Annotated in this window: 45 protein-coding genes and 5 tRNA genes (1 of these 50 running past the window's edge); 8 read left to right on the forward strand and 42 right to left on the reverse strand. The window is 35.0% G+C overall.

Features of this window, described 5'->3' with window-relative positions; translation table 11 throughout:
* A partial coding sequence (locus RT250_RS12290) for a choice-of-anchor L domain-containing protein (protein ID WP_313115093.1) occupies positions 1–1,904 on the reverse strand: 1,904 nt, incomplete at its 3' end.
* An 848-nt stretch (positions 1,905–2,752) separates the two neighbouring features.
* Here RT250_RS12290 and RT250_RS12295 point away from each other — a divergent pair.
* Entirely contained in the window at positions 2,753–4,360 is a 1,608-nt protein-coding gene (locus RT250_RS12295) for a peptide chain release factor 3 (RefSeq protein WP_313115094.1), read from the forward strand.
* 108 nt (positions 4,361–4,468) lie between these two features.
* Here RT250_RS12295 and RT250_RS12300 read toward each other — a convergent pair whose 3' ends face one another.
* The 31 genes from RT250_RS12300 to RT250_RS12450 form a co-directional block, all read right to left on the reverse strand.
* Entirely contained in the window at positions 4,469–4,786 is a 318-nt protein-coding gene (locus RT250_RS12300) for a DUF3467 domain-containing protein (protein WP_313115096.1), read from the reverse strand.
* A 94-nt stretch (positions 4,787–4,880) separates the two neighbouring features.
* Positions 4,881–9,179, reverse strand: a complete 4,299-nt coding sequence (gene rpoC / locus RT250_RS12305; RefSeq protein ID WP_313115165.1) for a DNA-directed RNA polymerase subunit beta' — start codon at positions 9,177–9,179, stop codon at positions 4,881–4,883.
* Between the two features lie 92 nt (positions 9,180–9,271).
* Positions 9,272–13,084, reverse strand: coding sequence for a DNA-directed RNA polymerase subunit beta (gene rpoB, locus RT250_RS12310; protein ID WP_313115097.1), 3,813 nt, complete (start codon positions 13,082–13,084; stop codon positions 9,272–9,274).
* Positions 13,085–13,232: 148 nt separating this feature from the next.
* Entirely contained in the window at positions 13,233–13,607 is a 375-nt protein-coding gene (gene rplL / locus RT250_RS12315; protein ID WP_313115099.1) for a 50S ribosomal protein L7/L12, read from the reverse strand.
* A 57-nt stretch (positions 13,608–13,664) separates the two neighbouring features.
* A complete protein-coding gene (rplJ, locus tag RT250_RS12320) occupies positions 13,665–14,186 on the reverse strand; it encodes a 50S ribosomal protein L10 (RefSeq protein ID WP_313115100.1) in 522 nt (173 codons plus the stop codon).
* A gap of 12 nt (positions 14,187–14,198) precedes the next feature.
* On the reverse strand, positions 14,199–14,894 hold the full coding sequence (rplA, locus tag RT250_RS12325) for a 50S ribosomal protein L1 (RefSeq protein ID WP_313115102.1): 696 nt from the start codon (positions 14,892–14,894) through the stop codon (positions 14,199–14,201).
* Positions 14,895–14,914: 20 nt separating this feature from the next.
* Positions 14,915–15,352, reverse strand: coding sequence for a 50S ribosomal protein L11 (rplK, locus tag RT250_RS12330; protein ID WP_313115104.1), 438 nt, complete (start codon positions 15,350–15,352; stop codon positions 14,915–14,917).
* 64 nt (positions 15,353–15,416) lie between these two features.
* Positions 15,417–15,971 carry a transcription termination/antitermination protein NusG gene (gene nusG / locus RT250_RS12335; RefSeq protein WP_139856215.1) on the reverse strand — a complete coding sequence of 185 codons (555 nt, stop codon included), beginning with the start codon at positions 15,969–15,971 and terminating at the stop codon, positions 15,417–15,419.
* 3 nt (positions 15,972–15,974) lie between these two features.
* The gene (gene secE / locus RT250_RS12340; protein WP_139856216.1) at positions 15,975–16,163 is read right to left on the reverse strand and encodes a preprotein translocase subunit SecE; all 189 of its coding nucleotides are present in this window, start codon (positions 16,161–16,163) and stop codon (positions 15,975–15,977) included.
* A gap of 89 nt (positions 16,164–16,252) precedes the next feature.
* Positions 16,253–16,325: transfer RNA gene (locus tag RT250_RS12345), tRNA-Trp, on the reverse strand.
* A gap of 136 nt (positions 16,326–16,461) precedes the next feature.
* Positions 16,462–17,649 (reverse strand): elongation factor Tu, encoded by a 1,188-nt coding sequence (gene tuf, locus RT250_RS12350; protein WP_313115108.1) that lies wholly within the window; start codon positions 17,647–17,649, stop codon positions 16,462–16,464.
* Between the two features lie 56 nt (positions 17,650–17,705).
* Positions 17,706–17,777: transfer RNA gene (locus tag RT250_RS12355), tRNA-Thr, on the reverse strand.
* Between the two features lie 108 nt (positions 17,778–17,885).
* Positions 17,886–17,958 (reverse strand) — tRNA-Gly (locus RT250_RS12360).
* A 199-nt stretch (positions 17,959–18,157) separates the two neighbouring features.
* Positions 18,158–18,239 (reverse strand) — tRNA-Tyr (locus RT250_RS12365).
* A 245-nt stretch (positions 18,240–18,484) separates the two neighbouring features.
* Positions 18,485–18,558, reverse strand: a tRNA-Thr gene (locus tag RT250_RS12370).
* A gap of 125 nt (positions 18,559–18,683) precedes the next feature.
* Positions 18,684–18,986 (reverse strand): ribosome hibernation-promoting factor, HPF/YfiA family, encoded by a 303-nt coding sequence (hpf, locus tag RT250_RS12375; RefSeq protein WP_313115109.1) that lies wholly within the window; start codon positions 18,984–18,986, stop codon positions 18,684–18,686.
* A gap of 57 nt (positions 18,987–19,043) precedes the next feature.
* The gene (locus RT250_RS12380; RefSeq protein ID WP_313115110.1) at positions 19,044–19,928 is read right to left on the reverse strand and encodes a tyrosine-type recombinase/integrase; all 885 of its coding nucleotides are present in this window, start codon (positions 19,926–19,928) and stop codon (positions 19,044–19,046) included.
* Between the two features lie 181 nt (positions 19,929–20,109).
* The gene (rpsU, locus tag RT250_RS12385) at positions 20,110–20,304 is read right to left on the reverse strand and encodes a 30S ribosomal protein S21 (RefSeq protein ID WP_139856220.1); all 195 of its coding nucleotides are present in this window, start codon (positions 20,302–20,304) and stop codon (positions 20,110–20,112) included.
* Between the two features lie 177 nt (positions 20,305–20,481).
* Positions 20,482–21,900 carry a carboxypeptidase-like regulatory domain-containing protein gene (locus RT250_RS12390; protein WP_313115112.1) on the reverse strand — a complete coding sequence of 473 codons (1,419 nt, stop codon included), beginning with the start codon at positions 21,898–21,900 and terminating at the stop codon, positions 20,482–20,484.
* A 237-nt stretch (positions 21,901–22,137) separates the two neighbouring features.
* Positions 22,138–23,301, reverse strand: a complete 1,164-nt coding sequence (locus RT250_RS12395) for an acyl-CoA dehydrogenase family protein (RefSeq protein ID WP_313115114.1) — start codon at positions 23,299–23,301, stop codon at positions 22,138–22,140.
* A gap of 117 nt (positions 23,302–23,418) precedes the next feature.
* Positions 23,419–24,303, reverse strand: coding sequence for a ComEA family DNA-binding protein (locus RT250_RS12400; RefSeq protein ID WP_313115115.1), 885 nt, complete (start codon positions 24,301–24,303; stop codon positions 23,419–23,421).
* An 11-nt stretch (positions 24,304–24,314) separates the two neighbouring features.
* Positions 24,315–25,940, reverse strand: coding sequence for an alanine/glycine:cation symporter family protein (locus RT250_RS12405; RefSeq protein WP_313115116.1), 1,626 nt, complete (start codon positions 25,938–25,940; stop codon positions 24,315–24,317).
* A gap of 102 nt (positions 25,941–26,042) precedes the next feature.
* Positions 26,043–27,050 carry a potassium channel family protein gene (locus tag RT250_RS12410; protein WP_313115118.1) on the reverse strand — a complete coding sequence of 336 codons (1,008 nt, stop codon included), beginning with the start codon at positions 27,048–27,050 and terminating at the stop codon, positions 26,043–26,045.
* Positions 27,047–27,277, reverse strand: coding sequence for a PspC domain-containing protein (locus tag RT250_RS12415; RefSeq protein WP_313115120.1), 231 nt, complete (start codon positions 27,275–27,277; stop codon positions 27,047–27,049). The genes RT250_RS12410 and RT250_RS12415 overlap by 4 nt, the downstream gene beginning before the upstream one ends.
* 60 nt (positions 27,278–27,337) lie before the next feature.
* Positions 27,338–28,621, reverse strand: coding sequence for a DUF2851 family protein (locus RT250_RS12420; RefSeq protein ID WP_313115121.1), 1,284 nt, complete (start codon positions 28,619–28,621; stop codon positions 27,338–27,340).
* A 51-nt stretch (positions 28,622–28,672) separates the two neighbouring features.
* Positions 28,673–29,050, reverse strand: a complete 378-nt coding sequence (locus tag RT250_RS12425) for a DUF202 domain-containing protein (protein WP_313115123.1) — start codon at positions 29,048–29,050, stop codon at positions 28,673–28,675.
* Between the two features lie 236 nt (positions 29,051–29,286).
* Positions 29,287–30,276 (reverse strand): PLP-dependent cysteine synthase family protein, encoded by a 990-nt coding sequence (locus RT250_RS12430; protein ID WP_313115124.1) that lies wholly within the window; start codon positions 30,274–30,276, stop codon positions 29,287–29,289.
* A 128-nt stretch (positions 30,277–30,404) separates the two neighbouring features.
* Entirely contained in the window at positions 30,405–31,145 is a 741-nt protein-coding gene (locus RT250_RS12435) for a LytR/AlgR family response regulator transcription factor (RefSeq protein ID WP_313115125.1), read from the reverse strand.
* Positions 31,142–33,982: a sensor histidine kinase gene (locus RT250_RS12440; protein WP_313115126.1), complete on the reverse strand. Its 2,841-nt coding sequence runs from the start codon at positions 33,980–33,982 to the stop codon at positions 31,142–31,144. Before RT250_RS12440 ends, RT250_RS12435 begins: the two co-directional genes overlap by 4 nt.
* 188 nt (positions 33,983–34,170) lie before the next feature.
* Positions 34,171–35,298: a hypothetical protein gene (locus RT250_RS12445; protein ID WP_313115127.1), complete on the reverse strand. Its 1,128-nt coding sequence runs from the start codon at positions 35,296–35,298 to the stop codon at positions 34,171–34,173.
* Positions 35,299–35,627: 329 nt separating this feature from the next.
* Positions 35,628–36,863: an ABC transporter permease gene (locus RT250_RS12450; RefSeq protein ID WP_313115129.1), complete on the reverse strand. Its 1,236-nt coding sequence runs from the start codon at positions 36,861–36,863 to the stop codon at positions 35,628–35,630.
* Between the two features lie 9 nt (positions 36,864–36,872).
* On the opposite strand from RT250_RS12450, the gene RT250_RS12455 reads away from it, so the two are divergent.
* Positions 36,873–38,153: an exo-beta-N-acetylmuramidase NamZ family protein gene (locus RT250_RS12455; RefSeq protein WP_313115130.1), complete on the forward strand. Its 1,281-nt coding sequence runs from the start codon at positions 36,873–36,875 to the stop codon at positions 38,151–38,153.
* An 83-nt stretch (positions 38,154–38,236) separates the two neighbouring features.
* Here the strand turns inward: RT250_RS12455 and RT250_RS12460 are convergent, their stop codons facing one another.
* From RT250_RS12460 to RT250_RS12475, 4 genes are all read right to left on the reverse strand, one after another.
* Positions 38,237–38,731, reverse strand: a complete 495-nt coding sequence (locus RT250_RS12460; protein WP_313115132.1) for a YkgJ family cysteine cluster protein — start codon at positions 38,729–38,731, stop codon at positions 38,237–38,239.
* Positions 38,732–38,791: 60 nt separating this feature from the next.
* Entirely contained in the window at positions 38,792–40,429 is a 1,638-nt protein-coding gene (locus tag RT250_RS12465; RefSeq protein WP_313115133.1) for an amidohydrolase, read from the reverse strand.
* An 83-nt stretch (positions 40,430–40,512) separates the two neighbouring features.
* On the reverse strand, positions 40,513–42,228 hold the full coding sequence (locus RT250_RS12470; protein WP_313115134.1) for a porin family protein: 1,716 nt from the start codon (positions 42,226–42,228) through the stop codon (positions 40,513–40,515).
* 101 nt (positions 42,229–42,329) lie between these two features.
* Positions 42,330–45,344 carry a tetratricopeptide repeat protein gene (locus tag RT250_RS12475; RefSeq protein WP_313115135.1) on the reverse strand — a complete coding sequence of 1,005 codons (3,015 nt, stop codon included), beginning with the start codon at positions 45,342–45,344 and terminating at the stop codon, positions 42,330–42,332.
* Positions 45,345–45,573: 229 nt separating this feature from the next.
* On the opposite strand from RT250_RS12475, the gene RT250_RS12480 reads away from it, so the two are divergent.
* Together RT250_RS12480 and RT250_RS12485 are read left to right on the forward strand one after the other, a co-directional pair.
* A complete protein-coding gene (locus RT250_RS12480; protein ID WP_313115136.1) occupies positions 45,574–46,035 on the forward strand; it encodes a hypothetical protein in 462 nt (153 codons plus the stop codon).
* Positions 46,036–46,145: 110 nt separating this feature from the next.
* On the forward strand, positions 46,146–46,829 hold the full coding sequence (locus tag RT250_RS12485; protein ID WP_139856241.1) for a cell division ATP-binding protein FtsE: 684 nt from the start codon (positions 46,146–46,148) through the stop codon (positions 46,827–46,829).
* 80 nt (positions 46,830–46,909) lie between these two features.
* Here the strand turns inward: RT250_RS12485 and RT250_RS12490 are convergent, their stop codons facing one another.
* A complete protein-coding gene (locus tag RT250_RS12490) occupies positions 46,910–48,541 on the reverse strand; it encodes a S8 family peptidase (protein WP_313115138.1) in 1,632 nt (543 codons plus the stop codon).
* Positions 48,542–48,653: 112 nt separating this feature from the next.
* Between RT250_RS12490 and RT250_RS12495 the strand changes: the two genes are divergently transcribed.
* Both RT250_RS12495 and RT250_RS12500 read left to right on the forward strand, forming a co-directional pair.
* The gene (locus RT250_RS12495; protein WP_313115139.1) at positions 48,654–49,544 is read left to right on the forward strand and encodes a glycosyltransferase family 2 protein; all 891 of its coding nucleotides are present in this window, start codon (positions 48,654–48,656) and stop codon (positions 49,542–49,544) included.
* The gene (locus RT250_RS12500) at positions 49,537–50,475 is read left to right on the forward strand and encodes a glycosyltransferase family 2 protein (RefSeq protein WP_313115140.1); all 939 of its coding nucleotides are present in this window, start codon (positions 49,537–49,539) and stop codon (positions 50,473–50,475) included. Before RT250_RS12495 ends, RT250_RS12500 begins: the two co-directional genes overlap by 8 nt.
* Here RT250_RS12500 and RT250_RS12505 read toward each other — a convergent pair.
* Both RT250_RS12505 and RT250_RS12510 read right to left on the reverse strand, forming a co-directional pair.
* Entirely contained in the window at positions 50,466–50,873 is a 408-nt protein-coding gene (locus RT250_RS12505; RefSeq protein ID WP_139856245.1) for a sugar 3,4-ketoisomerase, read from the reverse strand. The two genes, RT250_RS12500 and RT250_RS12505, sit on opposite strands and share 10 nt — an antisense overlap.
* Positions 50,857–51,693 (reverse strand): glycosyltransferase family A protein, encoded by an 837-nt coding sequence (locus RT250_RS12510; protein WP_313115141.1) that lies wholly within the window; start codon positions 51,691–51,693, stop codon positions 50,857–50,859. Before RT250_RS12510 ends, RT250_RS12505 begins: the two co-directional genes overlap by 17 nt.
* Positions 51,694–51,785: 92 nt before the next feature.
* Here RT250_RS12510 and RT250_RS12515 point away from each other — a divergent pair, with 92 nt between their 5' ends.
* Positions 51,786–52,925 carry a glycosyltransferase gene (locus RT250_RS12515; RefSeq protein WP_313115142.1) on the forward strand — a complete coding sequence of 380 codons (1,140 nt, stop codon included), beginning with the start codon at positions 51,786–51,788 and terminating at the stop codon, positions 52,923–52,925.
* Here the strand turns inward: RT250_RS12515 and RT250_RS12520 are convergent.
* From RT250_RS12520 to RT250_RS12530, 3 genes are read right to left on the reverse strand one after another with little or no spacing between them, the layout of a single operon-like run.
* Positions 52,922–54,214, reverse strand: coding sequence for an O-antigen translocase (locus RT250_RS12520; protein ID WP_313115143.1), 1,293 nt, complete (start codon positions 54,212–54,214; stop codon positions 52,922–52,924). The genes RT250_RS12515 and RT250_RS12520 overlap by 4 nt on opposite strands.
* The gene (locus RT250_RS12525) at positions 54,215–55,315 is read right to left on the reverse strand and encodes a DegT/DnrJ/EryC1/StrS family aminotransferase (RefSeq protein WP_313115144.1); all 1,101 of its coding nucleotides are present in this window, start codon (positions 55,313–55,315) and stop codon (positions 54,215–54,217) included. It lies immediately after the preceding gene.
* A complete protein-coding gene (locus RT250_RS12530) occupies positions 55,312–56,319 on the reverse strand; it encodes a GNAT family N-acetyltransferase (RefSeq protein WP_313115146.1) in 1,008 nt (335 codons plus the stop codon). The genes RT250_RS12525 and RT250_RS12530 overlap by 4 nt, the downstream gene beginning before the upstream one ends.
* Positions 56,320–56,396: 77 nt before the next feature.
* On the opposite strand from RT250_RS12530, the gene RT250_RS12535 reads away from it, so the two are divergent.
* A protein-coding gene (locus tag RT250_RS12535; protein ID WP_313115147.1) for a glycosyltransferase family 39 protein crosses the window boundary here: on the forward strand, positions 56,397–57,671 show its 5' portion. It continues 9 nt past the right edge of the window; only the first 1,275 of its 1,284 coding nucleotides appear in the window; its start codon is at positions 56,397–56,399; its stop codon lies beyond the right edge, outside the window.

Here is a 57,671-nt window from a genome sequence, read left to right on the forward strand (position 1 = left end):
GAAGTATTACGAGCCGTTACACTATATGTACCGGAGGTTAAGTCATTAAAATCTACTGATGCCTGATAATCCGTACCATTTATACTGTATTCAAATCCTGATCCTAATGGTGAAGTAATTGAAATTGTACCTGAAGGTACCGCACAGGTTGGTTGAATTACACTAGCAGTTGGTGTAGCTGGTGTTTCATTAACCTCAATAGTTGTAGTAGCTGATTTTGTACAACCATTACCATCAGTAATAATTACCGTAAAAGTTTCACCATCTACAAAATTTGTAACAGTTGGATTTTTTATAGTGGCATTACTAAACACTGCTCCGCCATCACTACTCCATGACCAACTTTCTGCATCCCCTCCTGTCTCATCTAGTGATATTGAAGTTGTAGTAGAGCAAACAGGTCCATTGTTTGTGGCAGTTGCTGTTATTGGATTTGCTTCTTCTATTACTATAGTATCTTCAATAGAACAATTACCATCATCTATGGTAACTTTATAAGTACCAGCGGTTAAACCTGATTGGTCTTGAGAAGATGGGTTTAATCCACTTCCGTCATTTGTTGTCCAAGAATATGTGTATGAACCCGTTCCACCAGTGACAGATAAGTCAATAGAACCATTCGAATCACCAAAACAAGTTATATTTTGTTTGGTGTAACTAGAATCTAAATCAGAATTTGATACCGTAACTGGTTTAATAATTTCACAGCCACTATTGCTATCAACTGCTTTAATATAATAAGTTCCAACGGGTGCCATAGTTGGAGTAGAGTATGTAATTGTGGCAGCCTCATCTTGCCAATACGTATATGGTCCTGGGATAGTACTTCCTGCTGTAACAGCAGGAGCAGTAATATCTGCTGTTGTCACCCCTAAACAAAGTGGTGCAGGGTCATTAACCACCAATGCATTTGAAGTAAAACTTCTCGCTTTCAGAAATACTCCTGCATCCCATTTCTGATCGGATGCATCAGCAATAGCCATTTTCATTTTATATTGCTGTCCAGAAGTAAGACCGCTATATTCAGCTGTCAATACTACAGTTCCACCATCAAATTCAGTGGAAACATTTATATTATTATTAGCATAATAAGCTGGATTTGTAGCTGCCACTGAATTACCGTTAATATTGGACGCAACATATGGATGTATTGTATTAATTGTAATTTCATCATTAGTACCAGGTACTAATGCAAGATTAACAGCATCATTTTGATATCCTTGCCCACCAGCAATACCTGGACCGCTTAAAAAGAATCCAAATGCATCCTCATATACAGTCCCACAATATTCTAAATATTCATCTGATGCAAACACGAATTGAAACTCAATTTTTGTTCCAATAGGTGTGAAGTCAATTTCAAGTATAGCAGCATCAAACATGGTACGCCCAGTAATAATTGCCAAATCTGGGTCACCTGCATTACCATTCATTTCATCAGAATAACCACCTGAAGCACTAGGTCCTCTAGCATTTTTAATCTTACCCGTTGAAAGCAACAAGCCTTCTTCAATTCCAAAATTTACTGCATTACCTTCATTAAAATATCCAAATTGCCGATCTAATGTTGAAGTACCAAAGTTATTTTTCCAATTTCCATTGTCTTTTCTATAATATCCAAACCTTACATTTTCAATTGTCAAACACGTAGATGACAAGATATTTTGAACCAATTCTGTTGGTGTAGAACCATATGTAGCATCATCGTTAGGCACCTCAATACTATTTCCAGTTCCTGGCCCTTCTTGTTGCCCTCCTTTAATTAGTAAACTTTTATCAGGACTTGAGCCAACTCTTGGTTTGTTAACCTCTTGCCCATAACTGAAACTAAATGAAAGAATCAAAAAAAGACCTATTAAAAACCTCTTATCAGAAGTAAATAAATTAGTAATTATTTTAATCATAATATAGTTTTTAATTGATTAGTTGAAATTGAAAACCTGCCAAAACAATCAAGCCTAGGCAGTAATGTGAAATAAAAATCTGTATATGAATCATGCTCATAGCGCAATAGTTACAATATTCTTTTTTGGGGATAGTAAACTGAACTTAATGTTCTAAAAATCTATAAATAAGACTAATGGGGACGAGTGTCTTATGTTGTAATTAATTTTTATATAACATAAAAAGCCTTTGAGGGAAAACAGCTTTTTGAAATTAAATATTTCTATTATATAAAGACTTTCGGGGAAACGGTCTTAAACTTTTAATTTTTAATTGTCATCAAGATTTAAGTGAGGAATTCTTGATATTGACATTCGGGGATAGACAAGTTAAAGTAATTTAGTTGTTTATAGTAACAGAAAATTAATTTAACTATAGAACAAACGTAGTATAATTTTTAACAATATCATATACGTACTAACACGTATATCTTAAAATTTTTATAAATTAATTGTTTAAACTGTTAAAATAAAAAAATACAATATCCTGATTTACAGATAACTAACTCTTGTTTCTTATATCAAATTAATATAAATTATTTTAATACTTTTTAGTACTTTTTATAAAGTAAAGTATAGTAGAACGTAAAATTTTAATGTGTAAAGTTATCTTTACCCGAACCAGGAGACCGATTATATTCGTTACAAAATGAAGAGTGATATCGAATAAAATAATTTTTTCACAACATTAAAGGTTGGTCTAAAAACAATTTACACATCAAAAAAAAATTATAATATACTTTTACCATCTCATCCGTTTATAACTTCGATAACAAACTTTATCTTTGCATCTTATTCGAAATTCAATTATGTCTTTAACAAAAGAAATTAAACGCCGAAGAACTTTCGGTATTATTGCGCATCCCGATGCCGGTAAAACTACACTTACAGAAAAACTGCTACTCTTTGGTGGAGCTATTAATGAAGCTGGAGCAGTAAAAAACAACAAGATAAAAAAAGGTGCTACAAGTGACTTTATGGAAATAGAACGACAGCGTGGTATTTCTGTTGCAACTTCTGTTTTGGCATTTGAATATGAAGGTATAAAGATTAATATTCTCGATACTCCAGGACACAAGGATTTTGCTGAAGATACATTTAGAACCCTTACCGCCGTGGATAGCGTAATTGTTGTTATAGACGTTGCAAAAGGTGTAGAGGAACAAACTGAAAAGCTTGTAGAAGTATGTAGAATGCGAAATATTCCAATGATCGTATTCGTAAATAAACTGGATAGAGAAGGTAGAGATGCTTTTGATTTGTTAGATGAAATTGAACAAAAACTGCAGTTACGTGTTACGCCTCTTAGTTTCCCAATTGGGATGGGTTATGACTTTAAAGGAATTTATAATGTTTGGGAAAAAAATATAAACCTCTTTAGTGGTGATAGTAGAAAAAATATAGAGGAAACGATTGAAATAGAAGACTTAAATAGTTCTGAACTAGACAATTTAGTTGGTGAGAAAGCAGCTGAGACTCTTCGTGAAGAGATTGAGCTAGTACAAGAAGTGTATCCGGATTTTGACGGGCAAGAGTATCTAGATGGAGAGTTACAACCTGTATTTTTTGGATCTGCATTAAATAATTTTGGTGTACGTGAATTGCTAGATTGTTTTATTGAAATTGCTCCTACTCCACGCCCGAAAGAAAGTAATACACGACTAGTACATCCAGATGAAAAAGATTTTTCAGGTTTTGTATTTAAAATTCACGCCAATATGGACCCCAAACATCGCGATAGATTGGCTTTCGTGAAAATTGTATCTGGAACTTTCGAGCGAAACTCACCTTATCTACACGTTCGCAATGGTAAAAAAATGAAATTTAGTAGTCCAAATGCTTTCTTTGCTGAAAAGAAACAAATAGTAGATATCTCCTACCCTGGTGATATAGTTGGTCTACATGATACTGGTAATTTTAAAATTGGCGATACGCTTACTGAAGGTGAAGAAATGCTCTATAAAGGAATTCCTAGCTTTTCACCAGAACACTTTAAATATATCAACAATGCCGATCCCATGAAGAGCAAGCAACTTGAAAAGGGTATTGACCAATTAATGGACGAAGGTGTTGCTCAATTATTTACCCTTGAATTAAACGGACGTAAAGTAATAGGAACTGTTGGTGCACTTCAGTTTGAGGTTATTCAATACAGACTTGAACATGAATATGGTGCAAGTTGTTCTTATGAAAACTTGAATGTTCATAAAGCTTGTTGGGTAGAAGCCCAAGATCCAAAAAGCGCTGAATTTGCCGATTTTAAAAGAGTTAAATCTAAATTTTTAGCAAAGGATAAACGCGGTCAACTAGTATTCTTTGCCGATTCAGCATTTACGCTACAAATGACCCAATCTAAATATCCAAATGTGAAATTACATTTTGTAAGTGAGTTTGAGAAAGCCAATAAAAAGCCTTGAAAAGCTTAATACGTAAAAATATACGATACCCTTATTTTAAGTAGAAACACAGATTTAGTTTGTTAAAAATTAAAGCATAAAAAAAGCCCCAATAATTGGGGCTTTTTTTTATGCTTCGCCTGTTGGGCCAAAGTTCAAAGGCATAGGCGGTTGCTCATAATCTTTGATTTCGCCGTGGGCTTGTTCAAATCGTTTAACATTATCGTTTAATGCCTTCAAAAATCGCTTAGCGTGTTGTGGTGTCAAGATAATTCTAGACTTCACTTTACTCTTAGGAACGCCTGGCATTATAGTAACAAAATCAACCACAAATTCAGAAACAGAATGATTAATAATAGCTAAATTGCTGTATATACCTTGAGCTACACTTTCGTCTAACTCAATATTTATCTGGCCTTGTTTAGTTTGTTTCTTTTGATCTGACATTGCTAAAAATTTGCTGTTTTATTATATATTATTTGATGAATAAAAACCTAAAATATAAAAGGTGCGTTTCTAAAAACGCACCTTTATATAAAAATTAGTTATAGTTAACTTCTTCTTTAGCCTTATTCATTTCTTCCAATTCTTGTTTCGATCCCACTATTATAGTATCATATCTACGCATACCTGTACCAGCTGGTATTTTATGACCTACAATAACGTTCTCTTTCAAGCCTTCTAAGGTATCAACCTTACCAGCAACAGCTGCTTCGTTTAACACTTTAGTAGTTTCCTGGAAGGAAGCTGCAGAGATGAACGACTTAGTCTGTAACGATGCTCTCGTAATACCTTGAAGCACAGGAGTAGCAGTTGCAGTAACAACATCACGAGCCTCTACAAGCTCTTTATCATTTCTTCTCAATAAAGAGTTTTCATCACGAAGGGCACGAGGAGAAAGAATTTGTCCTTCTTTCAAGTTTTCAGAATCACCTGAGTTTGTAACCACTTTCATTCCGAATAACTTATCGTTTTCTTCGATAAAGTCATCTTTATGAGCTAATTGATTCTCAAGGAAAGTAGTATCTCCTGGATCTTCAATTCTCACCTTACGCATCATTTGACGAACAACAACCTCAAAGTGCTTGTCGTTAATCTTCACCCCTTGCAGACGGTATACCTCTTGAACTTCGTTCACAAGATATTGCTGTACCGCAGATGGGCCTTTAATACGTAGAATATCTTCTGGAGTAATAGAACCATCAGATAATGGCATACCTGCACGAACGTAATCGTTTTCTTGAACTAGAATTTGGCTTGATAATTTCACCAAATACTTTTTCAATTCACCTAACTTAGACTCAACGATAATCTCGCGGTTACCACGTTTAATTTTACCAAATGATACCACACCGTCAATTTCGCTAACTACAGCTGGATTTGAAGGGTTACGTGCTTCAAAAAGCTCGGTAACACGTGGAAGACCTCCTGTAATATCCCCAGATTTTGCAGATTTACGTGGAATCTTAACAAGTACCTTTCCTACTTTAATCTTCTCGTTGTCGTCCACCATAATATGTGCACCAACTGGTAAGTTATAAGAACGGATAACTTCGTCTTTCTTCCCTAGAATTTGTAGGGTTGGAATACGTTTTTTATCTCTTGATTCAGAAATTACTTTTTCTTGGAATCCTGTTTGCTCATCAATCTCAACTTGATACGTTACACCTTGTACGATGTTTTCGTATTTAATTTTTCCAGCAAATTCTGAAATAATTACACCGTTATATGGATCCCAAGTACAGATTACATCTCCTGCTTTTACTGAATCACCATTCTTAACAAGTATTGTTGATCCGTAAGGAATGTTATTTGTACTAAGTGTAATTCCTGTTTGCTTATCTACTAACTTCAATTCTGAAGTACGAGAAATAACAATGTCTATAGGATTTCCTTGATTATCTTCACCTTTAACAGTTTTAAGATCTTCAATCTCAGCCTTCCCATCAAATTTAACAGTTAAATTATTTTGTTCAGAAATGTTACCTGCAATACCTCCCACGTGGAAAGTACGAAGTGTAAGCTGAGTTCCAGGCTCTCCAATTGATTGAGCTGCTACAACACCAACTGCCTCACCGCGTTGTACCATTTTATTGGTTGCTAGGTTTCGACCGTAACACTGTGCACATATTCCTCGTTTAGCTTCACAGGTTAATGCAGAGCGAACTTCTACACCATCGAGTGGTGACGCCTCAATAGCATCTGCTATTTCTTCATAAATGTGTTCTCCAGCACTTACTAATACTTCTTTAGTTAGTGGGTGAATAACGTCGTTAAGCGCAGTACGTCCAACAATTCTAGCTCCTAAAGTCTCAACAACCTCTTCGTTTTTCTTTAATGCTGAAACTTCAATACCACGTAATGTACCACAGTCTTCTTCATTAACAATAACGTCTTGTGAAACATCAACTAGACGACGTGTTAAATAACCAGCATCTGCCGTTTTAAGTGCGGTATCTGCAAGACCTTTACGAGCACCGTGAGTAGAAATAAAGTATTCAAGAATTGAAAGACCCTCCTTAAAGTTAGAAAGAATTGGGTTTTCAATAATTTCACCTCCACCTGAGTTCGATTTCTTAGGTTTTGCCATCAATCCACGCATACCTGTTAACTGACGGATCTGTTCTTTAGAACCCCTCGCACCAGAATCAAGCATCATATACACCGAGTTAAATCCTTGCTGATCTTCGCGAATACGCTTCATAGATAGCTCGGTAAGCTCTGCGTTAGTTGCAGTCCAAATATCAATAACTTGGTTGTAACGTTCGTTATTGGTAATAAGACCCATGTTATAACTATTGATAATACCGTCAACTTGTGAGTTTGCATTATCAATCATACTTTGTTTTTCAGCAGGGATAATAATATCACCTAAGCTGAATGAAAGTCCGCCTTCAAAAGCGAATTTATATCCTAAAGTTTTAATCTCATCTAGGAAGTCTGCAGTAACTGGTACTGAAGTAACTTTTAAGATTTTTCCGATAATATCTCGAAGAGATTTTTTAGTCAATACTTCGTTAACAAAACCAGCTTCAGCAGGAACCTTTTCATTAAAGATTACTCTACCTAAAGTGGTAGTGATAATTTGCATTGTTAACTCACCATTTTCGTTGAAATCTTTAGTTCTAATTTTGATTTCGGCGTTCAAATCTACCTGCCCTTCGTTGTAAGCAATAATTGCTTCTTCAGCCGAGTAGAAAGTAAGACCTTCTCCTTTTACTTTAACATCTTCAGTAGATTTTCTTAGTTTGGTCATATAATAAAGACCTAATACCATATCCTGAGATGGTACAGCAACTGGCGAACCATTTGCAGGGTTAAGAATGTTGTGAGATGCAAGCATCAATAACTGACATTCTAAAATTGCCTCTGGCCCAAGTGGTAAGTGAACAGCCATCTGGTCACCATCGAAATCCGCGTTAAATGCAGTACACACTAATGGGTGTAGTTGTATTGCTTTACCTTCTATCAATTTAGGCTGGAAAGCTTGAATACCTAGCCTGTGCAAAGTAGGAGCACGGTTAAGCATTACTGGATGTCCTTTTAATACATTCTCAAGGATGTCCCAAACTACAGGCTCTTTTTTATCTATAATTTTCTTTGCAGATTTTACAGTTTTAACAATTCCTCTTTCAATAAGTTTACGAATTACAAAAGGCTTGTAAAGCTCGGCAGCCATATCTTTAGGGATACCACACTCAAATAATTTAAGTTCTGGTCCTACAACAATTACCGAACGCGCTGAATAATCTACACGCTTACCAAGAAGGTTTTGACGGAAACGACCTTGCTTACCTTTCAATGAATCTGAAAGGGATTTAAGCGGACGATTACTATCTGTTTTTACAGCAGAAGATTTACGAGTGTTATCAAGTAATGAATCTACCGCTTCTTGAAGCATACGCTTTTCGTTACGCAAAATCACCTCTGGAGCTTTAATCTCCATTAATCGCTTCAAACGGTTGTTGCGAATAATTACACGACGATATAAATCATTTAAATCTGAAGTCGCAAAACGACCACCATCAAGTGGTACTAATGGACGAAGTTCTGGTGGAATTACCGGAACTACTTTCATAATCATCCATTCGGCTTTGTTATCGCGATTTTTATTAGCATCACGTAGTGCTTCTACAACTTGAAGACGCTTTAAAGCTTCTGTTTTACGTTGTTTAGAAGTTTCGTTGTTCGCTTTATGACGCAAATCGTATGATAAAGTGTCCAAGTCAATTCTTTGCAAAAGATCGATTAAGCACTCTGCTCCCATCTTCGCAATAAATTTGTTTGGATCTGTATCTTCTAGATACTGATTGTCTTGTGGAATTGTTTCTAAAATATCAAGATACTCTTCTTCTGTAAGGAAATCTAGTTTCTTAACATCTTCTCCACTTTCATATTTAGCTACCCCTGGTTGAATTACCACATAACGTTCGTAGTAAATAATCATATCCAGTTTCTTAGATGGTAATCCAAGAAGGTAACCAATTTTGTTAGGAAGACTACGGAAGTACCAAATGTGTGCAACAGGAACAACTAAGTTGATATGCCCAACACGGTCACGACGTACTTTTTTCTCTGTAACTTCTACACCACAACGGTCACAAACGATACCTTTGTAGCGAATTCTTTTATATTTACCACAGGCACACTCATAATCCTTTACAGGACCAAAAATACGCTCACAGAAAAGTCCGTCACGCTCTGGCTTGTGCGTACGGTAGTTTATTGTTTCGGGTTTTAGAACTTCTCCACGTGATTCTGCCAAAATAGATTCAGGAGAGGCCAAACCAATAGAAATCTTGTCGAATTTCTGTACTGTGTTTTCTTTATTTCTGTTCATCATGATTTAAAATAAACTTTGTTGTTAAATGAGGGGTTAATTCCTCGGAAGAAATTTAAGATTCCCCTTCACAGTTGTAAAGGGGTTTATCTTTATTCTTCTAATCTAATGTCAAGACCCAATCCTTTCAATTCGTGCATAAGTACATTGAACGATTCTGGTAATCCTGGTTCTGGCATAGTTTCACCTTTTACGATTGCCTCGTAGGTTTTAGCCCTTCCAATAACATCATCAGATTTAACAGTCAATATTTCTCTAAGCGTACTAGATGCACCGTATGCTTCTAGAGCCCAAACCTCCATTTCTCCAAAACGCTGACCACCAAATTGCGCTTTACCACCAAGTGGTTGTTGCGTAATAAGTGAGTATGGTCCAATGGAACGCGCGTGCATCTTATCATCTACCATGTGTCCTAGTTTTAACATATAAATCACACCTACGGTTGCAGGTTGATCGAAACGCTTACCAGTTCCACCATCAAATAAGTAAGTATGCCCGTATCTTGGTATTCCAGCTTCATCAGTATATTCATTTATCTGATCGATTACTGCACCATCAAAAATTGGAGTTGCGAATTTGCGACCTAATTTTTGACCAGCCCATCCAAGAACGGTTTCGTATATCTGCCCAATGTTCATACGAGATGGTACACCAAGTGGGTTCAATACAATATCTACAGGAGTTCCGTCTTCTAGGAATGGCATGTCTTCTTCACGTACAATACGTGCAACAATACCCTTGTTTCCGTGACGTCCTGCCATTTTATCTCCAACTTTAAGTTTACGCTTCTTAGCGATGTAAACTTTTGCTAGTTTTAAAATTCCAGAAGGAAGCTCATCTCCTACAGAGATAGTGAACTTTTCACGACGCAAGTTACCTTGAAGGTCGTTTTCCTTAATTTTATAGTTGTGCATTAAGTCTGCAACCAACGCATTGGTTTCATCATCGGTTGTCCAAGTACCTCCAGTTAAGTGGGTGTAATCGTCAACAGAGTTAAGCATCTTTAATGTAAACTTTTTACCTTTAGGGAATACTATTTCACCTAAATCATTGCTTATTCCTTGAGCAGTTTTACCTCCTACGATTGTGAATAGTTTTTCAACTAACTTATCTTGTAAGGCTACGAATTTACTTTCGTATTTTGCTTCAAGTTCAGCGATGTCTTCTTTATCTTTTGCACGTTTACGCTTATCTTTAACAGCACGAGCAAATAATTTCTTGTCTATTACTACACCGTTTAGTGAAGGTGAAGCTTTTAACGATGCATCTTTTACATCCCCAGCTTTATCACCAAAAATAGCGCGAAGAAGTTTCTCTTCAGGAGTTGGATCACTTTCTCCTTTTGGAGTAATTTTTCCGATAAGAATGTCACCTGGTTTTACCTCGGCACCAATTCTAATCATTCCGTACTCATCCAAGTCTTTAGTAGCTTCTTCAGATACGTTTGGAATATCATTAGTCAATTCTTCGTTACCTAACTTAGTATCTCGAACTTCTAATGAGTATTCGTCGATATGAATAGATGTGAAAATATCTTCACGTACTACTCTTTCAGAAATTACAATTGCATCCTCAAAGTTATAACCTTTCCAAGGCATGAAGGCTACCTTCATATTACGCCCTAGCGCTAGTTCTCCTTTTTCAGTAGCATAACCTTGGCAAAGAACTTGTCCTTTTTTAACTCTATCCCCTTTGCTTACAATTGGCTTAAGGTTAATAGAAGTTCCTTGGTTTGTCTTTCTAAATTTTACTAGTTGATATGTTTTTGAATCATTATCAAAGCTTACCATACGTTCGTTTTCAGTACGGTCGTATTTAATAGTAACTTCGTTTGCATCAACGTATTCTACTACACCATCTCCTTCTGCGTTAATTAAAACACGGCTATCAGAAGCAACTTGTCTTTCAAGACCAGTTCCAACAATTGGAGAATCTGCAATTAATAAAGGTACAGCCTGACGCATCATGTTTGATCCCATCAACGCACGGTTAGCATCATCATGCTCCAAAAATGGAATTAGAGATGCAGAAATAGATGCAATTTGGTTAGGTGCGACATCGGCATAGTTTAATGTTACAGGGTCCACCAGTGGGAAATCACCTTCCATTCGCGCAATAACCTTATCGGTATCGATAACACCATCGTCTTTTAACGGAATGTTTGCCTGTGCAATGTGCATATCTTCTTCCTCTTCAGCAGAAAGGTAGATTGGCTCATTTTTAAAATCTATTTTTCCTTCATTTACTTTACGGTATGGAGTTTCAATAAACCCAAGGTTATTAACCTTTGCATAAACCGAAAGTGATGAAATAAGACCAATGTTTGGTCCTTCAGGAGTTTCAATAGGACAAAGACGACCATAATGTGTATAGTGAACGTCACGTACCTCGAAACCTGCCCTTTCACGTGATAAACCTCCTGGCCCTAATGCAGATAGACGACGCTTATGCGTAATCTCAGCAAGTGGGTTTGTTTGGTCCATAAACTGTGAAAGCTGGTTTGTACCAAAAAATGAGTTAATTACAGAAGACAATGTCTTTGCATTAATCAAATCGATAGGTGTAAACACCTCGTTATCACGAACGTTCATACGCTCGCGAATAGTACGCGCCATACGAGCTAAACCAACACCAAACTGTTGCGATAATTGCTCACCTACAGTACGTACACGACGGTTACTAAGGTGGTCAATATCATCAATCTCAGCTTTAGAGTTTATAAGCTCGATTAAGTATTTTACGATAGTAATGATATCTTCTTTTGTAAGCACCTGCTTATCCATTGCGATATCAAGACCAAGTTTTTTGTTCATTCTATAACGTCCAACCTCACCAAGATTATATCTTTGGTCGCTAAAGAAAAGCTTATGGATAATTCCACGAGCAGTTTCCTCATCTGGCGGTTCAGCATTACGAAGTTGTCTATATATATGTTCTACTGCTTCTTTTTCAGAGTTAGTAGGATCTTTTTGTAAAGTATTGTGAATAATAGCGTAGTCGGCTAACTGATTTTCTTCCTTGTGTAAAAGCACAGTTTTGCTTCCTGAATCTATAATTTCGTCAATGTGTTCCTTTTCAAGAACAGTATCACGGTCCAAGATAATTTCGTTACGTTCAATAGAAACTACTTCTCCAGTATCTTCATCAACGAAATCTTCGTGCCAAGTTTTTAGCACACGGGCTGCTAGTTTACGCCCAATATATTTTTTAAGTCCTGTTTTTGAAGCTTTAACTTCTTCTGCAAGATCAAAAATTTCGAGAATATCCTTATCTCTTTCAAAACCAATAGCTCTGAAAAGGGTTGTAACAGGTAACTTTTTCTTACGGTCGATGTACGCGTACATCACACTGTTAATATCTGTGGCAAATTCAATCCACGATCCTTTAAAAGGAATTACTCTGGCAGAGTATAATTTAGTTCCGTTGGCGTGAAAAGACTGACCAAAGAACACCCCTGGAGAACGGTGAAGTTGAGAAACAACAACACGTTCAGCTCCGTTAACGCAGAAAGTTCCGCTAGGAGTCATGTAAGGGATAGTACCTAAGTAAACATCCTGAACAATAGTTTCAAAGTCTTCGTGCTCTGCGTCTGTACAGTATAGTTTTAACCTTGCTTTTAAAGGTACGCTATAAGTAAGACCACGTTCAATACACTCCTGGATGGAATATCTTGGCGGATCCACGAAATAGTCTAAGAACTCTAAAACGAATTGGTTGCGAGTATCGGTAATTGGGAAATTTTCCAAAAAGGTTTTATATAATCCTTCTTGGCCTCTTTCTTCTGATTTGGTTTCCAATTGGAAAAAATCCTGGAAGGACTTTATCTGAATGTCCAAAAAGTCGGGATAATCCGGCTTATTTTTTACAGAGGAAAAATTCAATCTTTCAGTTTGCGTTGCTGACATCTATGGACGGAATTTTAATTAAAATAATATTGAATAAACGTATAAAAAAGGCATTAACCATTATATACGCAAAATGGTTTAGGCCTTTCCGACCCCGATAATAACGGGAACGGAAGACCTAAACCTTAGGGTTTGGAACGTAATAAGCTTACTTAAGCTCAACCTCTGCTCCAGCTTCTTCTAGTTGCGCTTTTAATGCTTCAGCTTCATCTTTAGCAATTCCTTCTTTAATAGGAGAAGGTGCGTTATCAACTAATTCTTTTGCTTCTTTAAGACCAGCACCAGTTAATTCTTTAACTAGTTTTACAACTGCAAGCTTAGATGCACCAGCACCTTTAAGAATTACATCAAATTCTGATTGCTCATCTGCAGCGTCTCCACCAGCAGCACCACCAGCAGCAACAGCAACAGCTGCAGCAGCAGGCTCAATACCGTACTCGTCTTTTAATATTGTAGCTAACTCATTAACTTCTTTTACTGTTAGGTTAACCAATTGTTCTGCGAAATCTTTCAAATCTGCCATTTCTATCGTTTTTAAAAATAATTGTGTTTATATAAATTAATTAGTGCAATGTTTATTTTATCCTTCTCTTTCGGATAAGGTCTTAACAAGGCCTGCGATTGTTGTACTTCCACTCTTAAGAGCCGAAATAACGTTTTTAGCAGGAGATTGTAATAACCCAATAACTTCTCCAATAAGCTCATCCTTAGATTTAAGCTCTGCTAAGCTATCCAATTGTTCATCGCCAACGTAAATTGACTCTTGGATATAAGCTCCTTTTAATAAAGGCCTATCAGATTTTTTTCTGAATTCTTTAATTACTTTGGCAGGCGCATTACCTGTCTCAGAAAACATAATAGAAGTATTTCCTTTAAGTACTTCTGGTAAACTTCCAAAGTCTTTATCTGAACTCTCCATCGCTTTTTTAAGCAATGTGTTCTTAACAACTGCTAATTGAACTCCTGCTTTAAAACAAGCACGACGTAAGTTAGTAGTAGTCCCTGCGTTCAAGCCTGAAATATCTGCTAAATAGATATTTTCATTATCAGACAACTGCGCAGTTAACGTTTCAATTACTTGTGATTTTTCTTCTCTAGTCATAATTTCCAGTTTTTACTGCTCAGTAAACCTTTTTGTGTCAATCTCAACACTTGGACTCATTGTGCTAGACATATAGATACTCTTTATGTAAACACCTTTTGCCGCTTGTGGCTTTAGTTTAACGAGGGTTGTTAATAATTCTCTTGCGTTTCCTGCAATTTTTTCAGCATCAAAAGAAGCTTTTCCTATTGCTGCGTGTACGATACCAGTTTTATCAACTTTAAAGTCGATTTTACCAGCTTTTACATCAGAAACTGCTTTAGCAACGTCCATAGTTACCGTACCAGTCTTTGGGTTTGGCATAAGACCACGAGGCCCTAATACACGTCCTAAAGGACCTAATTTACCCATTACACTTGGCATAGTTACAATTACGTCAACATCTGTCCATCCTCCTTTAATTTTATCGAGGTACTCATCAAGACCAACGTAGTCTGCTCCAGCTTCTTTAGCTTCAGCTTCCTTATCTGGAGTTACTAATGCTAATACTTTAACGTCTTTACCAGTTCCGTGAGGAAGGGTTACAACGCCTCTTACCATTTGGTTGGCTTTACGTGGATCCACGTTAAGACGTACCGCAAGGTCAACTGAAGGATCAAACTTTACGTTAGATATTTCTTTTATTAAAGCAGAAGCTTCGGCAACAGTATAGGTCTTATCCTCTACCTTAAGCTTGGCTTCCTTTTGCTTTTTTGTTAATCGTGCCATTTATAGATTCTTTTTTCAGATTAAAAAGGTGCGTCACCTTTTACTTTAACTCCCATAGAACGTGCAGTACCAGCTACCATTTTCATAGCAGACTCAACAGTAAATGCGTTAAGATCGGGCATTTTGTCTTCCGCGATCGCTCTAACTTGTTCCCAAGAGATTGTGGCTACTTTTTTTGCATGTGGTTCACCGGAGCCTTTTTTTGCTTTAGCAGCTTCAAGTATTTGAACTGCAGCGGGTGGAGTCTTAATAACAAAATCAAAAGATTTGTCTTTAAAAACTGTAATCGCTACTGGCAATACTTTTCCTTGCTTATCCTGAGTTCTAGCATTAAATTGCTTACAGAACTCCATGATATTAACACCGGCAGCACCAAGAGCAGGTCCTACTGGTGGTGATGGGTTAGCAGCACCTCCGCGAACTTGCAACTTAACTACTTTACTAATTTCTTTTGCCATTTCTAAATTTTTGTGTGGTTCTTCAAAAGTGGAAGCCTTAGAAGGAACCTATTAAGCGTAACAATTAAACTTTTTCAACTTGCATATAACTTAACTCTAATGGTGTTTTTCTTCCAAAAATCTTAACCATTACCTCAAGTTTGCGTTTTTCTTCATTTATTTTTTCAACAGTTCCATTAAATCCATTAAAAGGACCATCTATAACTTTTACAGTCTCTCCAACAGTATATGGAATGTTTACACTATCCTCTTTAACAGAAAGCTCATCAACCTTCCCTAACATTCTGTTTACTTCAGATTGCCTCAACGGCACAGGATCACCTCCTTTAACCTCACCTAAAAAGCCAATAACACCATTAATAGATTTAATGATATGAGGAATTTCACCACCTAAATTCGCTTTTATCATGATGTAACCCGGAAAATAAACACGTTCTTTATTTACTTTCTTTCCGTTACGGATTTGAATAACTTTTTCGGTTGGTACGAGAACCTGATCAATGTAATCTTCAAGCTCTAATCGTTTTATCTCAGTATCGATATACGATTTGATTTTGTTTTCCTGTCCACTAACTGAACGGACTACATACCACTTTTTTGTTTTTGTTGTTTCGGTCATTTCTTACGATTTGATCCAATCAAAATATAAACCAACCATTTTGCTGAAAACGGTATCTACACCCCAAACCGCTAAGGCCAATACAATAGAAAAAACCGCAACAACTACGGTTAACTTCTGAGCCTCTGCCCAAGTTGGCCAGGTTACATGGTTTTTAAGTTCTTTATACGATTCTGTAATATAGTTTACCATTTTGTTGTCGTATTAATATTATTCCTCCAGAGAGGTGAAGTTTCCTATTATAGCTGTAATATTACTTTGAAGACTATGCAGGAATTTTGCACGGGTTGAGAGACTCGAACTCACGACACCTGGTTTTGGAGACCAGTGCTCTACCAACTGAGCTAAACCCGTATTCAATTCAGATTATAGTGTTTAAAAACTAACTTCTGAATATTTTTTGTCAACTCATTTAGAGCTTACCTAGTTAAAAAAGCCAAGGTATCCCGAATTAAATTCAGGACACCTATAGCTTATATATATTAGATGATTATTCTACAATTTCAGTTACCTGACCTGCACCTACAGTACGTCCACCTTCACGAATAGCGAAACGAAGACCTACGTTCATTGCGATTGGTTGTAACAACTCAACATTAATTGTTAAGTTATCTCCAGGCATAACCATTTCAACACCATCAGGAAGCGTAATTGTTCCAGTTACATCAGTTGTACGTACGTAGAACTGTGGACGATAGTTATTGTGGAATGGAGTGTGACGTCCACCTTCTTCTTTCTTAAGGATATAAACCTCAGCTTTAAACTTAGCGTGTGGAGTTACAGACCCTGGCTTAACGATTACCATACCTCTAGAGATTTGAGTTTTCTCAATACCTCTAAGTAGGATACCAGCGTTATCTCCAGCCTCACCTCTATCAAGGATTTGGCGGAACATTTCAATACCAGTAATAGTAGAAGTTAATTTCTCAGCTCCCATACCGATAATTTCAACTGGATCTCCAGTTTTAGCAATACCAGTTTCGATACGACCTGTAGCAACAGTTCCACGACCAGTAATAGAGAATACATCTTCAATTGGCATCAAGAAAGGCTTTTCGTTATCACGAACAGGCTCTTCAATCCAGTTATCAACTTCTTCCATTAATTTAAGAAGAGCATCTACCCATTTTTGCTCACCATTAAGTGCACCTAAAGCAGAACCTTGAACAACAGGACCATTATCACCATCGTACTCGTAGAAGCTTAAAAGATCTCTGATCTCCATTTCTACAAGCTCAAGTAATTCCTCATCATCAACTAAGTCAACTTTGTTCATGAATACAACAATTCTAGGAATACCAACCTGGCGACCTAAAAGGATGTGCTCACGAGTTTGTGGCATAGGACCATCAGTAGCAGCAACAACAAGAATAGCGCCATCCATTTGAGCAGCACCAGTAACCATGTTCTTTACGTAATCCGCGTGACCAGGACAGTCAACGTGTGCGTAGTGACGTTTTTCAGTTTGATATTCTACGTGAGAAGAGTTAATTGTAATACCTCTTTCTTTCTCTTCTGGCGCATTATCAATTTGATCAAATGATGTTGCTGCAGAGAAACCTGCATCAGCCAAAACTTTAGTAATAGCTGCAGTCGTAGTTGTTTTTCCGTGATCTACGTGTCCAATTGTACCAATATTTAAGTGTGGTTTTGACCGATCGAATTTTTCTTTTGCCATTTTGTATTAATTTTAATCTTAGTTATATATTAGTGTTCTATTGTATTTGCAACTTGAGCCAATGATGGGAATTGAACCCATGACCTCTTCCTTACCAAGGAAACGCTCTACCCCTGAGCTACATCGGCCTTTTAACTAGCCCTTCAACGCTGCTCAGGGTAAACAGTTCAAAAGTTTAAAGTTCAATGTTGATTTTTAAAAAACAACAATAAACCCTAAACTAGAAACCATTTTAGAGCGGGAGACCGGGTTCGAACCGGCGACATTCAGCTTGGAAGGCTGACGCTCTACCAACTGAGCTACTCCCGCATTTTATGAGCAAATTCTCTTCCCGACAAGCGTCGAGACTGTTTCATATCCAGAGAAGGAAACCGAAACTTTTTAGAGAATCTAATCAAAAGATTATTCAATCTATAAATGAACTACTTCAAACTTTGCGCAAAACTAACATAATTTTACTTCTTACGTTTGAAATTTTCAATTTTTTATTGAAAATAAAAAATAGTAGTGGGGAGAGCAGGATTCGAACCTGCGAAGACGTAGTCAGCAGATTTACAGTCTGCCCTCGTTGGCCGCTTGAGTATCTCCCCAATTCTTCAATTATGAATATAAGAATACAGAATTCACAATTAAAACTTTCAATAATTCTAATGAACTTGTAGATTTAAAAACCTACTTATTTGTTTTCAATAACCCCGAATACACAATTCTAAATTATTGAGCCGATGGAGGGACTTCCTTCGACTGTGCTCAGGATAAACTTCTCGCCCCAATTAAACCAAGTTCTATTTCTAAAACCCCAGCCTAATTCCTGATTCACTTTTCAAAATTTCAGAGCCGATGGAGGGACTCGAACCCACGACCTGCTGATTACAAATCAGCTGCTCTAGCCAGCTGAGCTACATCGGCTTTTTTATCTTTTTATGAGTTGCTTTCTAACTCGTAAAAAAGCTCGTTATTTCTAACGGAGTGCAAATGTATATAAACTTCTCGTTTCAAACAAAACTTTTTCAAAACTTTTTTTAAAAAAAATTCTATGAATATGATTTTTCCTTCTGTTTGCGTTTCTTTAATTGCCTTTCTAAGATTCGCGAAGCCTCGTCAGTAGCGGCTTCAAAAGTTTTAGCTTCCTTTTTTACCATTATATCATCTCCAGGCACACTTAGTAACACCTCTACTATTTTATTTTCTTTTTCACTCGTTTTTTGAACCTTCAAAAAGACATCTGCAAACACGATTTTATCATAAAATTGTTCTAGCTTAGACAACCTTTTTTTAACAAATAACAACAGTTCTTCTTTCGCCGTAAAATTTGGCGCTTGTACGTTTACTTTCATATCACTAAAATTTTAATTAATTGCTAAGTAGTTTTAAACCATAAATGCCTTTTAAAATTAATTACGAGGATGTGAGTTTTTATAAACCTCTTTCAATTTAGCGATACTGTTTTGAGTATAAACTTGAGTAGATGCTAGACTAGAATGCCCCAATAACTCTTTAACCGAATTTATATCAGCACCTTCATTTAAAAGATGAGTTGCAAATGAATGCCGTAATATATGAGGACTCTTTTTTACTTTTTCAGACGCCTTACTAAAGTAGGCATTAATAATGCGATACACAAGAGTTTCATACACTTTCGAACCTTTTGCCGTGAGAAACAAATACTCATCATCTACTATATCCTCAAGCTCATTCCGCACAGACACATAAGCTTTAATAGTGTCAACCACTGCTGGTAACAAAGGAATTATCCGCTCCTTATTGCGCTTACCCAATACCTTAATCGTTTTCTGGGCGAAAGAAATTCCGTCAATTTTAATATTAATTAACTCTGCCCTTCTTATACCTGTTGAATAAAACAACTCGACTACAAGACGATCTCGCAACCCCTCAAAATCATAGTTGTCTTGAAGCAATTCCATTACATTTACTATTTCATTTTCAGAAAATGGAACTTGTATTTTTTTTGAAGTTTTTAATGCTTTGTGTTTCGCCAACGGACTAACCTGTATTTGCCCTGTTTTTAAAAGAAATTTATAATAGGTTTTAAGCGAAGATATTTTCCTGTTTACAGTTCTATTTGAAATACCAACATCAACCAATGACACTATCCAGCTACGAATAACTGAGTAGTTAACATCTAAAATATTTTCGTACTGAAACTCTTCTGAAGCAAATTGCCGAAATCCATCTAGGTCTTTTAAGTATGCTACCACCGTATGTGGTGAATATTTTTTCTCAAGCTCTAAATAATCCTTAAAAGAAGAAAAAGACATTTGCAAGTTTTTAGGTTACAACCAACTGCACATATAAGTTAGAAGTCGACGTTCATCGCTATCTAAAACAGCAGTTCTACAAAATAACTCAATTACCGCAGAAACTAATAATTTTTAATCATAAAAAAATCCGTTGGAAAAAATTCCAACGGATTTATATGATATAGATTCAAAAAGAATACTAAATATCTTCCTGATCTCTAAGATTCTGGATGTATTGCGCTTTTTGCATTTGCGCTCTTTTCTTAACAGATGGCTTTGTAAAAGCTTGTCTTGCACGCAACTGGCGCATTGTTCCTGTACGGTCAAACTTACGCTTGAAACGCTTCAGTGCTCTGTCGATATTTTCTCCGTCTTTAACTGGTATAATTAACATAGTGTCATCACCTCCTCTCTTTAGGGCGGCAAAGATATAAAAAAGTTTTGATTTATAATTAAAAACTTACAAGATTTTTTATAAAAAAGAAGTTTACACCTAAAGTAGCCCAAGTAAAATATCGCAATTTACCCTTCAAATAATGACAGAATTGTTTAGAAATTGAATAAGACAAGATTAATTTTTATACAATGAAGCTCTTTTGCTTAAATCTAAAATCAACTTTTCTTCTTCTTTACTTTCTAATAATACGTTATACGTTTTCCAAAAGGTTTCATTGTAGGGCTTGCTAGAAAATATATCGGCAGACCAATCATTTTGCTGTAATTCTTCTTGGACAAGCTCGGTATCTTGAATTATATCCGAAAACAAAATTTCCTGAACAGTATAATAATATTGTTCTCCTTTATCAAAACCAGGGGCTGCTTCCGTTTTAACTCTATCGGAAGACCTATCTCCTGTATTTACAAGTTTTGGAGTTTCATAATAAATATAGTTTGGATACATCTTTCCATTATACTCCATATAAGTCATAATTAACTTATGTATGGTTTGAGTATCAAACAAACTTTTGCTTCTTCTTTTTTGCACATCCGAAGCTGCTGTTAACTCATATTCCACTCTTTTAATCGCATAATTATCATAATAAATGTAAATCCACCCTTTTGGCTCAAACCCTTCATTATAAATATTAGGTGTATTCAAACCAACGAAATCATTGCCATTTGTAATTTCAATTTTGTAAATTTTTCTGCCATTATCTACTAAAATTGTATCTAGGTTAAACTGATGATTTTCTAACATATTTTTTCCTAACAAGGCCCCTGATGTATTACTATTTCTCAATAGATTCAATTTTCCTTTAAATAGATTTTCTAATCCATTTACACGACTATCATTCCATTTAATAGCATTAATCAAAGCTGACTTCTTAACAGAATTTAAGCTTACATTACCTGCATTAGACCCTATACTTTTTAAGTAAGCGGAATACGTAAAAAGACTATCGATATCTCTTAAATCATAGCTTTTTCTGGTTTCATCTACGTTTATTTTTATAAAATCTTTTGCTCCAGCGGCATAACTGGAGTCGTATAATGTAATAGCACTTTCAATTAGCCACTTGTATTCTTTTTTATTTCGCTCTTTGTGACGTAAAAATCCCTTTTGAAGATAGGCTTGTTCTGGTAAGTTAGTTTCAAGTTTTTCGATAGCCTTTTGCACAATTCCGTTCCCCGTCGTGGGTCTTGGATCTGCAACAATTACAACTTCATCTAGGGAAGCAACATCTTCTTCAAGAAAAATATCAGAACCATTTTCGAAGCTTTCAATTACAACATTAAAACTTTTATAACCTATTGATGATATCACCAAAGTATCGTTTAAATGTTCTTTAGGAACTTTTAAGGCAAAATTACCGTCGCTGTTAGAAATAGTTCCAATGGTAGTATTTTTAATATACACACTAGCACTTTCAATTGGTTGAAACGTTAAGAAATCTGCAACCTTTCCATTTAAGTTGGTTTGTGAAAAGGTGGTTGCAGATATAACCATCACGATTACAATAAGTAAATGCTTTAAAATAGAGTGTTTCATTATTTTGAAAAGATTAAAATTTTAAACTTTGAATATTCAACATTTTACATCAGCATTTATGCGGTATTCTATTTAAATATCAGCTTTAAATCTACAATTTGATAAAACCCGAACAAGCCTAGGCTCGATAATTCATAAAAAAGACATTTAAAAAATGATTGTAAATATTGTTTTATAATTCAATTTCAATCAGTTTTTAAATGCCTTCTTTCGTGGTTCACAACGTTAAAGCTTAGATTATGTAGCTGGTTTGTACGACACTCCTTCAATAACCATCTTCGAAATAATTTCTCTTAGAATTTCAGAAGTACCACCACCAATAGGTCCTAATCTACTATCGCGAAGTAATCTTGCCAATGGATAATCTTCCATATAACCATATCCTCCTAAAAACTGAAGACATTCCGTCATCACCTCATCTGCTACCTTAGTTGAAATAAGCTTACTCATTGTAGCTTCTTTTACAACGTACTCTCCATCGTTAAGACGTTGTGCGGTTACGTAGTTAAATGTTTTTGCAACTTCCACCTCACTTGCTAGCTGTGCAACTCTATGACGTAGTGCTTGAAACTTCGAAATACTCTTACCAAAAGCAAATCTATCCTTCATATATTGAATGGTGTAATCTAATGCAAACTCACTACGTGCATGGGCATTAATCCCCATGATAAGTCTTTCTAATGCGAAATGTTGCATAATATATGGGAACCCCATGTTCTCTTCTCCCATTAAGCTTGAGGCTGGGATTTCAACGTTATCGAATGCTATTTCTCCTGTATCACTTGCTCTCCATCCTAATTTGTCGAGTTTTGTTGCAGAAATACCTTTTATATCACGGTCCATAACAAAAATGCTAATTCCTTTGTTACCTAATTCTGGCGCCGTTTTAGCGGCCACTACTAAGTAATCGCTGTAAATTCCATTTGTGATAAAGGTTTTAGAACCGTTGATTATATATTTATCTCCTTTCTTAACCGCAGTTGTACGCATTCCAGAAACATCACTTCCTCCAAATGGTTCAGTAATACACAGACAGCCAATTTTATCACCCGAAATACTCGGTGCTAAATATTTCTCTTTTTGTTCGTGATTAGCTTCTTTTTTAAGATGCGTCATAGCAAGATAAGCGTGTGCCCACATTGCTGCAGCAAAACCACCACTGTTTATTTTTTGTAATTCTTCTAAGAAAATCACCGTATAGAAAAGATCAAGATCTAATCCGCCGTACTCATCAGGCTGATAAATTCCGAAGTATCCCATTTCGCCAAATTTTTTCCATATAAAACGGTCTATGGTGCCAGTTTTTTCCCACTTTTCAATGTGAGGCACTACTTCTTTTTGAAGAAAATCTTGAAAACTTTTTCTGAAAAAATTGTGTTCTTCTGTAAAATGTAAATTCATCTGTAAATCTTATCTTGAAATTATTATGTTTGAAATTAATTGAGTGACACCCACTAATCAAAGTTCTACAAACACACTTTTACTGTATGTAGAGTGATGTGGCAGCATTTCTAAGCCTTACTCAGCAGACAAATATAACTGAATTAGCTGTAACTTTCTTTCGCTCATACCTTCAATTTTATTTAGTTCTTCCACCTTCGTAATTTTTTCACGCAGTCTTCGATATTCCCATATCTTTTTTGCCAACTCAAAGGATACTCCTGGAATAGTCGCAATATCTGATGCCGAAGCATTGTTAACGTTAATCTTAATTATCTCTTTTGGTGTTTTTACAGTGAAGATGTTTAATGTTCGTTCTACAACTTCAGGACTTAAACCATAAACAGCATAAATTTGTTTTTCGTCGCTAAAACCACCTATTGATTCACGATAAGCAACAATTCGCTTACTTAGTGCTTCTCCAATTCCGCTCACCTGTTGCAATTGCGTTTCGGTTGCTTGGTTTAAATCTATTTTTTGACTGAATGGTCGTGCTACAAAACCCTTATTTTGGTTAAATGAAGTAGCATTTACTTTTGAAGCAGAATTTTTCACCCATTCTGGAAATTTAAAATAAGGACTTATTTCCGCTAATAAAGAATCAGAAACTCCCGTCACTCTTTTAAAATCTGCGGCAGAATTTATCCACTTGCCTTCTTTTCTATATTGAAGCAACTTGTCTATTTCTTCATTAGTCAAGCCCAAAACATAACCAGAATAATCTGTAATGAAATTAGGGTTAAACTCAGACCTCTTTGGTTTGCGTTTCTCTATTTCAATTAGACGAAGGGAATCAATTTCCTTTTTTATGGAAGTGATTTCTTCCGAAGACGTATCAAAACTTTCCGATTCAGAAAAATCTACAAACCAAAACAAACACAGTAAGGTGACAATAAGTAGCAACAAAAGCAAAATCCCACTTCGTTGCTGTTTTGAGAACGTGAAGTGGGATTTTAATTCCATAATAACTCTAGTTATAAATGTTTGGACATATCTTCAAGTCCGTCATCAATAGCCTGGTGTTTAATTTTTATAGCTTTCATATATCGGTTAAGTTCCTTTCGTACTATTGGCGTTAGTATCACCACTCCAATAATATTAGGAACCACCATTGCGAAAATCATTGCATCGGAAAAGTTAATTACCGATCCAAGGCTAATAACCGAACCAATCCAAATAAAGATACAAAATAGCAGTTTATATACAAGTTCCGTTACTTTTCCCCTTCCAAAAAGGTAAACCCAACCTTGCATACCGTAATAAGACCAAGAAATCATTGTAGAGAAAGCAAACATTATTACCGCAATTGTAAGAACGATTGAAAAGTGAGGAATTACACTATCAAAAGCAGTTGCTGTAAGCTCCACCCCTTCCTTAACTTCTACTCCATATTGAATTATATTGTTGTCGAAATTTGTAATTACAATCACTAAAGCCGTCATAGTACAAATAACCACTGTGTCGATAAACGGTTCTAAAAGTGCTACAATACCTTCAGAAGCTGGATATTTAGTTCGCACGGCAGAATGAGCAATAGCAGCTGATCCCACCCCCGCTTCATTTGAAAATGCACCACGACGAATACCTTGAATCATAACCCCTACAAGTCCGCCTGCAATACCAAGTCCAGAAAAAGCTCCTTCAAAAATAAGAGCAAATGCATCACCAATATGATTGTAGTTTGCTATTAGAATAATAAGTGCGCCAAGTACATAAATACCGGCCATAAAAGGAACAATTTTTTCAGTAACCTTTGCAATTCTTTTAATACCCCCTATTATAACAAAAGCTACAATTATAGCCATTACAATACCAAACCATATCGAAGCACTTGTACCTTGAAGGTCGAAAAGTTGAACAAATTGGGCTGCAGCTTGATTGGCTTGAAACATATTTCCTCCACCAAAAGAACCACCAATAACAAAAATTGCGAATATTACAGCGAGTACTTTTCCTAATCCGCCCATCCCTTTTTGAGCCAATCCTTTTTTAAGGTAGTACATTGGACCACCATACACAGTTCCGTCTGGACCTACATCTCGGAATTTAACCCCTAGAGTACATTCAGCAAACTTGGAAGCCATACCTAGTACACCAGCTAAGATCATCCAGAAAGTTGCACCTGGACCACCAATAGACAGTGCCACAGCAACCCCAGCAATATTACCAAGACCAACAGTAGCAGAAAGCGCAGCCGTTAATGCTTGAAAGTGTGAAACCTCACCATCAGCACTATCATCGCGAATTGTTTCTATAAGGTTTTCTTGTTCGTTTGGAGTTACATCACCATATAAGGTATCCACCCCGTGTTTTTCAATATCTTCATACTTACCCATTACAACTTTCACAGCCGTATAAAACCCAGTAACATTTATAAGCTTAAAATAAATTGTAAAGTAAAGAGCACCTCCTATAAGTACTATTAATACCCAAGGAATTTGAAAGGATTCTGAAAATGGAATTTCATAGAAAATGCCATCAACAAACCAACCAGTATATTTTTTAAAATTTAAATCTATCCTTTCAGAAGTGGAAAGTTCTTGTGCGAAAGTGAAAAATGGAATGATAAAAGTGATAAGTGAAAGAAGAAATTTCTTCATAGTGGATTTTTAAAATTTAACATTGTTATATTTAAAACGAAGCAAGATGCTTAAAAAAAATTAGAATTTCAAAAAATCCCCCTATAAATTGTTAAGGCTTTCCTAAACCCCATATTCTCTTTTAAGACTTTCAATTTGATCGGGACGCCCAATCAAAATTAATTTTGAATCTTTTTGTATTAATAGTGATGGTTCTGGATTTACTATATATTCACCTGTAGGAGCCCTATATCCAATAATAGAACACCCCGTTTTTTTTCGAACATCTAAGTCTTTTATGACTTGTTCTTTTCCATCAGGACACATTTTCTCGAAGGGTATTTGCTCAACATTAATACTATCTTGCTCTCCAGATACCGCAAGATTGTCTAAAAACTCGACTAAATCTGGCACTACCACCAAGGAAGCCATGTGATCACCACCAATTTTATCTGGCATTATTACATTATCAGCACCAGCAAGTTTTAGCTTTTTATAACTGGTTTCTTCACTAGCACGACTTATAATTTTCAAGTTTTTGTTCATCTGCCTAGCTGAAAGTACCATAAATAAATTATCGGCATCATTAGGAGTAGCACATATCAGTGTTGATGCTTTTTCTATTCCAGCTTTCAGTAAAACGTCATCTTCTATTGCATCACCAGAAACAAAAAGCATATTTTCATCAGAAAAACGATCGATCACTTCTTCATCTTTTTCTATTATCACAAATTGCTTGTTATAAGCTAGAAGTTTTTGAGCAGCTTGTTTTCCATTCCTACCGTATCCACAAACTATTATATGGTCTTTCATAGATTTTAATTTTTTTAGAACCGTTTTCTCTCTAAACCGACCCAAATTTTTGCTTATTAAATATTCCGTAATTACAGAAATGGCGTAACCCACAATAAAGATACTCGAAATAATAAAAAGAGATACAAAAACTTTCTCTTGAGGATTTAAAGGCATAACCTCTCCATAACCAACCGTTGTAATGGTAATAACGGTCATATACAAAGCATCTATCCAACTGTATTCAGATATAAAATGAAATCCAAAAACACCGGACATAAAAACGATAAGCAGCAAAAGCAGCGCGACGGTTATTTTTGAATTGAATTTTTTAATCATAAATCGAACACTGAAGTACGCTTAGTATTAACTAGATCCTTTAGTTTTAATAAAAATGCCATGGTGAGATATATAGCAAAACCAACACCTAATGTGGCAAACGAAACATATATAAAGAATAACCTAACGCTTTTGGCACGCATCCCTAAACGGTCTGCCAATCTTGATGACACATAAAAACCTCTTTTTTCAAGGTAGTGACGTAATTTATAAATGGCCTGCAACATATTCGCAAATTACAATTTTGTAGTTAAATACAGTAATACGGAATCAAAATTAAAAGTTTATTATTTTCCTTCCTCTGAATTCATAATCGAGTTTCCAATTGCGCATTGTAAACATTTATTTTTATCACAGTATTCATTTTTAAGCTGAAGTAATGCTTGGCTTTGATATGCGTTTCTGGAAACAGACTTTAAAGAATTAAACTTTTTTACAATGGAATTTTCTTCTGAAGCAATTTCGGAAGTTAATCTTACTATCTCCTCTGCAGCGTCTCTTCCCTGTTGCCTAGCATAACAGAATTTGATAGGAACAATTGTATTGATAATAAGCAGGTCTATAAAACTTTTTGTTATTTGCTTTTTTCTATTAGCGGAAGGAACTCCAAAGTTATAATGATTATTCCAATAGAAACTTGCCCGAATATCGAAGAGCCTATATAACTCCACTAGCTTTTCTGAAGCAATTACTTTTGAAAAAAGATTTGTTTTATTAGCGTACAAATTAGCCAATTGCGATAGTCTAATAGTGGGGAAGTTAGGAGGTCTTAACCTGAAGTATTTTGGTGATATTACACTACTATTTTCAAGCCCAAACTTGAGTTTCAAATATTCGTATTTACTTTTTAAAGCTTTAAAGTAATGATCTTCCTTATCGCCCTCGAGTATACCTGCCTGCCCTAACAGCAACGCTTCCAAACTCTCTAAATCCTGACTACATTTTTTTACAACTGAAAAGTTTACCGACTTTCCAATGCTAAAAAATGAATCTCCATTAATTTTAAGGCCAAAGTTTTTGCACAGCATTTTAAATAACAAGCTTTCCCAATGATTTTGAGAATCTTCCAACTCACTTATAATTATGGCTTCTTTCTTTTGAAGCCTTTCGAAATAAAGTCGCTCCAACCAATTTTCAATCACAAACTCATTTACATCAGCAAAGTCGTTTTCACAATTAATCCATTTCTTAGATTTGGAAAACAGCTTTTGATATTGTGTTATCGCATTTTTTGGAGTGTGATTTTTAATTACAAAAGTCGGAATAATGGAACCGTCTTTTCTATAAACCTCAACATCGTGAATCCAAACAACGTGAAGAATTACGTTGTCATAAGCGGGATCCAGTTCGTGATTGTGCGCATACCAATCTGAAGATTTTATATGAATTTCAACATTGCCAGCCCAAAGTTGATTATCTATTTCAATTTGGGCATTAAAAAAATCGGGGCCTGAATTAAAGTTATGGCTCCCTTGATTTACAATGTGTAATTTCTCATTCGTCGAAGTGTAAAACTTAGATGTATCGAACTTCTGAAATTTCCACAAATAATGTAGAAAGTCCTCGTTCATTTCCAAAATCATTAAGAGTTTTAAATAAGCCTTAGTAAATATACTGAAATATTACTTGGCTTCTACTTCAACTCTAGAGTCTTTAGGTTTTGGCTTTTTCTCTACTGGGTTAGGAATAGTATCGACAAATAAAATACGATTCCATTTATAAAGCCTACGCATAAGTAGCATATACCGGATTATACCAACAGCCAAAAATATAACACATACTCCAAGGGCTACGTATCCCAACCACTTTATACTCTCAAAATCTTTCAACTGTAAAATCCCAATCCCACCTATTAGCAAATATAACGAGGAGCGTATATATGAAAGTAACGTTCGCTCGTTGGCTAACTTTGTGCGCTCCAATGCTAAAATCTCATTAGTATTTGTTGGTACAGGCTTAGTACGTAGAAAGCGGAAAAGTTTTTTAGCTTCGTTTTTCATTATTACAGTTAAAATTTTAATTTTCTCTACTCTGAGAATTCTGTTTGCCTGAACTTTGTCAAGATATACTTAGTCATAGGCTTTTATTCAATCCACAATGGTTCACACCTAAAAGGAATCTCATTTTGGTGATTACTTAAGTAGACTCTCTAGAGCAGTTCAGTTAAGATACAAAAATAAAACTTATAGCCTTAAAACCGATTAATCAATTATAACGAAGGACTAATCTTAGCTACTTATTCCTTGTCTTCTACAAAGCCTTGCTCACGCATCCATTCGTCGTTATACATTTTCCCAACGTAACGACTTCCGTGATCGTGGAAAAGAACTACAACCACATCATCTTTTGTAAAATGCTCTTTTAATTGAAGCAACCCTTTAATCGCTGCTCCAGCAGAATTCCCTAAAAAGAAACCTTCCATTTTAGCAAGTTTCTGAGTGTAAATTGCCGCATCCTTATCGGTTACTTTCGTAAAACCATCGATAATACTAAAGTCTACATTTTTCGGTAAAATATCTTCACCAATTCCTTCGGTTATATACGGATAAATTTCATTTTCGTCAAAAATCCCCGTTTCGTGATATTTTTTAAAAACACTTCCGTAAGTATCAATTCCCCAAACTTTTACATTTGGATTTTGTTCTTTTAAGTATTTACCTACACCGCTAATTGTTCCCCCTGTACCGACACCAACCACAAAATGCGTTACTTTTCCATCTGTTTGTTCCCAGATTTCCGGCCCTGTACTTTGGTAATGTGCTTTGGCATTGCTTGGATTGTCGTATTGGTTTACATACCAACTATTAGGTGTTTCTTCTGCTAATCTTTTTGAAACAGAATAATAACTGCGTGGATCTTCAGGAGCTACATCTGTTGGACAAACTACTACTTCGCTACCCACCGCTCTAAGAATATCAACTTTTTCCTTACTCTGTTTATCGCTAATTACACAAACCATTTTGTAGCCTTTAACGATTGCTGCAAGTGCAAGACCCATTCCGGTGTTTCCAGAAGTCCCCTCTATAATTGTTCCGCCTGGTTTTAACCTACCATCAGCCTCAGCATCTTCAATCATGGTTAATGCCATTCTATCCTTTACCGAGTTTCCAGGGTTAAAAGTTTCGTATTTGGCAAGTACCAAAGCCGGAATGTCTCCAATTATTTTGTTGATTTTTACCATGGGTGTATTCCCAATAGTACCTAGTATATTTTCTGCGTATTCCATAACAAATTTTAAGAGTGCAAAGATATCATTCTAAATTAAGAGTTACGAATACAGAAAAAATAATTCTAGATAGGTTTTGAAAATTCGATAATTCAAAGTAATATTCGAACAGAAAAATTTCAAAATTGCTACTTAATTCTACTTAAAAAATCAGTTCTTCTATTACGGGATACGGGAACTTTGCAATTGTTTTTTAAAATCACGGTCCCTTCATTTAAATACTTATCTATATGATGAAGATTGATTAGGTGGGATTTATGTACTAAGTAAAAATCATGATTTTCTAACAACGAATTAAAATGCCCAATACTATGAGAACTCAGTATTTGTTTTCGATTTTTGAAATGAATTCTAGTATACCCGTCTTCACCTTCACAACGAATTATTTCTTTAATCTTAATAAATTCCATTCCCGCTAATGTTGGTATAACAATCTTCTTTTTCTGAAAAGTTCGAACCTCTAAATTTTCAATCAATAGTTGGTTTTTTTTAAAGGAAGTTTTTTCTTCTATATTCTGAATTGCCTTATCTACGGTTGCGATTAAATCCTGACTTTTCACAGGTTTTACTAAATACCCAATAGCACAGTGTTTTATTGCATCTATAGCATAATTATCAAAAGCTGTAACAAAGATAACTTCAAAAGAAGGAGTTTTTATTGACGCCAAAAGATCGAAACCACTCATTCCGGGCATAGCAACATCTAAAAAGATAAGTTGTGGAAGCAATTCATCTATGAGTATCAAGGCTTCCTTAGGATTTCTTGTTTCGCCGACAATAGAAATCCCTGGACATAAACGTTCCAGTTTATTCTTTAAGATTGCAAGAGACTTTCGTTCGTCATCTACAAGTAATGCTGTTACCTTCATTTTGAATAAAATTGTTTAAATATAAGAGTCACTAAAGTTCCAGTAGCAAACTTTTCGATCAATGATCGATCTTCTATACTATATTTTACATTCCATTTTTTACTTTGTTTTAAAAGCTCTAATCTTTCACTTAATACATTTGATGATCTAGTTTGATAATTTTTAGATGAATTTTTATATAATTTCTTTGATTGCAATAATCCAATACCATCGTCCTGGATTGTTATCATAAATGAAGATGGATTTTTATAAGTAAATTGTATTTCTAATTTTCCATTTGTCTCTTTGTGAAATAAACCATGATTAACAGCATTTTCAACTATAGGTTGTAAGATCATAGAAGGTAAAAGCTGCTCATCAATATCAATTTTTTCATCAACCTTTATTTCATATTCTAATTTATCTTCAAATCTTAGTTTTTCAACATCCAAATAATTCCTTAATAAAAAAACTTCTTCTTCAATACTAATACTACCTCTTCGGGAATATTTGAAGAAAAGGCGAATTAAGGTTGCGAATTTTGAAAGATAGTCCTCTGAAAGCTCTACCTCGTGCCGTTGAATATAATATTGAATAGCATTCAGTGAATTATGAATAAAATGGGGATTCATTTGCGAGCGTAAAGCTCTAAGCTCTAATTGAGCTAACTGCCTTTCTTGAATTAATTTTTTATTACGCTTTTTTCTAAGATTCACACTAATTATCCATAAAACAATAGTCACAAAAATTAAAGATAGGCATGTCACAGCCCATTTAAATTTTGAAGTTTGCCACCAATTTGGTAACACTGAAACGGTTACTCCCTTAATTTTGGTAATACCGTTGTGACTTACTTTAAGCTCCAATGTATAATTATCAGGTTGTAAGGAGTATAGATTCACCTCACCCGATGCTGTAGTAGTCCAATTGGCTTGTGTAGGTTTTAGACGATATTCATAAGTTGTATTACTAGAATCAAAAAAATTAATAGATCCAAAGTTAACTTTAAGGTTCATATTTTTTTTATAGAGATAAGCCAGGGAATCCAAGCCTTTCCTAGTTTCATTTAAATAGATGCTTTTTACATAGGGTATAAAATAACTTGCCTGCTTAATTGCAGACTTCTTGACTATATTTAAACCTGAAGTTGAACCTAAATACAATCTCTTATTGTGAAAAAGGATAGCATTTAAATTATTTGTTGGCAGTCCGTTTATTTGACTAAATCTTCTAATTGAAAAAAACCCATTATTATCTAATGTATAATGTAGCAGTATTCCTTCGGAAATAGCCCAAATAGATTTGGGGTTTTCAATAGAAATTTGATTTATAACAGCAGTGTCGTCTGGTATTAATTTATGAAGCTTCCCGTCAGAAAAAAGGTACAATCCACCTCCCTCAGTACCTATATAATTTTGACCTGCATATTCTGTGTTAGTTAAAAATTTTTGTCCAATCTCTTCATTCTTGAAATTTTGGAAGGCGTCGGTTTCATTATTATAGAACAGCATCTGTTTAAAACTAAATGAAAAGAGCGAATCTTCTTGTTCAAAAAGACCTTGATAGTAAGGATGATTAATATATCCCTTTTCAGGTTCCAGATTTTTATTTAACCTCCAAATTCCAGAATTACCTTCCGAGAAACAAATTTCATTATAGTTTATTATTTTCTTACCATAAGAAAATGTAGGATTCGAAGGTTCGGTTTTTTTAAACCCTAATCTGTTTTCCATAATTAAATAAAATCTAAAATTGTAACAAATCATTTCCTTAAAAGTGGAAATGTTATTCAACCTAATATTTTCTTTTACCCACAACTTAGGCTTATTTTTCTCTAATTTGTAAACTCCAACTTCGTCAACCCCAACATAGACAACATCGTCTATTTCTATTAATTTTGAAATTTGCTTACCTGCGAAAAAATTGGAAATTGAACTATACCCAATTGGCAATTTATAAACTCCATTAGTATTTGTGGCAACCCAAATAAATCCATCTTTATCTTGAAAACTATGGGTGGAATTTAAACTAGTGGGAATAACAAATGTTTCACTAACCTCTAACTTATTATTAAGTGTTATAAGCCAATTATGGCCAGAAAGTTGAAGCCTATTATTTGCTTGATTAAAGTTTACATGACTGTTTGAATTTTCATTATTCTTGAAATGGGGTAAGTCGCCATAGACAGCCTCAAAACTATTTAAATTAATGATTTCATAATAACTATCTAAGGCTCTAACTAATAGGGAATCATTAAATTGATAGAATGTCCTATAAACCGGATTTTTTTTAAACCTTGAAAGAATACACCCGTGCTTGTCTTCCAGCTGTACTTCTCTACCCGTACTATCTGAAACTATAAACACATCCCTATTAAGCAATTGTATTTTACAAGTTTGATTCTTTTTGGAGAGCCATATGGTGTCTGAAAAAACATAAGAAACTTGATAGTCAATAAAGGAAATAGCATTTCTCGATTGAAAGAGACGCCCGTTCGGGTTCATCATCTTGCCATTGCTAGCTTTAAATTTAAATACACTATCATTTTTAATAATCCCCAACTCATCACTCCTCGAAAAATACCAAATTCTATTATCGGGAGTAATACGGATATGCCAGTTATCATTTGTGGGTAAACCATCTTTAGTGGTGTAATTTTTAAAAAATTTACCATCAAACTTGCTAATGCCCTTATCAGTTAAAAACCAAATAAATCCCTCGTTATCTTGGGTCATTCTATATACAAAATTACTCGCCAGTCCATCTTTTTCGGTATAATTTATATAATCCTGAGCAAAGCAAATATATCCTGTAATGAATAACAATAGTAAGATAATATGTTGCCGAGTTCGAATCAAATTTTTTTATAAATGTAAAAAATATAAACAATTAATTTACAGTGTTTTAGGGGTTTTATTAATCTCTAGTTTATATTATTAAAACATTACTTTTCAAAAAAACACCCACCATTATATTGATAATTGGCGGGTGCTTTTAATTTTAACCAAATAATTATGAAGTATGTAATTCTTTTAATTGACGAATATTAATTTTGCACTATTATGGAATAATTCCCATTTCCGAACTGAGTTGTGGTAGCTATATGACCATCTCCTGTTTGGTATGTTTCTGCACAATTTAAGTTGCCCACTTGTAAAGTACTTGCAAAATTAATGTTTCCTATTTGCTCTGTTATATTACAATTATCATTTCCGTATTGTTGTACGTCTACTATATTGAAGTTTCCATGCTGCAAAATCTCATTGGTATTTCTATCTCCCTCTTGTATAGACAAATTCATATTTCCATTTCCTAGTTGATAGGCCACAGAAAAATTATCATTTCCTTTTTGATCTATATCAGACATATTTGCATTTCCATCTTGTAAGTTATATGCCAGATTACCATCTCCTAATTGGTCAATGTCAGACATATTATCATTTCCTTCCTGATCTATAACAGCCAAATTAAAATCGCCTTCCTGTCCTACATTGGCATAATTACGATTCCCATTTTGATGAATTTCAGAATAGTTAAAATTCCCTTTTTGATTTACTGCCGCCATGTTCTGATTACCCACCTGAACTACGCAAGATAGATTAATGTTTCCCAATTGGTCTATATCAGCAGAATTACTATTACCTATTTGAGATGCACTAGAAATATTACTGTTACCTATTTGGTCGACTTCTATGTAGTTGTTATTACCAATTTGTTGAGTTTTTGAATTATTAAAATTACCAAACTGAAGTACGTTCAAATCATTTCTGTTTCCCACTTGTAGCCCATCACTGCAATTGTCATCCCCTACCTGAATAACAGAAGCATTGTTTCTTCTTCCAACTTGTAATAATTTCGAACTATTGTCTTCTCCCCATTGAAGTACAAATGCGTTATTTCTATTTCCAAATTGTTGAGTTAAAGAATAGTTACGTTTACCTATTTGGTACGTTCTTGCATAATTAAAAAACCCAAATTGATCTATTCTACCGTAATGAGATGGAGTTGGTGTAGGTAATTCCCATTGATAAATGCCTGCATTATTTGTTACTCCTGTTTGATTGGTAAACGCACCTGGAGTAAAAGCTGGTGGTGGTGTACAGGTATCGCAAGGAACCTGTGCAAAGCATACACTTGTTAATAGCGCCATTGCGCCTAAGATTAAATTTTTCATGATAGTTGTATTTAAGTTGCTCCTACTCTATTTGTAAGGATTTTCAGATTACTCCCTTTTAATTTTTTACAAACATTTTTAAAATGATTTTTAAAAATTATTGACCTGTCTAAACAAATTCAATTTAAATAGAGGAGAAAATCATTTAATAAAAGAAGAAATCAATATTAAACTCGTAAAAAATACTACTTGTTTTCGCGGTATTAGCTCTTCTTATTAAAACCAAAGGTTATGTTTATAAAAGAAATTAAAAAGAGACACTTTATAATCGGTCGTAATGAACTGACTATCCGTAGATTTAAGTTGATAATCAGTGTTTTAACAAAAAACTACTCAAACCGAATAGCCTTAACCGGAGAAATTTTCGAAATTATAAAAGAAGGGATTAAAAGCATTAAAAGGCAAAGCAAAAATGTACCTGCGTTTAATAGTAGAATAAAGTCCCAATTCAGATATACAGGAGCTTTATTAACATAATAAGTATCTGGGTTTAGTTTAAAAACCTTGCCGTATTTCTGAATTAAAAGTAAACCAATCCCTATAACATTTCCCCAAAAAAGACCAACCCCTATTAAATACATCGCGTTGTATAGAAACACTTTCCTAACACTCCAATCGCTGCTACCCAGCGCTTTTAGAATTCCTATCATTTGGGTGCGTTCTAATATCAAGACCAATAAAGCTGTTATCATATTAATGCCCGCCACCAATATCATAATCCCGATAATCATAATAATATTAAAGTCGAAAAGATCAAGCCATTCAAAAATAGAGGCGTATTTCTGACGGATAGTCTGTGTGTCTAGCGTGCTACTGGTTTCATTATAAACCTCGTTTCCGATAGGAACTATATTATCAAAATCGTTTACAAAGACTTCAAAAGCGCCAATTTGGTCATCTTCCCATTTATTCAAACGTTGTATGTGACGAATATCTGTTATAATAAACTGTTCATCAAACTGCTGAAAGCCGCTATTGTATATCCCTACAATTTCAAAACCTCGACTACGGGGTGTTTTAGAAACATCATCATTTAGGAAAAATGTAGTGACTCTATCTCCAAGCTTAAAATGAAGTCTGTTTGCTAAATATTCTGAAATTAATATTTCCGAATTTAAATCACTTTTAAAATCTGGGAGTTTTCCATCTACCAAATAGTCTTCAAAATACCCCCAATCGTAATCGCTGCCTACTCCTTTTACAACTACACCTTCAAAATCTGTTTCAGTGCGTATTACACCTCCTTTTGAGGCAGTAATTTGCACGTGTTTAATGCCCTCGATGTTTTTGAAAGTTGGATAGAAATCCTGATTTTTTGAAATAGGATTTTGAGAATCGTTGGAAAAGTTAGTGTCGAAATTGGAAATAACAATATCGCCATTAAAAGCCGAAACCTTTTCGCGAATCTTTTTTTGAAGTCCAACACCTGTGGCAATGGAGATAAGCATCATAATAATACCCAACGCAATTGCCGTAATTGCAATTTTTATAATCGGTGCCGAAATACTACTTTTATAGTCCTTGGAAGCAACGATGCGCCGAGCGATGAAAAATTCGAAATTCACTACGATTATATGGGCTTAAATTTTTTCAAAAATACAGTTTTATTGCTTGTTTTAACCATTTTTTCTTGTGGAAGTTCTACTGAAAAGAAAGAGCAGAGAGAAGGGATAAAAGAGAACCAAGAAGTAAGAGACAAGAATCAGGACGACACTTTAACGCAATTTACAATGAGTGAAGCTGAAAGACTCAGTGACCACAAAATTGTCGTTGGGGCGGAACAATTCGACCTTTATTCTGAACTTTTAAATGGTAAAAATGTTGGAGTAGTTGCAAATCAGACTTCCTTTTTAGAAAGTGAAAATCAGCATTTGGTAGATTTTTTAATTTCTAAGAAAGTATCAGTAAAAAAAGTTTTTGCTCCAGAACACGGCTTCCGCGGAACTGCCGATGCTGGCGAACACGTAAAAGACGGCGTAGATTCAAAAACGGGTGTTCCATTAATTTCACTGTATGGCAGTAACAAAAAGCCGTCACTAGAACAACTAAAAGGAATTGACGTTGTAATTTTCGACATACAAGATGTTGGTGCGCGTTTTTACACTTATATTTCTACATTGCATTATGTAATGGAAGCATGTGCCGAAGCAGGGATACCAGTTGTCGTTTTAGACCGTCCAAATCCAAACGGACATTATATTGACGGCCCAATCTTAGAAGCAGAAAATCAAAGTTTTGTAGGGATGCACCCAATCCCTATTGTACACGGAATGACAATAGCCGAATATGCAAAAATGATCAATGGCGAGGGCTGGTTAAAAAACAGTGTAAAATGTGAATTGAGTGTGATAAGTATGAAAAATTACAATCATAAAATAGAGTATTCACTTCCTATAAAACCTTCACCAAACTTACCTAACGCCCAATCCATAAACCTTTACCCTAGCCTTTGTTTTTTTGAAGGCACATTTATAAGTGCTGGCCGCGGAACTGAAATGCAGTTTCAAGTATTTGGAGCGCCGAGCTTACCTGCTTCAAAATATAACTTTACATATACTCCACAATCAAATGAAGGAGCAAAAAGCCCAAAATTTAAAGGAGAACTTTGTTACGGGAAAGATCTAAGAAATGAACCTAAACTTGATAAAATTAACTTAGAGTGGTTGATTGATGCCTACAATGCCAACGGCAGAAAGAAAGATTTTTTTAATTCATTTTTCGTAAAACTAGCAGGTACTAAAAAACTGCAACAACAAATTGAACAAGGTAAATCTGCCGACGAAATTCGAGCTACTTGGAAGAAAGGACTTAATGAATTTGGAAAAGTAAGAGAAAAGTATTTGTTGTATAAATAATTTCATTTCGACGACGCTCTATGACCTATTCAATCTCCGTTAAAAGATCGGTTTTGATGACTGAGCGAAGCCGAAACCACTATTTATCTCGGCAAGCGTTTCTTCATTTCCTCTACAATATTAAAAGCTGCTGGACAGATAGCTACGTTTTTCATTGTTAAGTTAGAAATCTGCTGAAACTTTTTTCTATCGGTATGTGGGAATTCGCGACACGCTTTTGGGCGTACGTCGTAGATACTACAGTAATTATCCGCACCTAAAAAGGTACAAGGAACGCTTTGTAGTACGTAATCTTTATCTTCGTCAATTCTTAGATAGGTTTCAATAAACTGCTGTGGTTTCATTCTAAAATGCTTAGCAATTCGCTCGATATCTTTATCGGTGAAAAGCGGCCCTGTGGTTTTACAACAATTGGCACAAGTAAGACAATCTGTTCGTTCAAACTCTTCTTCGTGTAACTCCTGCATCAAAGTATCGAGATGCTTGGGTGGCTTCTTTTTTAGTTTGGCAAAAAACTTTTTGTTTTCGGCCTCGGCTTCTTTTGCTTTTTGTGGAAGTTGATTTAGAATGTTCTTCATTTCAATTTTTCTTTGCGCTCTCTGCGCCTCTGCGGCGCATTTTTACAGCAAAGTATTTATTTATTCAACTTCGTAAACCAACTCGCCATTAATGAATGTCGCAACCACCTTAGTGTTTGGTAATTCCTTTTCATCAACAGTCATTATATCTTTGTCAAGAATTGTAAAGTCTGCAAACTTACCTACCTCTATACTTCCTTTTTCATCTTCTTCAAAATTTGCAAAAGCTGCCCAAATAGTCATTCCTTTTAATGCTTCTTCACGTGTTAACGCATCTTTCATTTGAAAACCTTCTTCTGGAAAGTGTTCTAAATCTTTTCTAGCTACCGCCGAATAGAATGTATACATCGGGTTTACGTGTTCAACAGGAAAATCGGTTCCTAAAGCAATACTTCCAGCCTTGTCTAACAAACCCTTGTAAGCATAAGCCCCTTGCATTCGCTCTGCGCCTATCCTATCTTCTGCCCAATACATATCGCTAGTACAATGGGTTGGCTGTACAGAAGGAAGTACATTATTATGGTCGTTGAAATATTCAAAATCTTCCATCGAAATAATCTGAGCGTGTTCTACTCTCCAACGCTTATCCTTTTTTCCTGTTAATGCCTTCTTGTATGCACGTAGAACAGCAATATTTGCTGAATCACCGATTGCGTGTGAATTCATTTGAAACTCTGAATTAGCCAACTTGGTTGCTATAGAGTCTAACTGTTCAGAAGAAGTCATCATTGCTCCGTAATGGCTCGGCATATCACTGTAAGGTTCACGCATTGCAGCTCCTCTTGAACCTAATGCGCCATCGGAATAGATTTTAAACGATCGCACATTAAGCCTGTCGGATTTATAGGTTCCCTTATTTAAATAATAATCTAAATTCTCTGGACTATCACTCACCATTGCATACATTCTAAGCTTAAATTCCCCTTGCTTCTGAAGTGTATCTATCAATTCAATAATCTTTCTATCTAGGCCTGCGTCGTCTACTGTGGTTAGCCCATATTTTAAGGCTTCTTTTTCTGCATCTAAAAGCGCTTCAGTGGAAACTTCTTTAGTTATTTCCGGGTACGTTTTAAAAACTAATTCCATTGGGCTATCTACTAACACTCCTGTTGGCTGGCCATTTTCTAAAATAACTTCCCCACCTGGCAATTTCGTTTTTGCTGTAATTCCAGCCAATTTCAAGGCTTTAGAGTTTACCAAAAGGGCGTGACCATCAATTCGTCGTAATGCCACGGGAGTATCTGGGAAAAGTGAATCTAATTTTTCCTTAGTTGGAAAGTTTTTGTCCTCCCAATCATTTTGATCCCATCCGCGTCCAATGATGTAATCTACCTTCTGCTCCAATTGGAATGCTACAACTCGTTCCAACACCTCATCATAACTCTTAGTTCCAATTAAGTCTACTCTTTGTAAGCTTAAACCTAAACCGTATAAATGTGCGTGTGCATCGATTAATCCTGGAACAACCGTATTGTTTTTTGCATCGTAGGTTTCCTTGATTTGATATTTTAATTCGAGTTCTGGCTTTAGGCCTATCTCTAAGATTTTCCCATCTTTTACAACTAGCGCGTTCGCCACACTAAAATCTTTATCTACTGTGTAAATTGTCGCATTTTTAATGAGTAAATCGGCAGGGATTTTCTCAGGCGCACAGGAAAAAATTAAGACGGTAAGTAAAAGGAGTAATATTTTTTTCATCGGAATGAAGTATTTTAGTAAAGCTGTAAAAATAGAAAACATCCGCCAAAGACGGATGTTTTCAAAGTGTTATTTAAAAATGATTACCAATCAAATTTATATGTAACTCCAGCTAGGCCTTGAATTCCTTGAACTGGATAATTCATCCACTTTTTATAGTTGTCGCCAATTAAATTGCTTCCTTTTACAAAGGCTGAAAGCCTATCTGTAAATCTGTAGCCAAAACTAAGGTTGGCATCAACATAAGCATCTAAGGTAATTTCTTCCCCTATGAAACCTGCGTTTGATACATCCTTGCGCTCTCCAACATAAAATAAGGATGCACTACCATACAGTTTTTCAGTAATATTAAAATTAGAGAACACAGATGCTTTTAAACTTGGTAAATTCCAAGCTTCACTTTGCACATCGGTACTATAGCTGTAGTAATTAGCGTTAACCCCTACAGAAAATTGTCCTGAAACATCAACCTTAACTTCTCCAAAAAACGCTAATGTATTTATATCATCGTAAACTACGTTAAACGAATTCCCATAATGATATCCTTCATTTTGTGAAGTCGTAAAGTTTAGATTGTTTGATTGAAATAAAGCACTGTTTTCATCTTTACCATAAGATACTCTCGCGTTGTAAGCGAAAGCATTAGAAAGCTTTCCTTTAATCCCTCCAAATGCTTCGTATAATTTTTTAGTTGGTGCAATATTTAAGGTTGGGGAAACAAATGGATTTTCCTCCTTAAAATCATAATAGGTATTTTGCTTAATTCCACCCTCTGCACCACCATACGCAATTACAGTTTCGTCAAGCAGTCTATACGATACATTCACTTTTGGATAAAGTGAAAAGTTGGTGTCGCTATTTTCGGTGTCTAAACTCACATACCCTGCGACACCCAAAGAAACACTAAGGTCATTATTTACAAAGTTGATAGATGGCGATAGTCCTACATTTAAAAAACTGTACTTTATATCGGTTGAATTTGAATAATCTTTATCAAAACTTCCCAATAAATAATCTAAATCTCCATCAAGCTTGAAGGTCACGTTTTCTAACGGAAAAGAGAATTCTGGTTTCAACTTAACAATTAGTTCAGAAGAAGAAAACGAATCTCCGGTATAACGTATAGAAGCCGCTGCTTTATCAAAAAATGAATCGTCTAATGCAATGCTACCTCCCACATATCCGCTTAAATAATTTTGCTTGGTATCAATTCCGGCTAACTCTTCATCTGAATAATATCCTTTTGGCACCCCATACCAGTTGAATAATTGATGTTCAACTCCTGCATCTAATCTATAGGTAACATCCCTTTGTCTGCTTGTGTAATTTGCGTCAAGGCTAGTGTCGTAATAGTGGTTGTCTAATTTCACACCTTTTATATCTCCTTGTGAAGAATTATGTCTAAAAAAGAAACCAGCATTATCTGTTCGGCTTATTTCGAAATTACTGTATAATTCCCCTAAAATTGAAGTGTAATTCCCAAAACCTAAGGTGGCATAATTATCATACAACTTAACAGGTTTCGCTTTTTCTACATTTGTAGCTTTTCCTTTCGCAGGAGTAAATGTTGAGGCTACAGGAACAGAAAATATACTATACTTTACAACTTTTTTTATCGTAGAAACCGAATCGTTTAAGGATGGGGTTTCCTTTACTTTAAAAGCATCTGAAATAGTTGGAGTATATGGTTTTACAATATTCACCACTTCAGGATCTAATTCCTTTTCCTGTGCGTTTGCAGAAAAATGAAAAAGAAATAATGCTGGGATTGAAAATAAAACTATTTGTTTTATGGACATATTTTCAAAAATTTATATTTATTGTTTTAATGATTTCTTTACGTCTTTGGCGTCTCGGCGGTAAAGATTACACCGCAAAGTCGCAGAGAGCGCAGATGTTTTTAGTTTCCGGTATCTACGGATGAATTGGTTTTTGCTTCAGCGTTTTTAATCAGCGCTAATTCTGCTTTTGCTTCTTCAACTACTTCTGGATATTCAGTGAAGTTTTTAGTAACACTTTCCAAAATATAAGTTGCTTGATACGCGTCGTTTAGCGCATAAAAGTTTTTAGCCATTAGCACCAAACCTTTTGCTCCATAAAGCTTATATCCTGAATAATCTTTAGCTAATTTCTGAACCGATGCATTTGAAGCCTCATAATTTCTTTCTTTGTTTTTGAAATAGGCATCGAAGTACAAGGCTTCGGCGGCAAGCTGGCCTGTTGCAATTTTTTGAACTTCGGCGTAGGCTGTTTTAGCTTTAGCTTCGTTGTTTGTTTTCATTGCAGAACGTGCAATAATTACTTGCGCATCACTCTTAATGGAGTTATCAATTTTTGAATTCTGTAAAACCTTTTCAGCATAGTTTACTGCTTCAGCATACTTCTTCAACTCGTAAGAAGCCTTCATACTGTTAGTCTGCGCAAAGATGATATTCTGCGGAAAATCTGCTTCAGCCTCTAATCTTGTTAAGTATTTTAAAGCACTCTTATAATCTTGCTTCCCTAAATACAATTCTGAAACTCTCGATAATGCCTGTTCTGTAAATTCGCTTCTCTCACGATTTACAACATATTCAAAATGTGGAATAGCTTTATCTGAAGCCTTGTTTGCAAAATAAATCTGACCTAAATAGAAATGTGCTTTTAAAGCGTGTTGACCATTTGGAAACTCCTTTAAATATTCTTGAAAACGACCTTGTGCTTGTGACTGTTTGTTTTCTAGATAAGGTTGTTCCGCAGCGAGATAAGTTGCATCGTCAAGTTCTGTATCGCCAACTTGCACATAATCTAATCCTTTTACCCAACGTGCATATTCATCTACATTACCTTGGTCTATATAAATGATTTTTGCAGATGATACTGCTTGTAAAGCTTCTTGTGTAGATGGAAAATCTTTCGCTACGCGTTTAAAAATAGCTAAGGCCTCATTACTCCTTCCGGTGTTGTCGTAAATAAGCGCTTTTTTAAGCAATGCCTTCGGAACGAAGATACTGTTTGGCGTATCGCGAATCATTTGATCGTAAGCCGAAATAGCTTCTGAGTTTTTATTTTGAGCTACATACGTATTTCCTAATTCGTATAAAGCATCATCACGGTAAACCGACTTTGGATATTTCTTAGAAAAGGCAATTAACTCCTCTATTTTCTTTTCGCTTCTATCTACAAAACCATAGCTTATAGCTTTTTGGAATTCTGCATAGTCGTTATTACTGCCTAAATCAACTGCAGCATTGTAATTTTCCATTGCCGGCCAGTATTGGCTCGTAACAAAATAACTATCTCCCAAACGTAAATAAGCATCTTTCTTTCTTACATTTTCGGCTGAAGATGAACTTACATAACTTTTAAAGTTTGAGATAGCATCAGCATAATTTTTTAGTTTGAATTGATTGTAAGCTACATTGTACTTCAAGTTTTTATATTCTGAAGTATTTTGAGACCCTGCTAACTTTGCAAACTTATTATAGCCACTTAAAGACTTTTCATAGTTTGCCAATTGGTAATCACTTTCTGCCTTCCAATATGTTGCGCGAGCAGTGAAATCTTGGTCTTGTGGTTCTTTCAAACTCTTATCGAAATACACAATGGCTTCGTTGTAATTCGATTCGTTATAAAGTTCAATTCCTCTGAAAAAAGCTACTTTTTGATAAGCTGCTTTATCTGCGAAATTCTTGTTGTTTTCCAACAAATCTAGAGCTTCTTTATAGTTTTTTGAAGTGATATAGCTGTCTATCAGTAATTTTTTAAGCTCATCATTATTAGCATTGTTTGGATATTTTTCTATAAAAGAAAGAATAACTTGTGGCGTGCTTTTGTAGCTATTCCCGATTTCGTAACTCAGTTTTGCATAGTTTAAATACGCATCTTCTTGAATTTCGGCACTGAAATCCATTTCTGAAGCATTTTTAAAAGCGTTTAATGCTTCTTGTTTTTTGTTCAATTTTAAATAACTCTCAGCTAAATGGTAATAAGCATTTTGTGCAACTGCATTCTTTCCGTCAATAATTTTATTGAATTCACCAATAGCTTTTTCAAAATCTCCTTGTTTGTAATACGCATAACCTAGCAGGTAATAATCTGTATTATTCCATTTACCACGCGTTCCTTTGTATTCCTTTAAATAAGGAATAGCTTCGGAATATTGCCCTAGGTTAAAATAGCTTTCACCTATAATTTTTGAAAGTTGGCTTTTTTCGGCAGGAGAAGAATTATTAAATTGCTCCTTTCCCATATCTATTGCTTTCTGAAAGTTGCCAAGTTTGAAGTTCATATCGGCTTGGTAGTAGCTTAAGTCTTCCGAATAGCGCTCCTCCCCTTTTACATCTTCAAAATTTTTATTTGCTTCCTCGTAATCATCACCTTCATAAGCGATAAACCCTAAATAGTATTTTGCTTGCGAACCGTATTCTTGTGATGTAATCACTCTATTGAAGTAGTTTTTTGCCTCGTCGTAACGTTTCGCTTTAAAATAAACGTATCCATTATTAAAGTTAAAACGCTCTTTCTCACTTCGGCTTAAGCTAGATTCATCAACCTTGTTGTACCATTTTTGAGCGTGAGAATATTTTCCATTGTCGAAATAGTAATTTGCAACATCTATATACGCAGAGTTTCGTTTTAAACTAGTAGGATGATTTTCGACAAACGACTCCATTAATTGATCGGCATTTTGTTGATTTAAGCGAACAGCTGCATTAGCTATGTAGTAAGCACAGTCGCTTTGCACTGTTTCATCATCTGAACTATTTTTTATTTTGTCGAAAAGACTTTGGGCTGCTAAGTACTGCCCATTATTATACATCTCCAAAGCCATGTTGAACTCTGCCAGGTGATTTGTAAACACGGCTGTTTGCTGTGAAAAAGATGAAAATGAAAGGAATAGAAAAAGCGAAAAGACTAGAAAATTCTTAATCATTATTTACAGTTTTTGAATGCGTAAAGATATTTAACTTTAAGTGTAGCTTTCTTCTATACTGTAACTTTTAAGGTTTAATTAACGATTAATTTTAAGTGTGATTTTCCTTAGAAGATAACGCTGTAAATGGGAAATAAGTATTTAAAGCTAAAAGAGAATTTAACATTGATTAAAACACTTGAAAAAAATACTGTAATTTTAAAATTTTTAAATCATTAATCCTGTTGTTATGAAGAAGTTATTAATTATGAGTGTGGTTTTATTGACTGTTTCCGCCACTGCCCAACGCAATCCTTTTAAGAATTTAACCGAGAAAAACGGCAAAATAGGTATTGGCACTTCAAATCCGGACGAATTATTAACTGTAAAAGGAAAAATACACACCCAAGAGGTTTTAGTAGATTTGGATGGAGCAGTCGCACCTGATTATGTTTTTGAAAAATACTTTACAGGCACTTCTAGCTTGATGCCAGAATACAACTTAATTTCATTAGAGGAATTAGAATTGTATTTAAAAGAAAACAACCACTTGCCAAATATCCCATCAGCCGATACAATGAAAGCGGAAGGCATTTCGTTAAAAGAAATGAACTTGCTACTTCTTCAAAAAATTGAGGAATTAACGCTGTACACACTTCAGCAGCAAAAAGAAATTAATGCTTTAAAAGAAAAAGTTTCTGATAATAAATAAGTCGCAGTAATCTGTTGCAGTTTGCGGTAATTCAAATTACTTTTGTCTCTTGGCTTCCCTGAGAAACCTTGAACACTTATTACGCTAAACACTTAACATACAACTTAAAAATGTCCAACCACGTATTACAATTAAAAGACGCCGTAATTTATCAAGGAGATAATTTGGTGCTTTCAGACGTTACTGTTTCTGTAGATAAAGGTGAATTTGTTTACTTAATCGGAAAAACCGGGACAGGAAAGAGTAGTTTTATGAAAACACTTTACGGAGATCTACCGCTTAAGGAAGGTCAGGGTGATATTGTTGGATACGATTTGGCTACTTTAAAAGAAAAAGACATTCCATTTTTAAGAAGAAAGTTAGGGGTAGTTTTTCAAGACTTTAAGTTGTTAAACGACCGCACAGTAAACGCCAATTTGCATTTTGTACTTACAGCAACAGGATGGAAGGATAAGGCTGCTATGGAAAATAGAATAAACGAAGTGCTTGACAAGGTAGGGATGAAAACCAAAGCTTTTAAATACCCATATCAGCTTTCTGGTGGAGAGCAACAGCGTATTGCAATTGCTCGAGCGCTATTAAACGACCCTGAACTAATTCTTGCCGATGAGCCTACGGGAAACTTAGACCCTCAAACGAGTGTTGAAGTAATGGAAGTTTTACGTGAAATAAACAAAAACGGAAACACTATTTTAATGGCAACTCACGATTATGCCTTACTACTAAAATACCCTTCAAAAACGCTAAAATGCGACGAAAATCAGATTTTTGAAGTTGTGCAGAAAACAGTTTAAAAAAGTTGGTAGTTGGTAGTCTTTAGTTGGTAGTAAAAGTCATGGTTCTCTACGACGTTTTACAAAATGTCAATTCAAATTCAATCCTTCAAAATACTTGGATCGCGTAATTGAAGCTCACACTCTTTTTGAAGTGTTGGATCTATTTTTAGGTGGATTTTCCCTTTCGCATTTGGCTTTAGCACAGTATTTTCCCCAAGTGTAATTCCTTTTTTAGACATTAGGTTTAAACTGGCATCGTCTTTAAAAGTTTGATTTTGCAGTAGTACTTCAGCGTGAGACGTGAGTTTAAAATCCCATCGATTAAAATTTTGGTTTTCGATTGTAACAGGGCCTTTTTCAGCAAACATATCAAATACCATTTTTACAGCCCGTCCAGTATGTAGCATCCCTGCTCCGTATTTACCGGCAAAAGGTTGGTTAGCTTCAATATGATCGATATTAGTAGATGTCATCTTCAAAATACTTTCAACTTCTGTAACCGGTAAACAAGGGTAAAGTGAAAACATCAACCCTATAGTTCCTGAAACTAATGGCGCTGCAGGGGAAGTTGCTTCAATAGTAATATAAACAGGTTTTCCTTCTCTTATACTATGAGTAAAACGCAATTGCCCATTGGATGGCGCTAAAATATCCACATCCTTATTTAAAGTAGTTACTGAAACAGGGTAAGTGCTAACGGCTTGAGTAAGGTCGTTATTTTTAAACCCTCCTGTTCTCCCTACATATCCACGAATGTTTTCGATATAAAATTTTTCATTATCGCTTTTTAAAATATTGTCTTCAATATTTTCATATTTATAATTTACGGAAGAAACGGAAATAACATTATCATAGGAAGCTGGAAAGTAACTCATTTCGCCTTTATTTCTTTCCCATCCACGATTTCCGGCAGCTGCAACTAGTATGGTACCTCGCGCAAACATTTCGTTTACTTCGTCTTGCACTTCTGGCGTGTTATAACTACCTACCCAACTACAGTTAATAACTTTTGCCCCTGCTTTTGACAGCTCTTGCAGTATTTCAAAAGTTCTAAATCTGCCATAGGTAGTGCCGTAGATAGCACAATCATAACAAACGCCAGGAATACCGTAGCCGTTATCGCCTTGGGCTGCGGCTATCGCCGCTACCGAAGTACCATGACCATCAACATCGGGAGGTTTGTGGAATATCTTCGTTTTATCTTTTAAATCTATATTAGTGGTATCAATAGCTCCATCCGATATACCAATAACCGTTTTACTATCTCCTGTAGTGTAATACCAAGCTTCGGGCAAGCCGAGAAAATCTAAATAATCAAGGTTAACGGCAAACCCCTCGTTCCCTCCTATCGTACTTGTAAGCCCATAATCATTAGGTTCAAAAATTTTCTTTTGTTCGTCAGGAATTATTTCCCCTCTTTTAAATAAACCTGCAGAAGTTTGAAGTAAATCTTCAAGTAAAAACGAATTGTCTGCAATTACAAAAAATGTTGCATCTAAATCTTCCTTTTTAGCTTTTCGATAGGTTTTTTTGAATTCAGAAATTTTATAATTTTTGAGGACAGATTTCAACCTTGAATTGTTGCCGCTATATTTTAAATAATTCCCTTCTTTTACAAAGGGCACCTCAACGGTAGAATCTCTTGCGGTTAAATAAAACCAAGAATCACTCTGTGCTGTGGAGGGTATGGAGATGATTAAACAAAATATAACTATCAGGTAATGTTTCATAGTTTAGCAAAATTAGTGACAAGATAAGAAGTTCGGTTGACTTTTGCCCTTAGTTACTTAATTTCTAAAAGTCTTTAGCGTATTTTAGCAAGTTGAAAAGCAAAGTCAGAAAATGATATCTATTTTAATACCCACTTACAATTATAATATTTATGAGTTAGTAGCTAAAATACATGCTCAGGTAGTTAAGTGTAATGTAGCTTTTGAAATTATAGTTTACGAAGACGCTTCGGATAGGTTTTTAACTGAAAACAGAAAGATAAAGGAACTTCGCCACACTGAACATCAGGTATTAAAAAATAACATAGGAAGAACCTCCCTTAGAGATTTACTGGCAAAAAAAGCCGTCCATAATTGGGTGTTGTTTTTAGATGCAGATGTGCTTCCAAAGAATGAGGATTTCATAAAAAACTATATAGTTACTATAAAAAATTCCGATTCCGAAGTAATATTAGGAGGTATTTGTTACAAGAAAGAGAAACCAGAACCTTCTAAAATGCTTCGATGGATATATGGGGTTGAACGTGAAACAAAGCCTTTGGAAGCAAGAAACAAAGACCCATACACTATTGTTTCATCAAACCTTGTTATTAAGAAGGATATTTTTTTGGAAACCAATACGATAGACGAAAAGTTTTATGGAATGGACAACTTTTTTTCCAATCAATTAAAAAGAAAAGGTATCAAAGTAAAACATATTGAAAATCCGGTTATCCATCTTGGATTAGAAGATAATAAGGTTTTTCTAAAAAAAGCCTTAGCCGCAGTTGAAACTACCGTTATTCTAGAAGAAAAAGGATTGATGGACAATAATATGCGACCCATTCAAAAAAGTTATTTAAAGCTTAATAAGTATCATTTAGTAAATAGTTTTAGTTTCATAGTTTCTAGGTTTAGAAAAACCATGGAGCGTAATTTCAATTCTGATAATCCAAATTTATTCTGGTTCGATCTTTATAGATTAAACTATTACATTCAACTTAAGAAAGCGCAAAATGCCTAGATTTTCTGTAATTATACCACTATATAACAAAGAAGAGGATTTTCCATCCACTCTAAAAAGCGTTATGAGTCAAACCTTCAAAGATTTTGAAGTGATAATAGTTAACGATGGCTCAACAGATAACAGTTTAGCAGTAGCAGAATCCATTAAAGATGGTCGCATAAAAATATATAGCAAAGAAAATGAAGGTCTAGCAGCCACACGAAATTATGCTGTAGCAAAAGCCACTTCAGAAAATGTTGTATGGATAGATGCAGATGACTATTGGTTGCCTTGGCACTTAGAAAATATAGATGCTATTTTAGCAAAATTTCCAGAGGCGCATTGGTTTGCCACAGCATACAATAAAAAACACAATGATAAATTAACTCGAAAAATGGTTTCCCCCTTTGCAGATATAACTGAGGATTGGATTGGACAGGTAAACTATTTTGAATATAGTCTGGCCGATTCTGCGGCAACAGGTTCTAGTGTCGGGTTTAAGAAGCGGTTTTTTCAGAGCCTTGGAGGTCATAAAACCGATATAACTTTCTCTGAAGATACGGATTTATGGATAAGAGCTGGATTAAAAGCACCTTTGTCTTTTTCAAATAAAGTATCTGCTGTTATAAATCTAGACTCGAACAATCGCCTTAACCACAGTAGCTTAAAATCACGAATTTACCCAGATTTCGATCTTTATGACAAAGAAGTAGAAACCAATCCGGCACTAAAGCAATATTTAAATGTACACAGATATTCTATTGCAATTCAGTATAAGCTAGCAGGAGATAAAGCAAATTTTGAAAAGTATAAAAGCAAATTGATTTTGGAAGGATTAAACGCCAAACAAAAATTATTACTTTCCCTACCAAGGCAAGTTTTAATAAAGTCGAAAGCGTTTAAAGAGTTCTTACATCAATCTGGCTTCTATTTCAGTACTTATCGGTAAAATTTCTCAAATTCTGAATATTCACGGATGTAATCCGATTCTAAGAAAACATCTGAAGAAAACACCACACAAATCGCTCCTGAGGAGAAATCGCCAAGTTCACGCCAAATACCTGTAGGAATAAGCAATCCTTTATTGGGCTTGTTTAAAGTAACTGTTTTCTTATTTATTCCATCGTCCAGTATTACCTCAAAACTTCCGCTAACTGCTATTAGGAACTCTTGTTGTTCTTTGTGGGCATGTCCTCCTCTATGGGCATCACTAGGAACATCATACAAATAATACACACGCTTAAAATCAAAAGGTAAGGTGTCTCCTTCTATAACCGCCAAATTTCCACGATGATCGGCAATTTTAGGAATATCTAACACCTGGCAATTATCAATTGTATTTTTCATTTGGTTTTATTTTGTTGTAATCGGCTATACTTTTGAATCCAACTTTTATTTTATGAGGAATCTCCGACAGTGAAATATATTTTTTTCTATAGATAAAGAACACAAATTTGAACACCCAAATATAACTGAAAATTCCATAGTCATATGTTTTAATGGCCGCCTTAGCATACAGCAGTCTATCACTTTCTACATCATCACTAGAAGATAGTGGAGGATGTATGGTTATATATTCAGGATAAAAATAAGGCGTTAATCCAAGCTTTTTTGCATCGGTAAGAAAAACAAAATTTTCAGCATCTTCAAATTGTGCCCCTAGTCCAAATCGTTCATCAAAAAACAAATTTTTATTTAAGACCTCAGAAAGCTTAAATGATATTTCAATAGACAGTGTTTTCTGAGTTACAAACCGGTTGTGAACCATCCCTTTTTTAGGATACTTCCAATAATCTTTTCCTTCAGTAGTTAGCGTTTTAAACGTAATTATTGGGTTTGGATGTGTATTGTAAGCTTTTACAATTACCGCTGCAAAGCCTTTCATAAACACTACGTCATCATCTGTATTAAAACACAATGGCCCAATTGCCTTTTGAATGGCTAGGTTTCTACTTTTTGAAAGTCCTTTTTCAAAGGAATTGATTACACGAATGTTTGGGTTACTAGATTCTAACATTGAGTTTTCATCCGTTTGATTAACAATTAGCACTTTAAACCCTTCCATTCCAGATTCCACAAACATAGCATTTAGAAAATCCAAGGATGTTCGGTGCATGGTCGCCACCAAAATCTCCAAATCTGTGGTTTTATATGTATATTCGGGCATCAATTTTCGTTTAAGCAAATGTATCGAAAATGAAATCGAAATCGAAGTTGAAATCGAAATCGAAATAATAAATTAGAGAATATTACATACCGATGAAAGTTTTATTAATAGGTGAATATAGCCGACTGCACAATTCATTAAAAAAAGGATTAGAGGTTTTAGGACACGAAGTAACGCTTGTGGGTACTGGCGATATGTTTAAAAAATTTCCTGTAGATGAAAGCATTAGAGCAGAATGGCTAAGTGATAAAACTTTCCCTTTATTTTTTAGAAAAATATGGTTACGTCTCTTTAAAAAAGATCCCGCACAGTGGGAAATAGGCTATCGCTTTAAAAAATTACTGCCGAAACTTAAAGATTATGATGTTGTTCAACTCATAAATTCGCATAGTATTGGCACCTATCCTGAATTTGAAATTAAGCTTCTAAAAACACTATTTGTACAGAATGGAAAGGTGTTTTTAATGGGTTGTGGCGATGATTATCCGGTTATAAAATCATATCTAGACGGTAGTATGCGCTACCATATGCTTACGCCCTATTTAGCGCCAAATTCAAAAATGAAGGCAGATTTTGCCTTAAAATACCTTACCGAACCCTACAAAGAACTGTTTCACTTTGTATATAAAAATGCAAAAGCTGTTATTCCAAGCGATATGGATTATGTGATTCCCTGGCGAGGTTGGGACAAGGTTGCAGCACTTATTCCGAATCCAATTATAATTTCAGAAGAATATACTCCCATTAAAATTGAAAACAGAAAAATTAGAATCCTGTTTGGAATAAACACAATGAACTATGAGAAGAAGGGATATCGATTTTTTGATGAAGCCTTAGATATAATCGAAGAGAAATATCCTGAACTAGTTGAAATTAAACGCACCAAAAACTTGCCGTTTAGCCAATATGTAAAAGAATTGGAGCATTGTGATATTTTAATGGACAATGTTTACGCTTACGATCAGGGTTATAATGCCCTGGAAGCTATGTCTCGCGGGAAGGTAGTGTTTGGAGGAGCCGAAAAAGAATTTATGGAGCATTTTAAGCTTAAGGAAAGAGTAGCCATAAATGCACTACCCGATGCTAAAAAAATTGCTGAAGAACTTGAATATCTAGTTTTAAATCCTGACAAAATTGAAAGCATTGGGAGTAATGCAAGGAAGTTTATTGAAAAAGAACACAACTATATAATAGTTACTGAAAAATATCTCGATGCTTGGAAATCTACTTAAACCTCAGCTTTTATTTTATTTTTTCTGAAATAACGTATTATTAAAAATAAAACTACCAAAAAGTAAATTACATATCTAAAGAAGTGTGCCATAACAATCCCCTCCATTCCATAACTATTAACCAAATAATTGGCAAATCCATAAAACAAAGCAATGGAGAGTATTTCAGTGAATACATAGTTTATTACTAGTTTTTTAGCCAAAAATTGATGTGCCAAAACCAAAGAAGCTAACCGAACAAAATCACCCATCAATTGCCATTTAAAAAGTTCGGCCATTTCGACTTGCCCCGGGTAAATTAACTCTATAATTATATTTCTAAATAAAAAAACCAATACCATCCCTCCTGCAAAAAGAGGCAGAAGCACTTTATAAATAGACAGCACTTCTTTTTTAAAATTTTCGGCACTGTGAATTCCAGCAAATTTCGGAATTACGTACAGGGTAAAAATTGAAGCTGAAAAAACCATGTAATTATTGGAAATAAAAGTCATATTAGTCCAGATACCAGACTCCCGTCCCGAAATTTTATCTTCCAGCATGGCGCGAATATCAATATCTACCAGAGGGATTAGAACTGACGAAACAAAAGACATTAAGGTAAAAGCCAAGAGTGCTCTTGCCATGGGAGCTTTTATTCTCAAGCTTTTAAACTGAATATATTCCCTGAGAACCTTAATAAAAAAAAACAACATTACCGAAACCTGAATAACAGGAGTAATTATAATTGACACTAAAACCCCCTCTAGATTGAACTGAAAGAGAAAAAAAACTGTTAAAATTGTACTTAACAGATAGCTAAACAATTCAATTTTAGCAAATTTCTTATATTCGGAAAGACCGTTGATTATACCATTAAAGATTCTTTGAACAGCTATAAATGGAACGATTACAGCAATTAATTTCACTAAAAATGAAAACTCTGTAGTTGAAAACAAATACGTACTTATTTCTGAAGAAAACAATAGCAGTACTGTACTTGTTATCGAAACACCTATAATTAAAAAAACAAATACCGTAGAAAATAAACGTTGTAATTTTATTTCCTCATTTTTATATTCTGCAATGTATTTTACAATTCCATTAAATGTCCCTAATGAAGTAACCGAAGTTAAAAGCTGCGAGAAACTTCTGAGTTGCCCTATTTTGTACTGCCCGACAGGCCCAACATACTCGGTCAATAATCGTTGGATGATAGCAGAAACAACCAATCTAATAAAGATCACCCCTGCATTCAAAGAGGTCATCTTCAACAATAAATTCCTCTTTATAAAACCTGGAATCTTCAACTAGTATGCGTTTAAAGTTTTTATAATCTTTTCCACATCAGCATCAGTCATTATCGGACTTATTGGAATACTTATCACTTCGTCGTGAATCTTTTCAGTATTTGGAAAACTAAAATGTGAATACTCTGAAAGGGCTTCTTGCTTATGGGGTGGAATTGGGTAATGAATTAAATGACCTATTCCATTTCTATCCAAGTAATCTATAAATCCGTTTCTATTATCAACGCGAACAACAAACAAGTGAAAAATATGACTATCACTTCCGTCGTATTTTGGAAGGATTATCTTTTTATTGCTAATCTCTGCAGTATATTTTTTCGCGATCGTTCTTCTGCGTTCATTATCATCGTCTAAGTAAGGTAACTTACAATTCATAAAGGCGGCTTGAAGCTCGTCAAGTCGAGAATTGAACCCTGAAATTTCATTTACATATTTAGTGGTAGCGCCATAATTACGAAGTTTAGTAATTACTTCGGCTAAGGCATCGTCGTTTGTGGTAACCGCTCCCCCATCCCCAAGAGCGCCAAGGTTTTTGGTGGGATAAAAACTAAACCCCGCAGCATCCCCAAGATTCCCAGCTCGCTTTCCATTATTTGCTATTGCCCCATGGGCTTGGGCAGCATCTTCAATTACCAAAAGATTGTTTTCTTTAGCAATCGTTAAAATTTCATCTATAGCTGAAATCTGCCCGTAAAGATGCACAGGCATAATTGCTTTTGTGGTACCTGAAATTGAATTTTGTAAGGAAATTAAATCAAAATTGTAGGTGTCTAAATCTGCTTCTACAAGTACAGGTTTTAATCCCGCTTGCTTAATGGCGAGTATCGTGGCTATATAAGTATTGGAGGCTACTAGCACCTCATCGTTCTCTTTTAGCTTCCCAAGAACCTTGTACCCTTCTAAAATCAATCGTAAGGCATCCAATCCATTTCCTACACCCACACAATGATTTGTACCACAATAGCGCGCAAAGTTGGCTTCAAAGAGCTTTACTTGGCTTCCCAGAACATAATAGCCTGAATCTAAAAACTGTTGAAAGCTATTTTGAAAGGCTGTTTCAAAGCGTTGATTTATACCTTTTAAATCTAGAAATGGAATCATACAAAAATGGGTTCTAAGTTTTTATAGTTTGAAGTTTTCACTTTATAAAAAGGCTGAGCGATACTTCTACCGCCAAAACATTCTTTCCAATAAAGTAAGCCTTCGTTAATATTTTTTCCTTGATTTTCGTTGGAAGCTCCAAAGTCAAAATACAACTTTTCAGCAAAGCGCTCTCGCAACAAGTATTCAAATAAAAAATCCAGAGTACCCAGTTGTTGTTTATCCTGATTAGCCGAAATATATTGCGCGTGTGCAACTGTATCTGTTTCAAAGATAGTTGCGCCACCAACAAGAACAGCATCTTTATAAACATTAAATTGCTTAATGTTTTTAGGAAAAGTATTAGCTAATAATTTAATTTCCGCCAAACTGTGGACAGGCGAAGCTCCGTGTTTCAGTAAGAGATTTGGAATAAGGATTTGATTCCAAAACCCTTCAAAATTATCAGTCTCTTCAATTTTAAGATTTTGGTTAATTCCTTTTTTAACCCCTTCCATTCTGTTGGACGCAATTTTAATCGGGTTTCTATTATCAATTACACATAGTAAATCTACGCGATAAGGCTTTGCTTCCACAATATTAAACAACCAATCTAATTCGTCTGAAGGCACCCGATGATATATTCTAGGCGTTTGCTTTATGAAAACCTCAGCAATCTCCGCTTCATCCAAATACTTTAAAATACTTTTAAAAATAAGAGAAGTCTCTTTAAACTTAACCGAAGTCTTTAGAATTATTCCGCCGTAACTAAGCCCTTGATGCGAGTAAACTATCTTTTCTATCACGTTGGCAGGAAATACGGCTACCACTTTGTTTTTCTTGTAAACAATAAGAGAGTAGTCTGTAAAACGATCGGAGTGATAGTCCATAAAATCTCTGTGGAATAGAAATGTGCCGTTTTTTGAAGACATCACAAAGTTATTCCACAAAGCTTTATCTTCAGGAGCATATTTTTTTACTGTAAAAGTACTAGTGTCCAATGATTTTGCTTTTAAAAATGACATTTTACATTATCCTGTAAAACTAAAATTTATTTTTAGTTTTACAGTTCTATACATAACATATTAAAACCTCCAATTAATTGAAATATTCTTTAAAGTTTACAAAAGTTTCAAAAAAGGATATTTTATGGCTATTACTATATATTGGCGTTTTTATATATTTTGTTTTTCAACCTCCAATATATTCGCCAGACACTGGAAGCTATTGGCATCTGGATGTATTTCGATACCCCATCTACCCGCTGTTTTTAAGAGGATTCGAATTTATTTTTGGCAATAATTATTGGACTGCCGTTGTGGCTTTTCAATTACTATTCGTTTTAGGTTCTATTCAAGTTTTCTTTAAAAACATCTCAAATTTACTGAAACTAAACTTTGTATTGGAGTTGCTATTATTTGCAATCCTATTATTCCCGATATTTCCTCCCTTACTTACCGCAAACAACTTAGCTTCCGAAGGACTTTCGTATCCGCTATATTTATTATTAATAACCTTCGGCGTAGACTTTCTATTTAGAGAGAAGACAAAAAGAATTTATTTTTTTTCAGCCGTCTTTGTTGCTTTAGCACTAACTCGTGGGCAGTTTGTAATTATCGTTCCAATTATAATTTTCCTCTTGCTTCTGAAACACAAGAAGAATATTTTCAGAAAATCGCATTTAAAATATTTGCTGTTGCTTATCCTACTACCTATTATAACCAACACCCTAGACGCCACTTATAGAAAAGCAGTTCATAAACACTTTATTACTACACCCTTTACTTTTACAAATGCTCTTACGCTTCCGCTATATATTTCAGAGAAAAAAGACAGTTCACTTTTTGAAAACCCAGCCCATAAAGCTATCTTTCTTAAAACGTATAAACGCATAGATAGTTTAGGGTTATTGAGCTCCAAAGTTGAAGGGGATTATAGCGAAAAATATCAAGTTTTTCACGATAACTTTCCTTATATATGCAATCAAAGTTTTCACAATATAGGGAGGGAGTATTACAAAGATGAAAACGACCCCTTTAAAAGCGCTATAGATACTGAAATAGCTGCGAAACAAATGTTTCCGGAACTCTTAAAAGCACATTTTAAAGATTATATTTCGCTTTATTACACCAGTGTAATGCACGGCTTTTATTCGGTATTTATTTTTATTTTCTTTGTTATTATCTGTATTTACAGCGGCTTAAAATGTTTGAAAAAATTTAATTTAGAAAACGGTTTACTGTTTTTTGGAAGTCTTTTAATATTATCTAATGCATTAATTGTAGCTGTGGCAGTTCATACAATTATGAGGTATGTATTCTATAATTTTGCAATGGCATTTATTATTATAGTATTACTCTCTAAAAAATTAACCTAC

This window comes from Aequorivita sediminis (assembly GCF_032080575.2).
GTDB classification, from domain to species: domain Bacteria; phylum Bacteroidota; class Bacteroidia; order Flavobacteriales; family Flavobacteriaceae; genus Aequorivita; species Aequorivita sediminis.

Coding starts and splice junctions, on each gene's coding strand:
- RT250_RS12435 (WP_313115125.1), bottom strand. CDS start 31,145: ATGAAGGTAACAGCATTACTTGTAGATGACGAACGAAAGTCTCTTGCA.
- RT250_RS12500 (WP_313115140.1), top strand. CDS start 49,537: ATGCCTAGATTTTCTGTAATTATACCACTATATAACAAAGAAGAGGAT.
- RT250_RS12425 (WP_313115123.1), bottom strand. CDS start 29,050: ATGAAAAACGAAGCTAAAAAACTTTTCCGCTTTCTACGTACTAAGCCT.
- tuf (WP_313115108.1), bottom strand. CDS start 17,649: ATGGCAAAAGAAAAATTCGATCGGTCAAAACCACACTTAAATATTGGT.
- RT250_RS12300 (WP_313115096.1), bottom strand. CDS start 4,786: ATGTCAGATCAAAAGAAACAAACTAAACAAGGCCAGATAAATATTGAG.
- RT250_RS12395 (WP_313115114.1), bottom strand. CDS start 23,301: ATGAATTTACATTTTACAGAAGAACACAATTTTTTCAGAAAAAGTTTT.
- RT250_RS12480 (WP_313115136.1), top strand. CDS start 45,574: ATGAAGAAGTTATTAATTATGAGTGTGGTTTTATTGACTGTTTCCGCC.
- RT250_RS12380 (WP_313115110.1), bottom strand. CDS start 19,928: ATGTCTTTTTCTTCTTTTAAGGATTATTTAGAGCTTGAGAAAAAATAT.
- RT250_RS12415 (WP_313115120.1), bottom strand. CDS start 27,277: ATGTTGCAGGCCATTTATAAATTACGTCACTACCTTGAAAAAAGAGGT.
- RT250_RS12455 (WP_313115130.1), top strand. CDS start 36,873: ATGGGCTTAAATTTTTTCAAAAATACAGTTTTATTGCTTGTTTTAACC.
- nusG (WP_139856215.1), bottom strand. CDS start 15,971: ATGACCGAAACAACAAAAACAAAAAAGTGGTATGTAGTCCGTTCAGTT.
- RT250_RS12485 (WP_139856241.1), top strand. CDS start 46,146: ATGTCCAACCACGTATTACAATTAAAAGACGCCGTAATTTATCAAGGA.
- RT250_RS12475 (WP_313115135.1), bottom strand. CDS start 45,344: ATGATTAAGAATTTTCTAGTCTTTTCGCTTTTTCTATTCCTTTCATTT.
- RT250_RS12470 (WP_313115134.1), bottom strand. CDS start 42,228: ATGTCCATAAAACAAATAGTTTTATTTTCAATCCCAGCATTATTTCTT.
- RT250_RS12460 (WP_313115132.1), bottom strand. CDS start 38,731: ATGAAGAACATTCTAAATCAACTTCCACAAAAAGCAAAAGAAGCCGAG.
- RT250_RS12505 (WP_139856245.1), bottom strand. CDS start 50,873: ATGAAAAATACAATTGATAATTGCCAGGTGTTAGATATTCCTAAAATT.
- rpoB (WP_313115097.1), bottom strand. CDS start 13,084: ATGTCAGCAACGCAAACTGAAAGATTGAATTTTTCCTCTGTAAAAAAT.
- RT250_RS12295 (WP_313115094.1), top strand. CDS start 2,753: ATGTCTTTAACAAAAGAAATTAAACGCCGAAGAACTTTCGGTATTATT.
- RT250_RS12525 (WP_313115144.1), bottom strand. CDS start 55,315: ATGATTCCATTTCTAGATTTAAAAGGTATAAATCAACGCTTTGAAACA.
- RT250_RS12530 (WP_313115146.1), bottom strand. CDS start 56,319: ATGTCATTTTTAAAAGCAAAATCATTGGACACTAGTACTTTTACAGTA.
- RT250_RS12490 (WP_313115138.1), bottom strand. CDS start 48,541: ATGAAACATTACCTGATAGTTATATTTTGTTTAATCATCTCCATACCC.
- rplL (WP_313115099.1), bottom strand. CDS start 13,607: ATGGCAGATTTGAAAGATTTCGCAGAACAATTGGTTAACCTAACAGTA.
- RT250_RS12510 (WP_313115141.1), bottom strand. CDS start 51,693: ATGCCCGAATATACATATAAAACCACAGATTTGGAGATTTTGGTGGCG.
- hpf (WP_313115109.1), bottom strand. CDS start 18,986: ATGAAAGTAAACGTACAAGCGCCAAATTTTACGGCGAAAGAAGAACTG.
- RT250_RS12495 (WP_313115139.1), top strand. CDS start 48,654: ATGATATCTATTTTAATACCCACTTACAATTATAATATTTATGAGTTA.
- RT250_RS12445 (WP_313115127.1), bottom strand. CDS start 35,298: ATGAAAAATTTAATCTTAGGCGCAATGGCGCTATTAACAAGTGTATGC.
- rpoC (WP_313115165.1), bottom strand. CDS start 9,179: ATGAACAGAAATAAAGAAAACACAGTACAGAAATTCGACAAGATTTCT.
- RT250_RS12390 (WP_313115112.1), bottom strand. CDS start 21,900: ATGAAACACTCTATTTTAAAGCATTTACTTATTGTAATCGTGATGGTT.
- rplJ (WP_313115100.1), bottom strand. CDS start 14,186: ATGACTAGAGAAGAAAAATCACAAGTAATTGAAACGTTAACTGCGCAG.
- rpsU (WP_139856220.1), bottom strand. CDS start 20,304: ATGTTAATTATACCAGTTAAAGACGGAGAAAATATCGACAGAGCACTG.
- RT250_RS12405 (WP_313115116.1), bottom strand. CDS start 25,940: ATGAAGAAATTTCTTCTTTCACTTATCACTTTTATCATTCCATTTTTC.
- rplA (WP_313115102.1), bottom strand. CDS start 14,894: ATGGCACGATTAACAAAAAAGCAAAAGGAAGCCAAGCTTAAGGTAGAG.
- secE (WP_139856216.1), bottom strand. CDS start 16,163: ATGGTAAACTATATTACAGAATCGTATAAAGAACTTAAAAACCATGTA.
- rplK (WP_313115104.1), bottom strand. CDS start 15,352: ATGGCAAAAGAAATTAGTAAAGTAGTTAAGTTGCAAGTTCGCGGAGGT.
- RT250_RS12420 (WP_313115121.1), bottom strand. CDS start 28,621: ATGAACGAGGACTTTCTACATTATTTGTGGAAATTTCAGAAGTTCGAT.
- RT250_RS12400 (WP_313115115.1), bottom strand. CDS start 24,303: ATGGAATTAAAATCCCACTTCACGTTCTCAAAACAGCAACGAAGTGGG.
- RT250_RS12515 (WP_313115142.1), top strand. CDS start 51,786: ATGAAAGTTTTATTAATAGGTGAATATAGCCGACTGCACAATTCATTA.
- RT250_RS12410 (WP_313115118.1), bottom strand. CDS start 27,050: ATGATTAAAAAATTCAATTCAAAAATAACCGTCGCGCTGCTTTTGCTG.
- RT250_RS12430 (WP_313115124.1), bottom strand. CDS start 30,276: ATGGAATACGCAGAAAATATACTAGGTACTATTGGGAATACACCCATG.
- RT250_RS12465 (WP_313115133.1), bottom strand. CDS start 40,429: ATGAAAAAAATATTACTCCTTTTACTTACCGTCTTAATTTTTTCCTGT.